Source organism: Stappia sp. WLB 29, assembly GCF_023507705.1.
In the GTDB taxonomy this organism is placed as follows: Bacteria; Pseudomonadota; Alphaproteobacteria; order Rhizobiales; family Stappiaceae; genus Stappia.
This window is the reverse complement of the sequence record NZ_JALBGD010000004.1, coordinates 110421-166282: the sequence shown is the minus strand read 5'-3', so window position 1 is coordinate 166282 and position 55862 is coordinate 110421. Positions and strand designations below refer to the sequence as shown.

At 66.3% G+C, this 55862-nt stretch carries 54 protein-coding genes and 1 tRNA gene (2 of these 55 cut by a window edge); 25 read left to right on the top strand and 30 right to left on the bottom strand.

The genetic code is table 11. The features are described 5' to 3' along the window. The 5 genes from hslU to MNI96_RS09535 form a co-directional block, all read right to left on the bottom strand. A protein-coding gene (gene hslU, locus MNI96_RS09555) for an ATP-dependent protease ATPase subunit HslU (RefSeq protein WP_249692518.1) crosses the window boundary here: on the bottom strand, positions 1-16 show its 5' end (the start). The gene continues 1289 nt to the left of window position 1, outside the view; the window shows 16 of its 1305 coding nt (coding positions 1-16); it begins with the start codon at positions 14-16; its stop codon lies off the left edge, out of view. Positions 17-65: 49 nt separating this feature from the next. Further along, positions 66-608: a GNAT family N-acetyltransferase gene (locus MNI96_RS09550; protein WP_249692516.1), complete on the bottom strand. Its 543-nt coding sequence runs from the start codon at positions 606-608 to the stop codon at positions 66-68. Further along, complete coding sequence (hslV, locus tag MNI96_RS09545) at positions 598-1155, bottom strand: ATP-dependent protease subunit HslV (protein ID WP_249692514.1); 558 nt, start codon at positions 1153-1155, stop codon at positions 598-600. Before hslV ends, MNI96_RS09550 begins: the two co-directional genes overlap by 11 nt. A gap of 183 nt (positions 1156-1338) precedes the next feature. Beyond that, entirely contained in the window at positions 1339-3729 is a 2391-nt protein-coding gene (locus MNI96_RS09540) for a thiamine pyrophosphate-binding protein (RefSeq protein ID WP_249692512.1), read from the bottom strand. 183 nt (positions 3730-3912) lie between these two features. Next, the gene (locus MNI96_RS09535) at positions 3913-5121 is read right to left on the bottom strand and encodes a methionine gamma-lyase (protein ID WP_249692510.1); all 1209 of its coding nucleotides are present in this window, start codon (positions 5119-5121) and stop codon (positions 3913-3915) included. 170 nt (positions 5122-5291) lie between these two features. Here MNI96_RS09535 and MNI96_RS09530 point away from each other — a divergent pair, with 170 nt between their 5' ends. After that, positions 5292-5744 carry an Lrp/AsnC family transcriptional regulator gene (locus MNI96_RS09530; protein ID WP_249692508.1) on the top strand — a complete coding sequence of 151 codons (453 nt, stop codon included), beginning with the start codon at positions 5292-5294 and terminating at the stop codon, positions 5742-5744. A 3-nt stretch (positions 5745-5747) separates the two neighbouring features. Here MNI96_RS09530 and MNI96_RS09525 read toward each other — a convergent pair whose 3' ends face one another. Further along, positions 5748-6113 (bottom strand): MmcQ/YjbR family DNA-binding protein, encoded by a 366-nt coding sequence (locus MNI96_RS09525; RefSeq protein ID WP_349629144.1) that lies wholly within the window; start codon positions 6111-6113, stop codon positions 5748-5750. Between the two features lie 135 nt (positions 6114-6248). Here MNI96_RS09525 and MNI96_RS09520 point away from each other — a divergent pair, with 135 nt between their 5' ends. Further along, on the top strand, positions 6249-6830 hold the full coding sequence (locus MNI96_RS09520; RefSeq protein WP_249692506.1) for an NADPH-dependent FMN reductase: 582 nt from the start codon (positions 6249-6251) through the stop codon (positions 6828-6830). A 16-nt stretch (positions 6831-6846) separates the two neighbouring features. Here the strand turns inward: MNI96_RS09520 and modC are convergent, their stop codons facing one another. From modC to MNI96_RS09500, 4 genes are all read right to left on the bottom strand, one after another. Continuing rightward, positions 6847-7953, bottom strand: coding sequence for a molybdenum ABC transporter ATP-binding protein (modC, locus tag MNI96_RS09515; protein ID WP_249692504.1), 1107 nt, complete (start codon positions 7951-7953; stop codon positions 6847-6849). Continuing rightward, a complete protein-coding gene (gene modB, locus MNI96_RS09510) occupies positions 7950-8645 on the bottom strand; it encodes a molybdate ABC transporter permease subunit (RefSeq protein WP_249692502.1) in 696 nt (231 codons plus the stop codon). The genes modC and modB overlap by 4 nt, the downstream gene beginning before the upstream one ends. Positions 8646-8672: 27 nt before the next feature. Next, on the bottom strand, positions 8673-9476 hold the full coding sequence (gene modA / locus MNI96_RS09505) for a molybdate ABC transporter substrate-binding protein (RefSeq protein WP_249692501.1): 804 nt from the start codon (positions 9474-9476) through the stop codon (positions 8673-8675). A gap of 226 nt (positions 9477-9702) precedes the next feature. Next, the gene (locus MNI96_RS09500; RefSeq protein WP_249693018.1) at positions 9703-10182 is read right to left on the bottom strand and encodes a DUF992 domain-containing protein; all 480 of its coding nucleotides are present in this window, start codon (positions 10180-10182) and stop codon (positions 9703-9705) included. 345 nt (positions 10183-10527) lie between these two features. Here MNI96_RS09500 and MNI96_RS09495 point away from each other — a divergent pair, with 345 nt between their 5' ends. After that, positions 10528-12207, top strand: coding sequence for a methyl-accepting chemotaxis protein (locus MNI96_RS09495; RefSeq protein ID WP_249692499.1), 1680 nt, complete (start codon positions 10528-10530; stop codon positions 12205-12207). A gap of 107 nt (positions 12208-12314) precedes the next feature. Here MNI96_RS09495 and pdxH read toward each other — a convergent pair whose 3' ends face one another. The 3 genes from pdxH to MNI96_RS09480 all read right to left on the bottom strand — a co-directional run bounded on the left by pdxH (position 12315) and on the right by MNI96_RS09480 (position 15482). Further along, complete coding sequence (gene pdxH, locus MNI96_RS09490) at positions 12315-12950, bottom strand: pyridoxamine 5'-phosphate oxidase (protein ID WP_249692497.1); 636 nt, start codon at positions 12948-12950, stop codon at positions 12315-12317. Positions 12951-13117: 167 nt separating this feature from the next. Continuing rightward, positions 13118-13978 (bottom strand): universal stress protein, encoded by an 861-nt coding sequence (locus tag MNI96_RS09485; RefSeq protein WP_249692495.1) that lies wholly within the window; start codon positions 13976-13978, stop codon positions 13118-13120. Positions 13979-13997: 19 nt separating this feature from the next. Next, positions 13998-15482, bottom strand: a complete 1485-nt coding sequence (locus MNI96_RS09480) for a SulP family inorganic anion transporter (RefSeq protein WP_249692493.1) — start codon at positions 15480-15482, stop codon at positions 13998-14000. Between the two features lie 429 nt (positions 15483-15911). On the opposite strand from MNI96_RS09480, the gene dnaK reads away from it, so the two are divergent. The 5 genes from dnaK (at position 15912) to MNI96_RS09455 (ending at position 21229) form a co-directional block, all read left to right on the top strand. Further along, the gene (dnaK, locus tag MNI96_RS09475; RefSeq protein ID WP_249692491.1) at positions 15912-17834 is read left to right on the top strand and encodes a molecular chaperone DnaK; all 1923 of its coding nucleotides are present in this window, start codon (positions 15912-15914) and stop codon (positions 17832-17834) included. A 226-nt stretch (positions 17835-18060) separates the two neighbouring features. Then, a complete protein-coding gene (locus MNI96_RS09470; RefSeq protein ID WP_249692488.1) occupies positions 18061-18936 on the top strand; it encodes an FkbM family methyltransferase in 876 nt (291 codons plus the stop codon). Continuing rightward, entirely contained in the window at positions 18936-20060 is a 1125-nt protein-coding gene (dnaJ, locus tag MNI96_RS09465; protein WP_249692486.1) for a molecular chaperone DnaJ, read from the top strand. Before MNI96_RS09470 ends, dnaJ begins: the two co-directional genes overlap by 1 nt. A 46-nt stretch (positions 20061-20106) precedes the next feature. Then, the gene (locus tag MNI96_RS09460) at positions 20107-20511 is read left to right on the top strand and encodes a VOC family protein (protein WP_249692484.1); all 405 of its coding nucleotides are present in this window, start codon (positions 20107-20109) and stop codon (positions 20509-20511) included. Between the two features lie 112 nt (positions 20512-20623). Next, positions 20624-21229, top strand: a complete 606-nt coding sequence (locus tag MNI96_RS09455) for a class I SAM-dependent methyltransferase (protein WP_249692483.1) — start codon at positions 20624-20626, stop codon at positions 21227-21229. Here the strand turns inward: MNI96_RS09455 and MNI96_RS09450 are convergent. Beyond that, positions 21211-22965 carry a SulP family inorganic anion transporter gene (locus MNI96_RS09450; RefSeq protein ID WP_249692481.1) on the bottom strand — a complete coding sequence of 585 codons (1755 nt, stop codon included), beginning with the start codon at positions 22963-22965 and terminating at the stop codon, positions 21211-21213. The two genes, MNI96_RS09455 and MNI96_RS09450, sit on opposite strands and share 19 nt — an antisense overlap. Before the next feature lie 245 nt (positions 22966-23210). Here MNI96_RS09450 and MNI96_RS09445 point away from each other — a divergent pair, with 245 nt between their 5' ends. Further along, complete coding sequence (locus tag MNI96_RS09445; protein WP_249692480.1) at positions 23211-23861, top strand: LysE family translocator; 651 nt, start codon at positions 23211-23213, stop codon at positions 23859-23861. A gap of 199 nt (positions 23862-24060) precedes the next feature. Here the strand turns inward: MNI96_RS09445 and MNI96_RS09440 are convergent, their stop codons facing one another. From MNI96_RS09440 to phnD, 5 genes are all read right to left on the bottom strand, one after another. Further along, positions 24061-24573 carry a cupin domain-containing protein gene (locus tag MNI96_RS09440; protein WP_249692479.1) on the bottom strand — a complete coding sequence of 171 codons (513 nt, stop codon included), beginning with the start codon at positions 24571-24573 and terminating at the stop codon, positions 24061-24063. Between the two features lie 141 nt (positions 24574-24714). After that, positions 24715-25530, bottom strand: a complete 816-nt coding sequence (phnE, locus tag MNI96_RS09435; RefSeq protein ID WP_249692478.1) for a phosphonate ABC transporter, permease protein PhnE — start codon at positions 25528-25530, stop codon at positions 24715-24717. Between the two features lies 1 nt (position 25531). Continuing rightward, on the bottom strand, positions 25532-26344 hold the full coding sequence (phnE, locus tag MNI96_RS09430; protein ID WP_249692477.1) for a phosphonate ABC transporter, permease protein PhnE: 813 nt from the start codon (positions 26342-26344) through the stop codon (positions 25532-25534). A gap of 3 nt (positions 26345-26347) precedes the next feature. After that, a complete protein-coding gene (gene phnC, locus MNI96_RS09425; RefSeq protein ID WP_249692476.1) occupies positions 26348-27166 on the bottom strand; it encodes a phosphonate ABC transporter ATP-binding protein in 819 nt (272 codons plus the stop codon). 120 nt (positions 27167-27286) lie between these two features. Further along, a complete protein-coding gene (gene phnD, locus MNI96_RS09420; RefSeq protein ID WP_502960328.1) occupies positions 27287-28255 on the bottom strand; it encodes a phosphate/phosphite/phosphonate ABC transporter substrate-binding protein in 969 nt (322 codons plus the stop codon). A gap of 1079 nt (positions 28256-29334) precedes the next feature. Here phnD and MNI96_RS09415 point away from each other — a divergent pair. The 4 genes from MNI96_RS09415 (at position 29335) to MNI96_RS09400 (ending at position 33017) form a co-directional block, all read left to right on the top strand. Beyond that, positions 29335-30030 carry a GntR family transcriptional regulator gene (locus tag MNI96_RS09415; RefSeq protein WP_249692465.1) on the top strand — a complete coding sequence of 232 codons (696 nt, stop codon included), beginning with the start codon at positions 29335-29337 and terminating at the stop codon, positions 30028-30030. Positions 30031-30058: 28 nt separating this feature from the next. Further along, positions 30059-30859, top strand: a complete 801-nt coding sequence (locus tag MNI96_RS09410) for a phytanoyl-CoA dioxygenase family protein (protein WP_249692463.1) — start codon at positions 30059-30061, stop codon at positions 30857-30859. 116 nt (positions 30860-30975) lie between these two features. Next, a complete protein-coding gene (locus tag MNI96_RS09405; protein ID WP_249692461.1) occupies positions 30976-31788 on the top strand; it encodes an SDR family NAD(P)-dependent oxidoreductase in 813 nt (270 codons plus the stop codon). Between the two features lie 182 nt (positions 31789-31970). Next, the gene (locus MNI96_RS09400) at positions 31971-33017 is read left to right on the top strand and encodes a linear amide C-N hydrolase (RefSeq protein WP_249693016.1); all 1047 of its coding nucleotides are present in this window, start codon (positions 31971-31973) and stop codon (positions 33015-33017) included. Between the two features lie 18 nt (positions 33018-33035). Here MNI96_RS09400 and MNI96_RS09395 read toward each other — a convergent pair whose 3' ends face one another. Genes MNI96_RS09395 through MNI96_RS09385 form a run of 3 tightly spaced genes read right to left on the bottom strand, consistent with a single transcriptional unit; the run spans position 33036 to position 35221 of the window. Continuing rightward, complete coding sequence (locus tag MNI96_RS09395) at positions 33036-34124, bottom strand: zinc metalloprotease HtpX (RefSeq protein ID WP_249692460.1); 1089 nt, start codon at positions 34122-34124, stop codon at positions 33036-33038. Between the two features lie 49 nt (positions 34125-34173). Then, positions 34174-34836 (bottom strand): peptide-methionine (S)-S-oxide reductase MsrA, encoded by a 663-nt coding sequence (gene msrA, locus MNI96_RS09390; RefSeq protein WP_249692459.1) that lies wholly within the window; start codon positions 34834-34836, stop codon positions 34174-34176. 49 nt (positions 34837-34885) lie between these two features. After that, positions 34886-35221: a hypothetical protein gene (locus MNI96_RS09385; RefSeq protein WP_249692454.1), complete on the bottom strand. Its 336-nt coding sequence runs from the start codon at positions 35219-35221 to the stop codon at positions 34886-34888. Positions 35222-35895: 674 nt separating this feature from the next. Here MNI96_RS09385 and MNI96_RS09380 point away from each other — a divergent pair. The 4 genes from MNI96_RS09380 to MNI96_RS09365 all read left to right on the top strand — a co-directional run bounded on the left by MNI96_RS09380 (position 35896) and on the right by MNI96_RS09365 (position 39651). Next, a tRNA-Ser gene (locus tag MNI96_RS09380) sits at positions 35896-35985 on the top strand. 284 nt (positions 35986-36269) lie between these two features. After that, a complete protein-coding gene (locus tag MNI96_RS09375; RefSeq protein WP_249692452.1) occupies positions 36270-37427 on the top strand; it encodes a hypothetical protein in 1158 nt (385 codons plus the stop codon). A gap of 3 nt (positions 37428-37430) precedes the next feature. Then, positions 37431-38402 (top strand): hypothetical protein, encoded by a 972-nt coding sequence (locus MNI96_RS09370; protein ID WP_249692450.1) that lies wholly within the window; start codon positions 37431-37433, stop codon positions 38400-38402. A gap of 553 nt (positions 38403-38955) precedes the next feature. Then, positions 38956-39651 carry an Ntn hydrolase family protein gene (locus tag MNI96_RS09365; RefSeq protein WP_249692449.1) on the top strand — a complete coding sequence of 232 codons (696 nt, stop codon included), beginning with the start codon at positions 38956-38958 and terminating at the stop codon, positions 39649-39651. A 195-nt stretch (positions 39652-39846) separates the two neighbouring features. Here the strand turns inward: MNI96_RS09365 and MNI96_RS09360 are convergent, their stop codons facing one another. Genes MNI96_RS09360 through MNI96_RS09345 form a run of 4 tightly spaced genes read right to left on the bottom strand, consistent with a single transcriptional unit; the run spans position 39847 to position 44073 of the window. Then, entirely contained in the window at positions 39847-41121 is a 1275-nt protein-coding gene (locus MNI96_RS09360; RefSeq protein ID WP_249692446.1) for a TRAP transporter large permease, read from the bottom strand. Between the two features lie 12 nt (positions 41122-41133). After that, positions 41134-41643, bottom strand: coding sequence for a TRAP transporter small permease (locus MNI96_RS09355; protein ID WP_249692444.1), 510 nt, complete (start codon positions 41641-41643; stop codon positions 41134-41136). 24 nt (positions 41644-41667) lie between these two features. Beyond that, a complete protein-coding gene (locus MNI96_RS09350; protein ID WP_249692441.1) occupies positions 41668-42654 on the bottom strand; it encodes a TRAP transporter substrate-binding protein in 987 nt (328 codons plus the stop codon). 39 nt (positions 42655-42693) lie between these two features. Then, positions 42694-44073, bottom strand: a complete 1380-nt coding sequence (locus MNI96_RS09345; protein ID WP_249692440.1) for an amidase — start codon at positions 44071-44073, stop codon at positions 42694-42696. Positions 44074-44353: 280 nt separating this feature from the next. On the opposite strand from MNI96_RS09345, the gene MNI96_RS09340 reads away from it, so the two are divergent. Continuing rightward, positions 44354-44839, top strand: a complete 486-nt coding sequence (locus tag MNI96_RS09340; RefSeq protein WP_067223083.1) for a RidA family protein — start codon at positions 44354-44356, stop codon at positions 44837-44839. Between the two features lie 29 nt (positions 44840-44868). On the opposite strand, the gene MNI96_RS09335 is transcribed toward MNI96_RS09340, so the two are convergent. Further along, positions 44869-45813: a LysR family transcriptional regulator gene (locus tag MNI96_RS09335; protein ID WP_249692439.1), complete on the bottom strand. Its 945-nt coding sequence runs from the start codon at positions 45811-45813 to the stop codon at positions 44869-44871. A gap of 403 nt (positions 45814-46216) precedes the next feature. On the opposite strand from MNI96_RS09335, the gene MNI96_RS09330 reads away from it, so the two are divergent. Both MNI96_RS09330 and MNI96_RS09325 read left to right on the top strand, forming a co-directional pair. Then, positions 46217-47365 carry a dsDNA nuclease domain-containing protein gene (locus tag MNI96_RS09330; protein ID WP_249693014.1) on the top strand — a complete coding sequence of 383 codons (1149 nt, stop codon included), beginning with the start codon at positions 46217-46219 and terminating at the stop codon, positions 47363-47365. Positions 47366-47398: 33 nt separating this feature from the next. Then, positions 47399-49090 carry an AAA family ATPase gene (locus MNI96_RS09325; RefSeq protein ID WP_249692438.1) on the top strand — a complete coding sequence of 564 codons (1692 nt, stop codon included), beginning with the start codon at positions 47399-47401 and terminating at the stop codon, positions 49088-49090. 91 nt (positions 49091-49181) lie between these two features. Here the strand turns inward: MNI96_RS09325 and MNI96_RS21855 are convergent, their stop codons facing one another. Further along, positions 49182-49310, bottom strand: coding sequence for a hypothetical protein (locus tag MNI96_RS21855; RefSeq protein ID WP_283776413.1), 129 nt, complete (start codon positions 49308-49310; stop codon positions 49182-49184). A 269-nt stretch (positions 49311-49579) separates the two neighbouring features. Here MNI96_RS21855 and MNI96_RS09320 point away from each other — a divergent pair, with 269 nt between their 5' ends. The 3 genes from MNI96_RS09320 to sigJ all read left to right on the top strand — a co-directional run bounded on the left by MNI96_RS09320 (position 49580) and on the right by sigJ (position 52378). Continuing rightward, a complete protein-coding gene (locus tag MNI96_RS09320) occupies positions 49580-50203 on the top strand; it encodes a demethoxyubiquinone hydroxylase family protein (protein ID WP_249692437.1) in 624 nt (207 codons plus the stop codon). Between the two features lie 776 nt (positions 50204-50979). After that, on the top strand, positions 50980-51453 hold the full coding sequence (locus tag MNI96_RS09315) for a carboxymuconolactone decarboxylase family protein (protein WP_249692436.1): 474 nt from the start codon (positions 50980-50982) through the stop codon (positions 51451-51453). Further along, positions 51443-52378 carry an RNA polymerase sigma factor SigJ gene (gene sigJ, locus MNI96_RS09310; RefSeq protein ID WP_249692435.1) on the top strand — a complete coding sequence of 312 codons (936 nt, stop codon included), beginning with the start codon at positions 51443-51445 and terminating at the stop codon, positions 52376-52378. Before MNI96_RS09315 ends, sigJ begins: the two co-directional genes overlap by 11 nt. An 18-nt stretch (positions 52379-52396) precedes the next feature. Here sigJ and aptA read toward each other — a convergent pair whose 3' ends face one another. Next, entirely contained in the window at positions 52397-53731 is a 1335-nt protein-coding gene (gene aptA / locus MNI96_RS09305) for an omega-aminotransferase AptA (RefSeq protein ID WP_502960327.1), read from the bottom strand. 139 nt (positions 53732-53870) lie between these two features. Here aptA and MNI96_RS09300 point away from each other — a divergent pair, with 139 nt between their 5' ends. Continuing rightward, positions 53871-54437, top strand: a complete 567-nt coding sequence (locus tag MNI96_RS09300; protein ID WP_249692433.1) for a cupin domain-containing protein — start codon at positions 53871-53873, stop codon at positions 54435-54437. 139 nt (positions 54438-54576) lie between these two features. Then, the gene (locus MNI96_RS09295) at positions 54577-55806 is read left to right on the top strand and encodes an SAM-dependent methyltransferase (RefSeq protein WP_249692431.1); all 1230 of its coding nucleotides are present in this window, start codon (positions 54577-54579) and stop codon (positions 55804-55806) included. Here MNI96_RS09295 and MNI96_RS09290 read toward each other — a convergent pair. Further along, on the bottom strand, positions 55803-55862 hold the end of the coding sequence (locus tag MNI96_RS09290) for a GntR family transcriptional regulator (RefSeq protein ID WP_249692430.1). The gene runs 654 nt beyond the window's last position; only the last 60 of its 714 coding nucleotides appear in the window; its start codon lies off the right edge, out of view; its stop codon occupies positions 55803-55805. The genes MNI96_RS09295 and MNI96_RS09290 overlap by 4 nt on opposite strands.

The window sequence follows — 55862 nt, the reverse complement described above, 5'->3', positions numbered from 1 at the left end:
GGGACAAAGTGGTCATAGCCGTGTCTTTCTCTCGATGAAGCTCAGTCGGAGGCCGGACCGGGCGGTCACGGACGGACCTCCTGGGTGCTTTCGACATGTTCCATGATCAGCGCCTCGCCCGTGCGGCCGGCAAGATGCGCGAGCGGCCGGAAGCCCGCCTTTTCGTAGGCGCGGCAGGCGCGGCGGTTGTCCGCGTCCGGGTCGATGACGATCCGCTGGTGTCCCCGCGCGCGAAGCTGCGCGACGAAGGCCGTCAGCGCCGCCGTGCCGATGCCGCGGGACAGATCCGCCTCCTCGCCGATGGACAGGTCGACACCGACCGCATCGGCCGGAAGTTCGGCGACCCAGGGAGCCTCGGCGGCGATCTCCGGCGTCCGGTTGTCGCTCACATACCAGACCTGGATATAGCCCGCCTCGCGGCCGTCCAGGGTGAACAGCCAGGGCTCGGTCGTGTCCCGTCCCTCCACCATCTCGCGGATATAGCCGAGCTCGGTTTCCGGCTCGCCCCACCACCGGCGCCAATGCGGGGTCTCCAGCCACCGCGCCAGCAGCGGCAGATCGGCAGCCGTGACCGGCCGGAAACCGATGCGCTGCGGGTCAATCGGCATCCAGCGTCTCGATGGTGAGGTTGCCGTTGGTGTAGACGCAGATGTCGGCGGCGATCGCCATGGCCCGGCGAGCGATGGTCTCGGCATCGAGGTCCGAGTCGGCCAGCGCGCGGGCGGCTGCCAGCGCGTAGTTGCCGCCCGAGCCGATGCCCATGACGCCGCCTTCCGGCTCCAGCACGTCGCCGGTACCGGTCAGCACCAGCGACACCGACTTGTCGGCCACCAGCATCATCGCCTCTAGACGGCGCAGGTAGCGGTCGGTCCGCCAGTCCTTGGCCAGCTCCACGCAGGCGCGCATCAGCTGTCCCGGATACTGCTCCAACTTGGCTTCCAGCCGCTCGAACAGGGTGAAGGCGTCGGCGGTGGCGCCGGCGAAGCCGGCAATCACCTCGCCCTTGGCCAGCGGGCGCACCTTACGCGCCGTGTGCTTGATCACGGTCTGGCCGAGGGAGACCTGCCCGTCGCCGGCGATGACCACCTTGCCGCCCTTGCGGACGCTGAGGATGGTGGTGCCGTGCCAGCCCGTGGGATCGTGCTGTGCCTGCATGCGCTGTCGTCTCCTGCCAGGTCGTTCGGGGGAGCGGGGCACGAAAGGCCGGACCTGCCGGACCGGCCCCGGAGCGCCCCTCCGGTCTGCCTATGTAAGCAGGCGGGCGGGGAATGCAAATCCCCCGCCCGCTACAGGCGCCTTGCAGGCAACAGGAAAGTCGGTGCGCTCGGCGCGCCCGCCTCAGAGCGGATTGACCAGCCGCACCGGGCGTCCCGGCGCCAGTTCCGAGGCCGCCGCGACGATGGCATCCGCATCGATGCCGAAGTGGTGGTAGAGGTCGGCGACGGTGCCGGTCTGGCCGAAATGCTCGACGCCCAGCGCCGCCGTGCGGTGGCCGCAGACCGAGCCGAGCCAGGCGAGCGTCGCCGGATGGCCGTCGATCACCGTGATCATCGTGCAATGGGCCGGCAGCGGCGACAGCAGCCGCTCGATATGGCTCATGGCGCCGCGATGGCCGCGCTTGCGCATGCGCATCGCCGCGTGCCAGCCGGCGTTCAGCCGGTCGGCGGAGGTCACCGCCAGCACGCCGATGTCACGGCGGTCGCCGCCGATGCGGCCTGCCGCCTCGATGGCCTCCGGGCCGACCGCACCCTGATAGGCGATCACCACCTCGCAATTGGGGCCGGGCTCGCGCAGCCAGTAGGCGCCGTCGATGACGCCGCGGCGGAACGCCTCGTCCTCGCGGCGCATCGGCTGCTCCAGCGCCCTCGTCGACAGGCGCAGATAGACCGAGCCGCCGGTCTCGTCGCGCAGCCAGGTGCGCTCGTCCGGATCGCCCTCGCCGTCGCGCTGCAGGTAGTCGAAGCTCCAGTCCATGATGGTCGACAGCTCGTCCAGCCAGGCCGGCTCGAACGAGGCGAGCCCGTCCTGGCTCATGCCGATCAGCGGCGTCGCCACCGACTGGTGCGCGCCGCCTTCCGGCGCCAGCGTCACGCCCGAGGGCGTCGCCACCAGCAGGAAGCGGGCATCCTGGTAGCAGGCATAGTTCAGCGCATCGAGACCGCGCGAGATGAACGGATCGTAGAGCGTGCCGACCGGAATCAGCCGCTCGCCGAACAGCGAGTGCGACAGGCCGGCCGCACCCAGCAGCAGGAACAGGTTCATCTCGGCGATGCCCAGCTCGATATGCTGGCCCTCCGGCGAGAAGGCCCACTTCTGCGCCGAGGGGATCCGCTCGTCGCGGAACGTGTCGGCCACCGCGTCGCGGGCGAACAGGCCGCGCCGGTTCACCCAGGGGCCTAGATTGGTGGAGACGGTCACGTCCGGCGAGGTCGTGACGATGCGCTCGGCAAGTTTCGAATCCGAGCGGGCGATCTGGTCGAGGATTTTGCCGAAGCCGGCCTGGGTCGACAGCACCTTGTCGTCGAGCGCGACCGGCCCGGTGGTCGCCACCGGCTCGGCATGGTGACGTCTGCGGCCGGCGGCGAAGAACGGCGTCGAAAGCACCGCCTCGCGCAGCGCCGCCTCGTCGATGTCGAGGCCCTCGGCGTAGTCCCATTCGTGCCCCTCGCGCACCTTCATGGCGGCGCGGAACTCTTCCATCTGGCCCGGCGTCATCAGGCCGGCATGGTTGTCCTTGTGACCGGCGAGCGGGGTGTTCCAGCCCTTGATCGTATAGGCGACGAAGGCGGTCGGGCGGTCGTGGCGCGCCTGCTCGGCAAAGGTCTCGCCCAGCGTCTCCAGGCAATGGCCGCCGAGATTGGTCATCAGCTCCTGCAGCTCGGCATCGCTCCGCCGCTCGATCAACGCCGTTGCATCGCCCTGGTCGCCGATATCGTCGAGCAGGCGCTTGCGCCAGGCAGCGCCACCCTGGAAGGCCAGCGCCGAGTAGAGCGCGTTCGGGCAGCCGTCGATCCAGCTGCGCAGGGCCTCGCCGCCCGGCTCGGCGAAGGCCGCCTTCTGCAGCGCGCCGTATTTCAGCCGCACCACATCCCAGCCGAAGGCGCCGAAGATCGCTTCGATCCGCCCGGCCAGCCCCTCGCGCACGACGCCGTCGAGGCTCTGGCGGTTGTAGTCGATGATCCACCAGGTGTTGCGCAGGCCGTGCTTCCAGCCCTCCTGCAGCGCCTCGTAGATATTGCCCTCATCGAGCTCGGCATCGCCGACCAGCGCGATCATCCGCCCCTCGGGGCGCTTCGCGGCCCATGGCTTGGCGGCAAGGTAATCCTGCACCATCGAGGAGAAGGCGGTGATCGCGACGCCGAGGCCGACCGAGCCGGTGGAGAAATCGACGTCGTCGATGTCCTTGGTGCGGCTGGGATAGGACTGCGCGCCGCCATAGGCGCGGAACGCTTCCAGCTTCTCGCGCGTCTGGTTGCCGGCCAGATACTGCATGGCATGGAAGACGGGCGAGGCATGCGGCTTCACCGCCACCCGGTCCTGCGGGCGCAGGCAGTCGAAATAGAGCGCGGTCATGATCGACACCATCGAGGCGCAGGAGGCCTGGTGGCCGCCGACCTTCATGCCGTCGCCCTTTTCCCTCAGATGGTTGGCGTTGTGGATCGTCCAGCAGGCGAGCCACAGGAGTTTCTTCTCGATGGCCTTCAATTCGGCCTTGCGGGTGCTGTCCATCACTGCCTTGCCTTTGCGCTTGCGTACCGCGGAGTACGCCCAACATAAGGGCAGCATCAGGCGAATTTTGTTCGCTTTTTTTCTTTTCTGCGCCAAAATCTTTCCGAAATCGATCTCCGACAGGCCAAAACCGATGCAAAAATTGCCCGGCCTGCCGGAGCTTCGCCTGTCGGACTCGCCCGATCAGGCAGCCACGCGCCAGACCTTGTCGAGCGCCTGGGCAAGGTCGGCGAGAATGTCCTGCGGCGTCTCCAGCCCGACCGACAGCCGGATCAGCCCGTCGGAAATGCCGTGTTCCTGCCGTTCCTGCGGCGTGTAGGTCGAGTGCGTCATGCTCGCCGGGTGCTGGACCAGCGTTTCCGCGTCGCCCAGGCTCACGGCGCGGCGGGCGAGGCTAAGCGCATCCAGGAACTCGATGCCGGCGCGCATGCCGCCGACCAGTTCGAAGGCGATCATGCCGCCGAAGCCCGGCATCTGGCGCGCGGCCAGCGCATGCTGGGCAAAGCTCGCCAGGCCCGGATAGTGGACGGCGGCCACCGCCGGGTGGTCCTCCAGCAGCTGCGCGGCGGCCTGCGCGCTGGCGCAGTGACGCTCCATCCGCAGCTCCAGCGTCTTCAGCCCGCGCATGATCAGATGCGCGGTCAGCGGCGCCATCACCGCCCCGGTCATGTCCTTCAACCCGACGAGCCGCACCTGGTGCATGTCCTCAGTCGAACCGACGGCCATGCCGGCGATCAGGTCGCCATGGCCGCCGAGATACTTGGTGGCCGAATGAACGACGATGTCGGCGCCCAGCTCCAGCGGCCGGGTCAGCACCGGCGTTGCATAGGTGTTGTCGACCACGGTGCGGGCGCCGGCCGTGCGGGCGATCCGCGAAACGGCGGCGATGTCGACGAGGCGCATGTTCGGATTGGCCGGCGTCTCGAAATAGACGATGCGGGTGCGCGGCGAGATCGCAGCCGCGACGTTTTCCGGATCGCGCATGTCCACATGGGTGACGGTCACGCCGAACTTCGCCAGCCCGTGGCGGAAGAAGGCGAAGGTGCAGCCGTAAAGCGTCTTGTCGACCAGGATCTCGTCGCCCGGCGACAGCAGGGTCCACATCACCGCGGTGATCGCGCCCATGCCGGAGCCGAAGGCGATGGCCGCCTCGCCGCCTTCCAGCACCGCCATGCGCTCTTCCAGCAGCGCCAGCGTCGGGTTGGAGATGCGGCTGTAGACATGGCCCGCCCGCTCGCCGGCGAACATCTCGCCGCCCGCTTCCGCGGTCTCGAAGGCGAAGGTCGAGGTCAGATGCACCGGCGGCGTCAGCGCGCCCTCGTTGGCGAGCGGATCGTAGCCGTGATGGATGGCGCGGGTGGCAAAGCCGAGCGGAAGGTTGCTGCGGGTCATGGCGAAGGCTCCTCTACCGGGTGGCGGGCGGCGAGAGCGCGGGCGGCATCGCCCCCTCGTCTCTCCCGAACGGCTGAGGGCAGTCTAGGGTTTCGCGAAAGGCGGTTTCTGGCGTAGTTTGCCTCGAAACTCCCTCAGATTGGCAGATCCTGCCAACATGGAGCCGATAAATGGACGATATCGACCGCCGCATCCTGCGAGAGTTGCAGAAGGACGGGCGTCTGACCAACCAGCAGCTTTCGGAAAGGGTGGGCCTGTCGCCCTCGCCCTGCCTGCGGCGGGTGCGCAACCTGGAAAAGGCCGGCATCATTTCCGGCTATGCGGCGGTGGTCGACCCGCAGGCCTACGGGCTTCCCGTCACCGTGTTCCTGCAGGTGAAGCTGACGCCCCACACCCAGGAAACGGTGGCGACCTTCGAGCAAGCGGTGGCCGGCATCGAGGAGATCATGGATTGCTACCTGCTGGCCGGCGACCGCGACTACCTGCTCAAGGTGGTGGTCGCCTCGCTCGCCGACTACGAGAGCTTCATGCGCCGGCGGATCCACAAGATCCCCTGCATCGCCTCGCTGGAATCGAGCTTCGCCTTCGGCACGGTCAAGCACTCGCAGGTGCTGCCGGGGTAGACCTCACTCCAGTCCCAGGTCCCGGCGCAGGGCGCGGGTCAGTTTCGCGGCGACCAGCCGGTGCGCTTCAGCGAGATGGGCGCGGATGTCCTCGCCATCGAGTTCGGCGCCGGAGCGCACCTGCACCCAGGAGGCGCGGGCGAGATAGGGCGCCGGCACCACGCCCGGCAGCTCGGTGAGGATGCGGTAGGTCAGGTCCGAGCACTTAAAGGCGATGGCGTCATGCGCCCCCTCGCCCCAGGACGAGCAGATCGCGAAGATCTTGCCGCCGACCTTCCACACAGAGGCCCCGCCCCACTGCTCCACATGGGTCGTGGCCGGCAGGGCGGCGCAGGCTTCGTCGAACTCGGCCCGGCTCAGTGCCATCATCCCTCCCCTCCCGCTTTCCGGGCCGCACTGGCCAGCGGCGTCTGCAACCATATATGCTCGGGCGACAGGATGACACGCGTGCGGGGCACTACGCCCGCCGCGGGCCGATCACAAGAAACATGCCAAGGGGTACCGATGAAAGACGTCCGCATTCTCGTGCTGTCCGGTTCGATTCGCACCGGATCCTACAACACGCAGCTCGCCGCGCTGGTCGCCAAATACGCCGCCATGGCCGATGCCAAGGTGACTCAGATCTCCCTCGCCGACTATCCGCTGCCGATCTACGACGGCGACCTGGAGGCCGAGAAGGGCGTGCCGGAGAACGCGCGCAAGCTGAAGGCGGTGTTCCAGCAGCACAACGGCGTCTTCATCGCCTCGCCGGAATACAACACCGCCGTGACGCCCCTGCTGAAGAACACGCTCGACTGGGTCTCGCGCCTGTCGGACGAGGGCGAGCCGCCGGCGGCCGCCTTCCGCAACCGGGTCTTCGCGCTCGGCGCCGCCTCCACCGGCGCGCTCGGCGGCATGCGCGGCCTGATGGGCCTGCGCACGATCATGGAAATCGGCCTCGGCGCGCTGGTGATCCCGAACATGGCGACCGTGCCCAATGGCGGCTCGGCCTTCGACGAGCATGGCGAGCTGACCAACGAGCGCGCCGCCGGCATGGTCCAGGACATGGTCAACCGGCTGATCGAAGAGGCGAAGCTGCGCGGGTAACCCGCGTGGCCCTTTCCTAGCGCCCGTCCTTGCCCTCGACCCAGACATCCTCCTGCGCCACCGCGACGGACTTGAGGATGGCGTGGCAGGCAAGGCCGGGCGCAAGGCCCAGCGCCTCGGCGGAACGGCGGGTGATGCGGGCGAGCAGCCGGTCGCCGCCGCAGCGCAGCTGCACGACGACGCCCGGCCCCTCGCCGCGGCGCAGCGAGACGATCTCGACGGGCAGCTGGTTCAGCGCCGAGATGCCCTCCTGCGGCGTCAGCGACAGCATGATGTCATGGGCGTGGATGCGAACGCGCACCCGCGCCCCTTGCTCCGCCGCGATACGCGGCAGCAGCAGCCGCCCGCCGGAAATCGCCAGCTCGCTCAGCCCGTCCGCGTGATGGGCGGTGACCGTCGCACCGACGACCGCGCCGGCATCGCGGATGCCCAGCGTCGGCACGGCCTGCGGATCGCTCAGCACCTCGCTCGGCGTGCCGGCGCGCACCACCCGTCCCTCGTCGATGGCGACCACCGTCGTCGCCAGCCGGGCGACTTCGGCGACCGAATGACTGACATAGAGGATCGGCACCTTCGTCTCGCGGCTGAGCCGTTCCAGATAGGGCAGGATCTCGGTCTTGCGCGCCTCGTCCAGCGAGGCGAGCGGCTCGTCCATCAGCAAGAGGCGCGGACCGCTCAGAAGCGCCCGGCCGATGGCGACGCGCTGGCGCTCGCCGCCCGACAGGGTGCCCGGACGGCGGGCGAGCAGCGCGCCGATGCCGAGCATTTCCACCACACTCCCCGTGTCGGCGACCTCCGCCCCGTGGCGGCGGGCGAACCAGCGGCCATAGCCGAGATTCTGGCGCACGGTCATGTGCGGGAAGAGCCGCGCCTCCTGGAAGACATAGCCGATGCGGCGCAGGTGCGGCGGCACGAAGACGCCTTGGCGCGTGTCGAACAGGGTGTCGCCGTCGACCCTGGCATGGCCGGCATCGACCGCGATCAGGCCGGCAAGCGCGTTGACCACCGTGGTCTTGCCCGAGCCGGAGCGGCCGAACAGGGCGGTGACGCCGGCCGGCGCCTCGAAGGCGATGTCGAGCGCGAAAGCCGAAAAGGCGTGGCGGAGGGCGACGGACAGGCTCATGCGCCGCGGATCCTGCGGGCGACGAGCCGGCTCACCCATTCCGACAGCAGCAATGCGGCCATCGCCACGGTGATGGAGACCAACACGAGCCGGGCGGCGGAGGCCTCGCCGCCGGGCACTTGCATGAAGGCATAGATCGCGGAGGGCAGGGTCTGGGTCTCGCCGGGAATGTTGGAGACGAAGGTGATGGTGGCGCCGAACTCGCCCATCGCCTTGGCGAAGGCCAGCACGGAACCCGCTATGATGCCGGGCAGGATCAGCGGCAGGGTGACGGTGGCGAAGACCATCGCCCGCGAAGCGCCGAGCGTGCCGGCGGCCTGCTCCAGCTTCGGATCGACCGCCTCGATGGCGAGGCGGATCGCCCGCACCATCAGCGGGAAGGCCATGACCCCGGCGGCAAGCGCCGCGCCGGTCCAGCGGAAGGCGAAGACGAGACCGAACGTGTCGTACAGAAAGCTGCCGACCGGCGCGCGGCGGCCGAAGGTGGCAAGCAGAAGATACCCGGTGACGACCGGCGGCAGGATCAGCGGCAGATGGACGATGCCGTTGAGCAGCTGCTTGCCGGGAAAGTCGCCGCGGGCGAGCAGCATGGCGACGAGGACGCCGAGCGGCAGGCTGACAAGTGTTGCCCAGAAGGAGACGCGCAGGGACAGCGCGACGGCGCTCCATTCCTCCGGACTGAGATACTCCATGCGTCTGCGGCCCCGCCCCCGATCGATTCAATCGCCCAAAACGACGAAGCCCTGCTTCTCGAAGGCTGCCCGCGCTTCGCGTCCGCGCAGATAGGCAAGGGCAGCGGTCGCGGCGGGCTTGTCGCTCTGCGCCATCACGGCCGCAGGATAGACGATCGGCGGGTGGCTGTCGGCGGGAAAGGTGCCGACGACCGTCACATTGTCCTCGGCGGCCGCGTCGGTCGCATAGACGATGCCGTAGGGCGCCTCGCCGGCGGCGACGAGGGCGAGCGCGGCGCGCACATTGTCGGCCTGCGCCACCTTCGGCGACACGCTCTCCCACAGGCCGAGGCTCTTCAGCGCCGCCTTGCCGTAAACGCCCGCGGGCACCGCGTCGACCAAGGCCATCGCCAGCCTGCCCTCTCCGATCAGGGCGCCGAGATCGAGAGCGGGGGAGATCTCGACGGGGGCGGCGTCCCTGCCGTGGGCGATGAGCACGATGGCGTTGGCGAGCAGGTCGATGCGGGTCGCCGATTGCACGAGGCCGTCGGCCTCGAGCGCGTCCATCCAGTCTGGGCTCGCGGAGATGAAGAGGTCGGCCGGGGCACCGGCCTGGATCTGGCGCGCCAGGGCCGAAGATCCGGCCGGCGACACCACCAGCTTGTCGCCGGTCGCCGCCTCGAAGGCCGGCGCGATCTCGTCCATGGCGTTCTTCAGGCTGGCGGCAGCGAAGACCAGCACGTCGTCCGCCCGGGCCGTGCCCCGACCGGCTGACAGCACCAGCATGACGGCGAGCAGCAGGGCCGCGGGACGCAGCAGCGACGAAGCGGTCTGACGAAAGGTGCAAGTCATCGGCAGGTCGATCTCTCCCTTCCGGCCGCATCGGGCTCGAAGACGAGGCGCAGGCGCACCCCGACCGTCTGGTCGTCCTTGCTCATGGGGAGAGCCTAGTCGCTTTGCGACAGGGAAGAAATCGGGCAGGCCGCACAAGCGCGGGAAAACGAAAAGAGACGCGGCAGGCATCTGCTGCCCACCGCGCCTTGATCGGTGCCGGTTCGGCCGGCAGCCCCCGGCCCGGTCAGCCGGCGGGTTCGAGGACCAGCGAGGTGACGCCGAGCGTCAGGTTCGCGCCGGTCTGCGTTTCCACGCTCAAGGGATTGAGAGCGATCGATTCGTCGAGGCCGCCGAGCAGCGCGTTGGCCTTGATCCCGGCGCCGAGGCTTGCGCCCGCCGTCACGCCGGCATAGCTGCCGGCCAGCGCGCCCGGATCGGTGTCGGCGGCCGGAGCGAAGACGCCCCAGACGAGGGTCGCGTCGGTCAGGGAACCGATGTTGAGGCCGAACTCCCGGCTTTCGCCGCGATAGAAGGTGGCCGGACCGCCGTCGGCCGGCTCATAGGCGCAGGTGAGCGCGTTGGTGCCGCCGACGATGAAGCTGCTGGTGCCCTGCACGTCGCAGGTGAGCTTGCCGATCTCGACACCCGGCGCGCTGTCCTGCGCGATCGCCATGGGGGTGGAGGCAAGCAGGGTGACGAGGGCGGTTCCGGTGAGGCGGATCATGCGGTGCACGGATCTCTCCAGTCTTCGCGCGGCCGCTCGTCCCGGCAGCCGCATCGGGATGCTGGCGGAATAACGGCCGGGCCTGGAAAAGGTTCCTCATCATTTTGCATTTATCGACGCATGCCGCTCCCGCCGATCCGGGACGGTCCGGCCGCCGGACAAGGGGGGAGGGAACGCGGAGCTGAGGCGGGCCCCAGGTGCGACGATTCACCATCCCCGTCTCCCCCCGCGGAATCCGCGGAAAACCGCGCCCGGTTTAAGCTGGAGTTAAGCGATCGGAGGCTACTGGAAAGACATCTTTGCACCGGCGCGCCCGGTCCTCCCCCAGCCGCAAGGATCCGTTTCATGCTCAAGCATGCCTCGATCGTCCAGAAGATGCTCGCCGTGGTGCTTCTATTGGGCCTCACAGCCGCAGGTATCGCCACCGTCGCCTTCCTGCAACTCAACGACCTCACCCGCTCCTTCAACACGGTCGGCGCCTCCGAGGAGGCCGCTCGCGAAGCGATGGACCTGCGCGTCGACATCATCGCGATCAGCCGGATGACCTACCAGCTGGCGCAGTCGAGCGAGCGGGCAGAGGACTTCCGGGCGGAGGCTGCCCGCCGTGCAGAGGAAATGCTCGGCCGTCTGCCGAAGCTCGCTGCCGTGGCGGACCCGCGCCAGAGCGAGCAATTGGCCGCGATCCGCTCGGCGCTGGAACATTATTTTGCCGACATCGGCGCCATGGTCGACACGGCTGCAGCGTCGGTGAACGATTCCGCCGCCATTGCGGCCGCACTCGACGTGGCCCTTGCAGGTCAGAAGGCGGTGACCGACACGGTCAAGGCCTACAGCACCTATTCCGCAGAGATGATGGCGGCCCAGCGCGAAGGTGCCGCGGCACAGGCACGGTCGGCGGCGCGCAACGTGGTCGTCACGGCGCTGCTCGCGATCCTGGCTGGCGCGGCGGTTGCCGGGTGGATTGCACGGAACAGCATCTCGACTCCGCTTCGCCGTATCGTGGGCGTGCTGACCGAACTTGCGCGCGGCAATACCGAGGTGGAGATTGCCGGCGCAGAACGCCGCGACGAGATCGGCGAAGTCGCGCGAGCCGCCGGTTTCTTCCGCGACCAGGCTATCCAGAACGCGGCCATGACACGCGAGAGAGAGGCCCAGAAGGCGCGCTCGGAAGCCGAGAAACGTCAGGCGCTTGCCGAACTGGCCCAGGAATTCGAGCTCTCCGTCGGCAAGGTGGTGGAATCGGTCTCTACCGCCGCCGCCCAGCTTGAGTCCTCCGCCCGCCTCATGTCCGGAAGTGCCGACCAGACGTCCCACCAGTCGACTGCCGTGGCCGCGGCGTCGGAGGAGGCTTCGGCCAACGTGCAGACCGTGGCAGCGGCGACGGAGGAACTGACGGCTTCTGTCCGCGAGATCGCCGGCCAGGTCGACCAGTCGAACCAGATGTCCTCCATTGCCATGACGGATGCGGACGCGGCAGCTCAAAAGGTGCGTGGCCTGTCCAATGCCGCGCAGAAGATCGGCGACATTGTCGAACTGATTTCCGGAATCGCGGCCCAGACCAACCTTCTGGCACTCAATGCCACCATCGAGGCAGCCCGTGCCGGCGAGGCGGGACGCGGCTTCGCCGTCGTGGCGAGCGAGGTGAAGGACCTCGCCGACCAGACCGCCAAGGCGACGACGGAAATCGCCGGCCAGATCTCTGCGATCCAGTCCTCGACCACCGAATCGGCCACGGCCATCAACGGCATTGCCGAGACGATCCAGCGGTTGAGCGGCATTTCGGCTGCCGTGGCCGCGGCCGTCGAGGAGCAGGCGGCCGCCACGCAGGAAATTGCCCGCAACGTTCAGGAAGCCTCGGCTGGAACCGCGGAAGTGTCCGTGGCCATCACGACGGTGACACGCGCGGCCGACGAATCCAGCCATGCCGCGGGCCAGGTCCTCCAGGCGTCGAGCGAGTTGTCGCGTCAGGCGGCAACGCTGCGCGGCGAGCTCGACCGGTTCCTGTCGGGAATGAGAGCCGCCTGACGACCGGACCAGGTTCGAGGGCCAGGTTCGGGGGCAGCGTTCTGCGGCTGCCGGAAAGATGGCGACGCGGCGGGAGGACGTACTCCACCTTCTGCCGCGCCCGCGCCTTACGGGTAGAGACGCTGGGTCGTCCAGCCGCCCTCGGGCCGCGCACGGCGGAAGACATGCCGGTCGTGCAGGCGGAAGGGCCGGTCCATCCAGAACTCGATATAGACCGGGCGGATGCGGAAGCCGGTCCAGTAGTCGGGGCGCGGCACCTCGCCGATGGCAAAGCGCGCGGCCTGCTTCGCCACCGCCTTTTCCAGTGCGAAACGGCTTTCCAGCGGCCGCGACTGCTGGCTCGCCCAGGCGCCGATGCGGCTGTCGCGCGGCCGCGAGGCGAAATAGGCGTCGGCCTCCTCGGCGCTCACCAACTCGGCCGGGCCGCGGAAGCGGACCTGTCGGCGCAGCGACTTCCAGTGCAAGACGCCGGCGGCCTGCATGTTTTCGGCCAGCTCGTTGCCCTTTTGCGACTGGGTGTTGGTGTAGAAGACGAAGCCGTTCTCGTCGAAGCCCTTGAGCAGGACCATACGCACGTCCGGCAGGCCGTCGGCACCGGTGGTGGCCAGCGCCATGGCATTGGGGTCGTTCGGCTCCTTCGCCGTTGCCAGCTCCAGCCACTCGCCGAACAGCGCGAAGGGATCGCCCGCCGCGACCTGCGCGTCCAGATCGTCCCGCCCTGCCGTTTCGCTCTCGCTGCTCATGGCCTCGTGCCTCTCCCTGTCAGGACCAGTCAGACAGCGGGACATCTCTGTCCCGCCCTCGATGCCTTATATCGCAGCCCGGCGGCTTTTCCAGTCGTGCGAAAGGCTCCGCCCCACGGGCGCGACAGCGCATCGCAAGGACGTCGGAACAGGGCAATGCAACTGACCTAGCGGAACAGCAGCACCGAGATCTTGCAGGAGCGGATCATCTCCGTCGTCGTCGAGCCGATGATCAGCGAGCGGATCCGCGAATGGCCGTAGGCTCCCATGACCAGAAGGTCGATGCCGTCCTTTTCCACCGCGTCCGAGATCACCGTTTCCGGCTGGCCCGAACGGATTTCGGCGGTGACGGCAAAGCCGCCGCCGCGCAACATCGCCGCCGCCCCGTCCAGACTGCGGCGGGCCTCCGCGTTCTCCTGTCCCACCATCAGCAAATGGCAGTCGAGACCGGCGAGGATCGAGCTGCGGGCGATGTGGTCGACCGCCTTCAGTGCGCTGATGCCGCCGTCATAGGCGATCAGCAGCCGCTTGATCGGGCGGAAGGCGCGCGCGGCCACGAAGACCGGCTTGCGGGCGCTGCGGGCGATCCGCTCCAGGTTGGAACCGAGATGCAGCTTGGCGAAATCCGCCGCCTCGCCGCGCTTGCCTATGATGACGAGGTCGGCATCCGCCTCCATTTCCGCCAGCGTCTCGACGAGATCGCCGGAGCGCAGCCGCGTCGTGACATCCGCAACGCCGGCCTCGTCCAGCACCTTGGCCGCATCGTCGAGGATCGCCCGACCGCGCGCCTTGGCGAGCTTCGCCGCCCGCTCGTCGAGCTCGGCCAGTTCGTTGAGCAGCGCCGTGCGGGCGCCGAGTGCGATATTGCCCGAGAGGTTTGCCGCCCCGCCCTCGGCCTGGCGCCGGCCGAGCACATGCAGCAGCTCGACGCGCGCGCCCTCGCCGGCACGTCCGGCGATCCAGGCGGCATGCTCGCAGACGCTGCGGGAATAGACGGAGCCGTCCACCAGCGCGATCAGTTTGGTCATGGGGTGTCCTCCGCTCGGCTCAGTGGCCCATCAGGCGTTCGAGCGCGCCCGGCTTGTCGTGGATGGCGAGCTTGTCGACGATGGTCTCGCTCGCCTCGTTGATGCCGACGATCTCGACCTCGGCACCCTCGCGGCGGAACTTCAGCACGATCATGTCGAGCGAGGCCACCGCCGAGATGTCCCAGATATGCGCACGGCTGACGTCGATGATCACCTTTTCCAGCACCTCGCGGAAGTCGAAGGCGTTGGTGAAGGCCTCGGCCGAGGCGAAGAACACCTGCCCCTCCACCACATAGGTACGGGTGCGCCCGTCCGCCGACAGGCTCGAGGTGACGCGGAAGATCTGCGCGATCTTCCAGGCGAAGAAGATGCCGGACAGCAGCACGCCGATCAGCACACCGATGGCGAGATTGTGGGTCAGCACCACGCCGGCCACCGTCGCCAGCATGACGATGGAGGACGAGCGCGGATGGTCCTTGAGGTTGCGGATCGACGACCAGCTGAACGTGCCGATGGACACCATGATCATGATCGCCACCAGCGCCGGCATCGGGATCCGCCCCACCCATTCGCCGAGCACGACGATGAGGAACAGCAGGATCGCGCCGGCGGCGAAGGTCGACAGGCGCCCGCGGCCGCCTGACTTCACGTTGATCATCGACTGGCCGATCATGGCGCAGCCGGCCATGCCGCCGATGAAGCCCGTCGCCGTGTTGGCGATGCCCTGACCGATGCACTCCTGGTTCTTGTCGCTCGGCGTGTCGGTGAGATCGTCGACGATCGAGGCGGTCATCAGCGATTCCAGCAGGCCGACGGCCGCGACCGCCGCCGAATAGGGCAGGATGATCAGCAGCGTCTCGAGGGTCAGCGGAATGTCGGGGATCAGGAAGACGGGAAGCGTGTCGGGCAGGGCACCCATGTCGCCGACGGTGCGCACGTCCAGGCCCAGCGCCAGGGTCAGCGCGGTCAGCACCAGGATGCAGACGAGCGGCGAGGGCACCGCCGTCGTCAGGCGCGGGAACAGGTAGATGATGGCAAGGCCCGCGGCGACCATCGCATAGGTCAGCCAGGTGACGCCGACCAGTTCCGGAATCTGCGCCATGAAGATCAGGATGGCGAGCGCGTTGACGAAGCCGGTCATCACCGAGCGCGAGACGAAGCGCATCACCGCACCGAGCCGCAGCAGGCCGGCGAGGATCTGCAGCAGGCCCGCCAGCACCGTGGCGGCGAGCAGGTATTGCAGGCCGTGCTCCTTGACCAGCGTCACCATCAGCACCGCGGTCGCGGCCGTGGCGGCCGAGATCATGCCGGGGCGGCCGCCGACGATGGCGGTGATCACGGCGATGGAGAAGGACGCATAGAGACCGACCTTGGGGTCGACGCCGGCGATGATGGAAAAGGCGATCGCCTCGGGAATGAGGGCGAGCGCGACGACGAGGCCGGCCAGCAGGTCCTTGCGAACGTTGCCGGTCCAGTCCTGCGCATAGGCGGACAGAGAAAACATCAGGCCATCCGGTCTGGTGCCGGGCAGCGCGGCAGGCGCGGCCATGCAGATGGTTTGCTGGTCGAGAAGGGCCCGGCGGCATCCGCAAAATGGCGCGGCAGGGCGCAAGGGATGCAAGGCGGCCCTTCGGCGGACTACGTAGCGGGACTTTTACGGATGTTCGCGCTGCATTGCAACATCGGCCGCCCGCCGCCATTTGCAGACCTGGCGCGCGGCAGGCGGGGCCGAAGGGCGGTGAAAAACACGATGGATCTGCCCGGCGCGCCAGCCTTGCGATGCGCAAGCGCCCAACATATATAGCGGTCACGTTCTGCCGACGTGTTCCGACATGCGGGCCCGCCCCGCGGCGGCCCGTCACAATGAACCGAAAAGAGGGGCCGGTCCGATGCCGCAACGGGTCCGACCGGCTTGCTGGAAAGAGAGGGCAATATGGCAAAGGTCATCGGTATCGACCTCGGCACGACCAATTCGTGCATCGCCGTCATGGACGGCAAGACTCCCAAGGTGATCGAGAATTCCGAAGGCGCGCGGACGACCCCGTCCATGGTCGCCTTCAACGACGACGGCGAGCGGCTCGTCGGCCAGCCGGCGAAGCGCCAGGCGGTCACGAACCCGACCGGCACCCTGTTCGCGGTGAAGCGCCTGATCGGCCGCCGCTACGAGGACCCGACCGTCGAGAAGGACAAGAAGCTCGTCCCCTACTCCATCGTGCGCGCCGACAACGGCGATGCCTGGGTCGAGGCGAGCGGCGAGAAGTATTCTCCCTCGCAGGTGTCCGCCTTCATCCTGCAGAAGATGAAGGAAACCGCCGAGAGCTATCTCGGCGAGAAGGTCGAGCAGGCGGTGATCACCGTTCCGGCCTATTTCAACGACGCCCAGCGCCAGGCCACCAAGGACGCCGGCAAGATCGCCGGTCTCGAGGTGCTGCGCATCATCAACGAGCCGACGGCGGCGGCGCTCGCCTACGGTCTCGACAAGAACGACGGCAAGACCATCGCGGTCTATGACCTGGGCGGCGGCACGTTCGACGTGTCGATCCTGGAGATCGGCGACGGCGTCTTCGAGGTGAAGTCGACCAATGGCGACACGTTCCTCGGCGGCGAGGACTTCGACATGCGCCTCGTCGACTACTTCGCCGCAGAGTTCAAAAAGGACCAGGGCATCGACCTGAAGAACGACAAGCTCGCGCTTCAGCGCCTCAAGGAGGCGGCCGAGAAGGCCAAGATCGAGCTGTCCTCTTCCTCGCAGACCGAGATCAACCTCCCCTTCATCACCGCCGACGCCTCCGGGCCGAAGCACCTGACGATGAAGCTGACCCGCGCCAAGTTCGAGAGCCTCGTGGAGGATCTCGTCCAGCGCACGATCGAGCCGTGCAAGGCCGCGCTCAAGGATGCCGGCATCGCCGCGGGCCAGATCGACGAGGTCGTCCTCGTCGGCGGCATGACCCGCATGCCGAAGATCCAGGAGGTCGTGACCACCTTCTTCGGCAAGGAGCCGCACAAGGGCGTGAACCCGGACGAGGTCGTGGCCATGGGCGCGGCGATCCAGGCCGGCGTGCTGCAGGGCGACGTCAAGGACGTGCTGCTGCTCGACGTGACCCCGCTGTCGCTCGGCATCGAGACCCTGGGCGGCGTCTTCACCCGCTTGATCGATCGCAACACGACGATCCCGACCAAGAAGAGCCAGACCTTCTCCACCGCCGAGGACAACCAGACCGCGGTGACGATCCGGGTCTTCCAGGGCGAGCGCGAGATGGCGGCGGACAACAAGCTGCTCGGCCAGTTCGACCTGGTCGGCATCCCGCCGGCGCCGCGCGGCGTGCCGCAGGTCGAGGTGACCTTCGACATCGACGCCAACGGCATCGTCAACGTGTCGGCGCGCGACAAGGGCACCGGCAAGGAGCAGCAGATCCGCATCCAGGCCTCGGGCGGCCTCAGCGACGCCGACATCGAGAAGATGGTGAAGGACGCCGAGGCGCATGCCGACGAGGACAAGAAGCGCAAGTCGCTCGTCGAGGCGAAGAACCAGGGCGAGGCGCTCGTCCACTCGACCGAGAAGTCGCTGAAGGACTACGGCGACAAGGTCTCGGCCGACGAGAAGGGCGCCATCGAGACGGCTCTTGCCGACCTCAAGACGGCGCTGGAGGGCGAGAACCTGGAGGATATCCAGGCCAAGACCCAGGCGCTGGCCGAAGCCTCGATGAAGCTCGGCGAGGCGATGTACAAGTCGGCCCAGGCGGCCGAGGAAGCCGGCGAGAGCGCGTCCGGCGACGACGCCTCCAAGGCGGATGACGACGTGGTCGACGCGGACTTCGAAGAAGTGCGCGACGAGGACGACAAGAAGTCCGCCTGACCTGACTGACCGGCGGCACGGCCTCCCTTTGCGGGGCGCGCCGCGCCGCCGGCCCGCCGGGACCCTGTTCCCGGCCGCCAAGGACTGCAGGTAAGGGCAGCGGGCCTTTCGTCCGGCTGCCCTTGCCCTTGTTCAAGGGACTTCGATCCGGTCGGCCATCTGGGGCGGACCTTCCCCCGCCGGCGCCTGCCGGCGCGACCAAGACGCTGGAGAGTGACATCCGGGCATGAGGCAGCCGACGCTCGAACCGCCTTACGGCACCCATGCGCTGCCGCCGCTTGGCATCGCGGCGCGCCGCCTTGCCGGCGTGTTGCCGGGCAACCGGCTCGGCCGCATCGGCGTGTCGCTGCTGCGCCGGATCGTAACCGGCGGCAAGCCCGGCCCGTTCGACGTCGACGTCTTCCCCCATGTCCGCGCCCGGCTCTACCCGGCCGGCAACCGCTGCGAAAAGCGCGCCGTCGCCGGACCGCAGCTGTTCGACCGGGCCGAGCGCGAGGCCCTGCGCGCGGCCTTCGCCGCCTCCCCCTCCAGCCCCTTCGTCTTCCTCGACCTCGGCGCCAATGTCGGCCTCTACAGCCTGTGGATGGTCAGCGCCGCGCGCGAACTCGCGCGCGAGGTGGTGGTGCTTGCGGTGGAGCCGGATGCCGGCACGCGCGCGCGGCTGGAGGCCAATATCGCGGCCTCGAATGCCGGTGACAGCGTCATGGTGGCGGCCTGCGCCGTCGGCGAACATGCCGGGCGCGGTGCCATGCTGGCGCATGAGGGCAATCGCGGCGAGCATCAGGTGCGCGTCGCCGGCGAGGGCGAGGCCGACACATTCGAGATCCTGCCGATCCACGAGATCTGCGCCCGGCGCGGCATCGTCCGCATCGACGCGATGAAGGTGGATCTGGAGGGCCATGACGAGGCGGCCCTGCGCGGCATGTTCGCTGCGGCGCCCGCCGGCCTGTGGCCGCGGATGATCGTGGTGGAGGCCGGCAAGCGCGAGGAGCTGCCCGCCGTCGTCCGCCTTTGCCTCGACAACGGATACGAACTAGCCAGCCGCACGCGGCTGAACGCCCTGCTGCGTCTTCGCGCGGGGCGAAGTGATGGGACATCCTGATGGAAAAGCGCGACTATTACGAGGTCCTCGGCGTTGCCCGCGACGCGGACGGCACGGTGCTGAAGAGCGCCTACCGCAAGCTGGCCATGCAGTATCACCCGGACCGCAATCCGGGAGACGCGGAGGCGGAGAACCGCTTCAAGGAAGTCAGCGAAGCCTATGACACGCTGAAGGACGAGCAGAAGCGCGCCGCCTATGACCGCTTCGGCCATGCCGCCTTCGAAAACGGCGGCTTCGGCGGCGCACGCGGCGGCGGGCCCGGCGACTTCGCCTCGGCCATGTCCGACATTTTCGACGAGTTCTTCGGCATGGCCGGGGGACGGCGCGGCGGGCGCGATCGCGGTGCGGACCTGCGCTACAATCTCGAGATCTCGCTGGAAGAGGCCTTTGCCGGCAAGACCGTGGAGATCGAGGTGCCGACCTCGATCACCTGCGAGACCTGCACCGGCTCCGGCGCGAAGCCCGGCAGTTCGCCGACCATCTGCCGCATGTGCGGCGGCTCGGGCCGGGTGCGCGCCTCCCAGGGCTTCTTCACGCTGGAGCGCACCTGCACCGCCTGCCAGGGCCGCGGCCAAGTGATCGCCGATCCCTGCCCCGATTGCCAGGGCGCCGGCCGCAAGACCGTGAACCGCACCCTGTCGGTCAACATTCCCGCCGGCATCGAGGACGGCACCCGCATCCGCCTCGGCGGCGAGGGAGAGGCCGGCGTGCGCGGCGGCCCGTCCGGCGATCTCTACATCTTCCTATCGATCCGTCCGCACGCCTTCTTCCAGCGCGATGGGGCCGACCTTTACTGCCGGGTGCCAATCTCGATGACGACCGCCGCGCTCGGCGGCCAGTTCGAGGTGCCGACGCTCAGCGGCGAGACCATGCGGGTCAAGGTGCCGGAGGGCACCCAGACCGGCAAGCAGTTCCGCCTCAAGGGCAAGGGCATGCCGGTCATGCGCTCGCAGCAGTTCGGCGACGCCTATATCCAGGTGACGGTGGAAACGCCGACCAACCTGACCCGCCGCCAGCGCGAGCTGCTGGCCGAGTTCGAGCAGGAATCCTCCGGCGAGACCCATCCCGAATCGAGCGGCTTCTTCTCCCGGGTGAAGGACTTCCTCGATACGCTCGGCAAGTGAACGGCCCTCTCGCGGACAAGTGCACGGGTCCTGAAAGGAAACGGCGATGTTCTGCTACGCGACACTGGGTACCAACGACCTTGCCCGCGCGATCCGCTTCTACGATGCGGTGATGGAGATCCTCGGCGAGCCCCGCTGCTGGAGCGGCGAGACCGGTGCATCCTGGGGCTCCTTCGACGATCCGGCGCGCGGCGCGCTGGTGATTGGCGCGCCTTTCGACGGCGCGCCCGCCTCGGTCGGCAACGGCGTGATGCTGGCCCTGCGCGCCTCGTCCGAGGCGATGGTCGCCCAGCTTCATGCCGCCGCCCTTGCCCATGGCGGCAGCGACGAGGGTGCGCCGGGACCGCGCCCGCAATACGGGCCGGCGTTTTTCGGCGGCTATGTGCGCGACCCGGACGGCAACAAGCTGGCCTTCGTCTTCATGCGCCCGGACAAGGCCGGCACCGATTAAAACCGGCCGGGCAACCGGGTCCTGCCTTGATTTCACCACGGGCGCGGACCACTTTCGCAGTCGAAGCAGGTTGCAGGCCAGCCTCTACGTTTCAAAAGGGATGGATTTCAGCATGCTCGACATTTCCGCCCGCAAGGTCAAAGGCCTCTCGGCCAAGCTCGCCGATGAGGTCCGCTTCCTGCGCAACTGGGCGGAAAAGCCGCTGACGACCGGCGCGGTCAGCCCCTCGGGTCCCGACCTCTCCCGCCGCATGGCGAGCTTCGTGGAAGCCGAGCGCCCCGGGCCGGTTCTGGAGCTCGGCCCCGGCACGGGCGTCGTCACCCATGCGATCCTGGAACGGGGCATCCCGCAAAGCCGCGTCATCGCGCTGGAATACAGCGCGGACTTCTGCCGCCTGCTGGCGCGCCGCTACGGCGACATGACCATCGTGCAGGGCGATGCCTATCGGCTGCGCGAGACCTTGGCCGATGTCGAGCCGGGCACGCTGGCGAGTATCGTTTCCTCCATGCCGCTGTTCTCGCGCCCCAAAGAAGAGCGCCGCGCGCTCCTGATGCAGGCCTTCGAGCTGCTGCAGCCCGGTGCCCCGTTCATCCAGTTTTCCTACGCTCTGGTACCGCCGGTGGCACCGGATCCGCAGGCTTTCTCCGTGCAGCGCACGGGGTGGATCCTCAAGAACCTGCCGCCCGCACGCGTGTGGGTCTACCGCCGCACCTCCTGAAGGTCCGGCCCGGCTCCCAGCATTGCAAGCGCCGCCTCCACATCGGCGGCGAAGGTCACTTTCGGCACGGCGACGCCCTGCGCCTCCAGCGGGCGGCGCAGGCTCTCCTCCAGACCGCACAGCACCACCACGACACCCCGGCGCGAGGCCTTGTCGACAAGGCCGGCGACCGTGTTCGCGCCGGTTGAATCGAGGAAGGGCACGGCCGAGAAATCGACCACGAGCGCCCAGTGGGTGTCGGAGATGCTTTCCAGCACCGAGCCGATGGACGAGGCTGCGCCGAAGAAGAACACACCCGTGATGCGATAGACGATGATCTGCGGATCGGCGGCCGAGCCGTCATAGGGCAATCCGCCCTCGGCGCTGGTGTCGGCGCGGTCCTCCGAGACCAGCGGCAAGCGGCGCACGCCGGCGATCTGCGACATGCGGTGGATGAACAGGACCGAGCCGAGCGCGAAGCCGGTGACGATGGCCTCGGTCAGGTCGCGGAAGATCGTCAGCAGGAAGGTCACGGCGAAGACCAGCGCATCGCCGCGCGAAGTGCGCAGAAGCACGGCGATGGCGTGGCGCTCGGCCATGTTCCAGGCGACCACCGCCAGCAGACCGGCAAGGCTCGCCAGCGGGATGTATGAGGCGAGCGGTGCGGCCAGCAGCATGAAGGCCAGCAGGAACAGCGCGTGCAGCATGCCGGCGACCGGGCCGATGGCGCCGGCGCGCACATTGGTCGCGGTGCGGGCGATGGTGCCGGTGACGCAGAAACCGCCGAACAGCGCCGAGCCCATATTGGCGACGCCCTGGCCGACCAGCTCGCAATTGGAGCGGTGGCGGCGCCCGCTCATGCCGTCGGCAACCACCGCCGACAGCAGCGATTCGATGGCCCCCAGCAGCGCGAAGGAGACGGCCGCCGGCAGCACCGCGAGGATCTTGTCCATCGACAGATCCGGCAGGGCCGGCACCGGCAACCCGCTCGGGATGCCGCCGAAACGCGAGCCGATGGTGGCGACGGGCAGGCCGGCCGCCCAGGTCGCGAGGGAGGCGAGCGTGATGGCGATCAGCAGGCCCGGCCAGTGCGGCCGCCAGCGCCTGAGCACGAGGATCACGGCGATGGTGCCGGCCGCGAGCAGCGCCGAGGCCGGGTCGAGACCCGGCAGGGCCCGCCACAGCACCGGCAGCTTTTCCAGCAAGGGGCCGGGCTCGGGCCCGTCCAGCGTCAGGCCCAGCAGGTCCTTCACCTGCGAGGCGAGGATGATCACGGCGATGCCGGCGGTAAAGCCGACGGTCACCGGCCAGGGGATGAACTTGATATAGGTGCCGAGGCGCAAGGCGCCGACGCCGACCAGGATCAGGCCGGACAGAAACGTCGCGAGAATCAGCCCGTCGACCCCGTGCTGCATCACCGTCGCGGCGACCAGCACGATGAAGGCCCCCGCGGGCCCGCCGATCTGGAAGCGGCTGCCGCCCAGTGCAGAGACGAGGAAGCCGCCGATGATGGCGGTGTAGAGCCCTTGCGCCGGCGTGACGCCGGAGGCGATGGCGATCGCCATGGACAGCGGCAGGGCGACGATGGCGACCGTCAGTCCGGCCACTGCGTCGGCGCGCAGGGCGGCAAGGCCGTAGCCTTCCCTCAGGACGGTGACGAGCTTGGGCGTGAACAGGGCGGCCGGGTCGAGGGCGGCCGAAGCGGGGGCGGAACGATGCGCCGATCCTTTGCGCGCATCCTGTCCGGTGGCGGTCATCGCGGATCTCGTGTGTCGGGAGGCCCGCCCGCAGGCGGGCATCGGTGGAGACCCGAGCATCGGCCCTCGCCCCGTGGCCATGCAATACGCAGAACTGCTGAGTCGCTGCGGCGTCGCCCGCAGACAGTGAAAAGCCCTCATTGCGGGCTGAAGGGAAACCGCTTGGCCGGCCCGCGAAGCCATGCCATCCCTTTGCGGATGCCGCCTCGCGCCGTGCGGGCGCCGCTTTCGCCAGGATGTCGCCGATGGATCCGCTTTCCGCCGTTCTCGCCTTTTCGATTGCCGCCGCGCTGCTCACCCTGACGCCCGGCCTCGACACCGCGCTGGTGCTGCGCACGGCCGCGGTGGAGGGGCCGCGCCGCGCCATGCTGGCCGGCGCCGGGGTCTCCACCGGCGTGCTCGCCTGGGGGCTGATGGCCGCGCTCGGCCTCGGCGCGGTGCTCGCCGTCTCTGAAACCGCCTACACGCTGCTGCGCATCGCCGGCGCGCTCTACCTGCTGTGGCTCGGCTTCGGCATGCTGCGCGCGGCCCTGTCGGCGGAACGGGCGCAAAAGCTCGCGGCGGCGGCCAGTGCCAGGGGCGCAAGCGGCACGGGCGGGCGCGGCTGGTTCTGGCGCGGGCTGCTGACCAACCTGCTCAACCCGAAGGTCGGCGTCTTCTATGTCAGCTTCCTGCCGCAGTTCACCGCCGAGGGCGTGCCGGTCGTCGCCTTCAGCGTGGGCCTCGCCGCGATCCACGCGACGATGGGGATCGCCTGGTTCGCGCTGCTGACGCTGGCGACCCGCCCCGTCGCCGGGCTGCTCGGGCGCCCGGCGGTCACCCGCACGCTGGACGGGCTGACCGGCGCGGTGCTGATCGGCTTCGGGCTGCGGCTGGCGCTGGAGCGGCGGGGCTAGGTCGTGGACTCATAATTGTGCCGGAAACGGCGCCGGTTCGGGTATGCCGGAACCCGCCGGCAACAGCGTCGCAAGCCCTTGAAAACCTAATGGTTTCCCGCGGCCTTGCTCCTTGTATCCGATCGGGTTAGGGCATACCGTTTCTCGTCAGAATTATGAGTTCACGACCCAAGCCGCCCCGCCCCGCCTCCGGTTTCTCTCAGTCTTCCCCGTCCCAGTAGTCGACGGCGCTGTCGGTGCGCAGGGTGAGCGCCACCCGCCGCGCGGCCTTGTCGCCGCCGGGGGCAGCACCTGCGAAGACCGTGACCTTGCCGCTGTCGGGATATTCCATCACGTCCGGCTCGTTCATCGTGCTGACGGCGAGATAGCGCAGCGGCTCGTCCGGCCCGGCGATCAGCTGATGTGCGGTTTCCGGTCCGCCCGACGGACACACGACGATATCGCCGCCGGCGACGGAATGGCGCTTGTCGCCGTAGCGCAGCGTGCCGAAGCCCGACAGGATCACGAACATCTCGTCGTTGGCGTGGTGGCAGTGGAACGGCCAGGCCTTCTTGCCGGCCGGCACTTCCACATAGCGGGCTCCGAGCCGGCGCGCCCCCAGCGGCGCGGCAATCGAGGCGAAGCGCGCCTCGAAGGTCTCGCCATGCGTCTGGGCGACGCAGTCGAGATCGGCGAGCCGCAGGACGGGTATGTGAACGGGCGTGTCGGCCATGGTCGATCCTCCGGGATACGATGGAGCGGGGCGGAGTGCTTTCCGCGTCGTCCCCATCCATAGCCCCGCAGGGGAGCTGACGGAAAGCCCCCGTCCTTGCCCCATCCGTCCTTGCCCGTCCGTTCGCCGCCCGCCTCGCCCTCAGATGATGGCGTGGCGGACCTTGGCCGAGACCCATTCGCTGAACACCACGGTCGCCAGGATGACCAACAGGATCGTCGTCACCTGCGGCCAGGCCAGCACGCTGAGCGAGGCCTGCAGTTGCAGCCCGAGACCGCCGGCGCCGACGAGGCCCAGCACCGCGCTCTCGCGGATGTTGATGTCCCAGCGGAACACCGAGATGCCCCAGAAGGCCGGCGCGATCTGCGGCCAGTAGCCGTAGTTGAGCAGCTGCGCGCCGCTGGCGCCGGTCGCCTGCACCGCCTCGATCTGCGTCAGCTCGGTTTCCTCGATGGCCTCGTAGAGCAGCTTGCCGACGAAGCCGATGGAGCGCAGCGCGATGGCGATGATGCCCGCGAGCAGGCCGGGGCCGAGGATCGAGACCAGCAGCAGCGCCCAGATCAGCGAGTTGATCGAGCGCGAGGCGACGATGATGAACAGCGCCGCGGGACGGGCGATCAGCAGGCTCGGTGTCGTATTGCGCGCGGCCAGGAAGGCGATGGGCATGGCGATGACGACGCCGAGCATGGTGCCGAGCGTCGCCATGTTGATCGTGTCCCACAAGGGCCAGAGCAGCTTTTCGATATAGCTCAGCCGCGGCGGGAACATGCGCGAGCCGATGTCCGCCGCCTGCTGCGGCGCATCGGTGACGAAGTACCAGATCGTGTCCTTCGTCATCACCTGCCAGCACCAGACGGTGAGGGCGACGAAGACGAGCCAGCCGGCCCACAGGGCGAGGGAGGCGCGCGGGGTGCGGCGGCGCCAGGTCGGGCCGTTTTCGGTTTGCATCACCGGCATGTCACTGCACCCACTTGCGGATATAGCTGGAGGAGTATTCCGCGAACATCACCACGCCGATGATGATCAGCAGGATCGCCCCGGCACTGTCGTATTCGTAGCGGTCGATGGCGGTGTTCAGCGTCGCGCCGATGCCGCCGGCGCCGACGATGCCGATCACCGCGCTTTCGCGGAAGTTGATGTCGAAGCGGTAGAGCGTCAGGCCGATCAGGCGCGGCATCACCTGCGGCTGCACCGCGTAGTTGACCAGCTGCCACCAGGACGCGCCGGTGGCGCGCACCGCCTCGGCCTGGGCCTCGTCGATGTCTTCGATGTCCTCGGCCAGCAGCTTGGCCAGAAAGCCGATGGTGGCGAAGGACAGGGTCAGGAAGCCGGCGAACGGGCCGAAGCCGAACATGGCGACCAGCAGGATGGCGATGATGATTTCCTGCAAGGCGCGGCTCGCCGCGATGATGCCGCGGCAGACGTAGTAGACCGCGCGCGGGGCGATGTTGCGCGCCGCGCCGATGCCGATCGGCACGGAGATCAGCACGCCGGCGACCGTCGCCGTGACCGTCATGGTCAGGCTCTCGATCATGCCGGCGCTGATGTCTTTCCAGCGGCTGGTGAAATCCGGCTGCAGGAAGCCCTGAACGAAGCGCCAGCCCCGGTCGAGCCCCTCCCACACGCGCATCCAGTTGACCTCGACCGAGCCGACGGCCAGCACCAGATAGACGAAAAGGGCGGTATAGATCCCGTAGCGCCAGCGCGGATCGGGGATCATCGTCGCCGGGCGGCGCCAGCGACGGGGATAGGCCTTTGCGGTCGCGCTCATGGCTCAGACCATCCCGGCCATGCGTTCGGCCGCGTCGCGCTCGGCGTGGTCGTCCTCTTCCGCCGCGCGGCGCATGGCGGTCCAGTCCTCCTCGCCGTAGATGCGGGTCAGCACGCTTTCGTCGAGCAGGTCCGGCGTGCCGTCGAAGACGACCTCGCCGGCCCGCAGGCCGATGATGCGCTGGGTGAACTGCTGGGCCAGGACCACGTCGTGGATGTTGATGATCGCCGGCAGGCCGCGCTCGGCGCAGATCTCCAGGATCAGGCGCATGATCTGGCGCGAGGTCTTGGGATCGAGCGAGGCGGTCGGCTCGTCGATCAGCAGCAGCTCCGGATCCTGGGCAAGGGCGCGGGCGATGCCGACGCGCTGCCGCTGGCCGCCCGACAGGGCGTCGGCGCGCTTGTCCGCATGGTCGATCAGGCCGACCCGGTCGAGCAGGCGAAATGCGTTCTCCACGTCCGCGCCGGGAAACTGGCGCAGGAAGGAGCGCCAGAAACCGACATAGCCGAGGCGCCCGGACAGCACGTTCTCCATCACCGTCAGCCGCTCCACCAGGGCGTATTCCTGGAAGATCATGCCGATGCGGCGGCGGGCACGGCGCAGTTCGCGCGCCGGCAGGCCGGTGATGTCGAGATCGTTCAGCAGCACCCGGCCCTCGGTCGGCTCGACCAGGCGGTTGATGCAGCGGATCAGGGTCGACTTGCCGGCACCGGACGGACCGATCAGGCCGACGACCTGCCCCTTCGGCACGGTGAAACTGACGGACCTGAGGGCCTTGTCGCCGGTCTTGTAGGTCTTGGTGAGCGCTTCGACTGTCAGCATGCAAGGGTCCGCGGGAGAGAGGGCCGGGGCGGCCGGGTCTTTCGGGTCAGGGCAGCGCGCAACGGACACGGACGGGGCGGCGGAGATACTCCCCCTCGCCCCGTCCGGCCGGTCACGGTCTTACTGGCAGTTGTAGGAAACGTCGTTCGCCTCGTCGATCTGGCGGATGACGGACCAGTTGTCCTTGAAGGTGATCGGGATGAACTGCGCCTCGCCCGACTTGGAGAACTCCTCCTCCAGCGACGAGCCTTCCCACTTGAAGGTGGCGAAGCCTTCCTTGATCTTCTCCTGCAGCTCCGGCTTCAGGTTGTAGGCAACGCCGTAGCCGGTGGTCGGGAAGGTCTGCGACTTGTAGATGCTGACGACCTGCTCGGGCTTGATCACTTCGCGCTCGATCATGCGGTGCATGACGGAGTTGGCGATGGCGGCTGCCGGATAATCCTTGTTGGCGACGCCGAGGATCGAGTTGTCGTGCTTGCCGGAGAAGGCCGGCTCGTAGTCGGTGCCCGCGACCAGGCCGTATTCGGCCTTCAGCAGCGCGGACGGCGCCTTGAAGCCGGAATTCGACGTCTCGGACGTGAAGGCCAGCGTCTTGCCCTTGATGTCTTCCGGCTTCTCGATGCCCGAGCCCGGATAGGAGATGATTTCCATCTCGTAGCCGAAGCTGCCGTCGGCCTTGGCCATCATCGTGAAGGGGCGGAAGCCGGCGCAGGCGACGGCGAGCGGGTTGGAGCCGGTGTTGAAGCCGGCGATATGCAGGCGGCCGGCGCGCATCGCCTCGATCTGGGCGGCGTTCGACTGGACCGGGAAGAACTGCACCTTCTTGCCGGTGACGGTTTCCATGTGGGCCAGGAAGTCGGCCCAGGCCTCGGCATAGACCGCCGGATCCTCGACCGGGGTATAGGCGAAGATCAGCGTCGAGGGATCGATCTGCTGCGCCGGATCGGTCGGGATGTCGGCGATCAGGTCGCCGTCGGCATCGGTGTAGCGGCTGTCGAGCTTGAATTCGGCCTGCGCGGGCGTTGCGGCAATGAGGCCGGCAAGCAAGGCGGCAACGCTCGCAGCTCCGGCGAGCTTCGTCAGGTGCATGGTCATCTTTCGTTCCTCCACTGGGGCGCGATGTGCATCCGTTCTGGACCGGATGTCTGTTAGGCGTCCTGGATGAAGGCTGGATGACAATCTCAGTCGCGTCAAGACCTTGAGACGGCGAAGTTTCCTTTAAGTCGGAGAGGCGCCGCCCCGCCGCGGCCAGGGCGGGTCGCGGCTCGTGCCCGGTCCCGGCCGAGCCGTCGCTAGGCAACGCGCAGGAGACTGGGGAAATTCCTCCCGCGTCCTGCGCGCCGGGACCTTGGCGGCGATCCGCACGGGCAACTCCTTGGCGCCTCGCGCCAAACCCTCCCTCTGCGGCATGCCGGCAAGTGAGCCGGCAAATTACCATCCCCGCACGCGGCGCATTGCGGCATACCCCGCCCTTCCCCTCTCCCCGCGTCTTCCCGGACGGCGCCCCCGCGCCGAGCCGGGACCGGCGAGCCACGGCGCTCAAGAGGTCTCGGAAGAGCATCCGACAGGCCCCCGGCTCGCCGATCCCGGATCTCCGGCTTCGCCTGCGTCCGGGAGGATGCCAAAGGGACTGCTGCGGCCGGGGGCCGCTTGAGGATGCGGCTCGGATGGTTTCTTGGAATTCGGAATTCCGAAATGTTGACAGGACCGGTTTCGTCAGGCAGGGTGGACCTCGTCGGAGTTTGGAATTCCGAATTCCTCGTAGGCCGAGCCCCGGCCGTCGACTGCCTCGCTCTGGCGACGGCCTTGCAAGACGGCTTGCGGCACAGCCTCGCAACCAAGCGCCGGAAAGAACCGGCCGGAAGTTTCGCCGGGAGACCGGCACTCAGGGCTCCGTTGGCCCCATCGCCCGGAGGTTACGGAGAAGCTGGCCGTCATCGGCCAGATCAGGGACAGGTCCGTCCCGGAACGCGCGTCACCGGGTGTGCCGAACAGGCCTCCCATGTCATACCTGCGGCGCATTGCGGTGACGCAGCCGTTCCTCCAGCCTGTACCGGCATCGCGCCGGACAGGCCGCACAACCAGCCCCGGGATAGACCCGGGTGCTTTCGCGCCGGCTGCGCTTCATTGCGATGTCCGCAAGGACCGTGAGGGGAAGGACGCAAGGCATGCCCATGGAACTCATCGACCAGAGCCCGATCCTGGTGGACCGCGTCTACGAGCGGCTGCGCCAGGCCATCGCGCTGGCCGAGTTGGCGCCGGGCGAGCGCATTCGCCAGGCGGAGCTTGCCGAACGTCTGGGCGTGTCGCGCCAGCCGGTCAGCCATGCGTTGCAGCTGCTCAAGCGCGACGGGCTGGTGGAGGAGACGGGGCGCAAGGGGCTCAAGGTCACCGAGATCGACCCGGCGCATCTTCGCGAGATCTATCAGGTCCGCGCCGCACTGGACGGGCTGGCCGCCGGCCTTGCCGCCGCGCGGGTCGCCGAGGGGAGCATGCCGGAGGCCGAGCTTGAGAAACTCGCCGGGATCCTGCGCCAGGCCGAAAGCTTCGGCGACGACACCCCCGTCACGGAGCGGATCGCGCTCGACGTCGACTTCCACAACCAGGTCATCGTCATGTCCGGCAACCGCCGGATCGCCGAAACGCTCGAGCCGCAGTTCTCGCACATGATGCGGTCGATGCGGCTGGTGCTCGACATCGGCGGCTTCCGGGAATCCGCCTGGGACCACCACACCGAGATCGCCCGGCTCATCGCGGCCGGCGACAGAGCCGCGGAAGACGCCGCCAGGGCCCACGCGGAAAACGCCGGCAAGGAGACGGAGGCCCGCCTCACTGCCAGGCAGGTTTTGAAGAACACGGCCTGAAGGTCGTGGCCGAGAGGAGGAACGCCACATGAAGCTGACCCAGGAACAACAGGACGAATTCAACCGCCAGGGCTATCTTTTCCTGCCCGAGGCCTTCTCGCCGGAAGAGGTCGAGGTGCTGCGCGAGGCTGCGGCCGGCATCTTCGACGAGGACCGCAAGGAGATCTGGCGCGAAAAGGACGGCACGCCGCGCACGGCCTTCGCCTGCCACACCTACAACGAGGCGTTCCGCCTGCTCGGCCGCCATCCCCGCCTCATCGAGCCGGTGCGCCAGATCTTCGGCGAAGAGCTGTACATGCACCAGTTCAAGGTGAACGCGAAGGCCGCCTTCACCGGCGACGTCTGGCAGTGGCACCAGGACTTCCCGACCTGGCACAAGGACGACGGCATGCCCGAGCCGCGGGCGATGAACATCTCGGTGTTCCTCGACGACGTGCTGCCGATCAACGGTCCGCTCATGCTCATCGCCGGCTCGCACACCCACGGCCAGCTCAAGTCCGAATACGACACGACGACCACCAGCTACGGGCTGTGGACGCTCGACAACGACACCGTGACCGAGCTCGCCGCCAAGGGCGGCATCGTCGCCCCGACCGGCAAGGCGGGCGGGTTGCTGATCCATCACGGCAACCTGGTGCACGGCTCGTCGGGCAACATCACCCCCTATCCGCGCAAGATCGTCTATCTGACGCTGTCCACCGTCTCCAACGCGATCCGCAAGCCGACCCGGCCGGAATACATCGCCCATCGCGATTTCACGCCGATCGAGCCGGTCGAGGACGACGCGCTGCAGCGCTACGCCCTGTCCATGCGCGACGCGGCCGAGTAACCGCACGCGGCAGGCCGGAGCGGGCGCGATCCGCTCCGGCCCTTCCTTGCGATCCGGGACGGGCCCAGCCCGCCCCGGTCTTTTCACGTCAGGGCAGCAGAACGGACGGTTTCCACATGACAGATACTTCGGCGGGCCGGTTGGCCGGCAAGGTTGCCCTCGTCGTCGGCGCCGGATCCTCGGGAGAGGGCTGGGGCAACGGCAAGGCGGCGGCGGTTCTCTTCGCGCGCAGCGGCGCGCGCATCCTCGCCGTCGACCGCGACGAGAGTGCGGCGGCCGAGACCCGCGACATCATCCGCTCCGAGGGCGGCACCTGCGAGACGGCGCGGGCCGACGTTGCGAACTCCGCCGAGGTCGCGGCGATGGTCGAGGCCTGCCTGTCCCATTTCGGCCGCATCGACATCCTGCACAACAATGTCGGCATCTCGGAAACCGGCGGGCCGGTGGAGGCCTCCGAGGAGAGCTGGAACCGGGTGATCGCCATCAACCAGACCAGCGTCTTCCTCACCTGCAAGCATGTGCTGCCGGTGATGGAGCGTCAGCGAAGCGGCGCCATCGTCAACGTCGCCTCGATCGCCGCCTCCCGCTATATCGGCTTTCCCTATGCCGCCTACTCGGCCTCCAAGGCCGCGATCGTCGGGCTCACCCGCAACATCGCCCTGCAATATGCGCCGCTCGGCATCCGCGCCAATTGCGTCTCGCCGGGGTTGATGAACACGCCGATGATCCGCAAGCCGCTCGCCGCCGCCTATGGCGGGGAGGAAGCGATGATCGCCCGGCGCGATGCGCAGTGCCCGATGGGCCGCATGGGCGATGCCTGGGACACCGCCAACGCGGCGCTGTTCCTCGCCTCGGACGAAGCGCGCTACATCACCGCGCAGGAGCTGGTGGTGGACGGCGGGCTGACCGCGACCTGCGTCGCCCCGTAAGGGACACGCCGTTCCCGCACCGCAGTTTTTACCGGCTTGCCGGACTTCTCCGCCGCCATCTACCATGGCGGCGGCCGTCCGCTTCGGGGCGGCATGTTCGCCTCCCCTAACAAGGCTCGCCGAGAGGATCCCCGATGCCCCGCACGCCGTTTTCCGCCCGCGCCCGCCGCCTCGGCACGCGCATGAGCGCGCGTATCGCGCTCGCCGCGCTGCTCGCCACCGGCGGTGCCGCCCTTGCCGAGGCCTGCACCCGCCTCGTCTATCACGGCGCCGGCGACACGGTGATCACCGCCCGGTCGATGGACTGGAAGAGCGAGATCGCCACCAATCTGTGGGTGATGCCGCGCGGCATGGAGCGCAGCGGCGAGGCCGGCCCGAACTCGCTGAAATGGACCTCGAAATACGGCAGCGTCATCGCCTCGGGCTACGACGTGTCGACCACGGACGGGGTCAACGAGGAGGGCCTTGCCGTCAATCTCCTGTGGCTGGCCGAGTCCGAGTATCCCCAGCATGGCGGCGACCGTCCGGGCCTGACCATCGCCGCCTGGGGCCAGTATGTGCTCGACAATTTCGCCAGCGTCGCGGAAGCGGTCGCGGCGCTGGAGGCCGAGCCCTTCACCATCGTCACCGACAACGTGCCCGGCGAGGACCGGCTTACGACGCTGCACCTGTCCATGTCCGATGCCAGCGGCGACAGCGCCATCGTCGAATATATCGGCGGCCGCCAGGTCATCCATCACAACCGCCGCTACACGGTGATGACCAACTCGCCGACCTTCGACGAGCAGCTGGCGCTCGCCGAATACTGGCGCGGCATCGGCGGCACCGTGTTCCTGCCCGGCACCAACCGCGCCGCCGACCGCTTCGCGCGGGCGAGCTTCTATGTGGGAGCGATCCCGCGGCCCGAGGACCCCAATCGGGCGATCGCCAGCGTCTTCAGCGTCATCCGCAACGTGTCCGTGCCCTTCGGCATCACCACGCCGGACCAGCCGAACATCTCCTCCACCCGCTGGCGCACGGTCGTCGACCACCAGCGGCTGCTCTACTTCTTCGAATCCGCCCTCACCCCCAACACGTTCTGGGTGGACCTGAAGCAGCTCGACTTTTCGCAAGGCGCGCCGGTGCGCAAGCTCGACCTGGGGCCGGACCAGGAGCACACCCATTCCGGCGACGCGACCGCGTCCTTCGTCGAGGCCGAGCCCTTCCGCTTCCTCGGCCTGCCCGAATAAGCAGGGCTGCCGGGCGCGTCAGTACCAGGTGCCGAAGCGGGTCAGCCGGCGGCGCGGCGCGCCGGCATCGGGCACGGGCGAGCGCCCCGCCACATGCGGCATTGCGGCCGTGTCCAGCCAGTGCTCGGGCGCGGCCCGCAGCGCGCGCAGCCGCCGCACCCGCTCGTCCGTCTGCGGATGGCTGCGCAGCACCGACGGGTCGGGAATGCGCGCGCCCTGCGGCAGCGCCGCCTCCCACATGCGGCCGTGGATGCGCTCCAGCTTCATGAGCGCGCTGGCAAGGCCTTCCGGGTCGCCGGTCAGCGAGGCCGCGCCGAGATCGGCCTCGAACTCGCGGGTGCGCGACAGGGCCAATTGCACCGCCGTTCCGATCGTCGGCGCCACGAGCAGCAGCAGCACCGCGGCCCAGGGCACCGAGGCCCCGCCGGCCAGCGCCTCCGGCAGGCTGATCAGCATCAGGACCAGGCCGAACACCGACATGATGCCGGTCATCCGCGCCACCACGTCGGCCATCGCCATCACGTGGATGTCGCCATGCGCCACATGGGCGAGCTCATGCGCCATCACGCCGACGAACTCGCGCGGGGTCAGGCGGGCGAGCAGCCCTTCGGTGATGCAGATGGCGCTGTCCTCGCGGGTGCCGGTGGAAAAAGCGTTCACCATCCGGCTCGGCACCAGATAGAGCCTCGGCATGCGCGGCAGGCCGGCGCGCTCGGCCAGCAGCCGCACGATCATGTGCGCCTGCGGATAGGCGGCGGGCGTCACCTCGCGCGCGCCGTAGAGCTGCAGCACCAGCGCGGAGGAAAACCGCGCCGCCAGCATCACCGACAGGGAGCCGCCGACGGCCGCCCACAAGACGCCTTGCGGCCCCGCCAGGGTCCAGGCGGTCAGCGACAGCAGCAGCACCGCCCCTGCGCCCAGCGCGAGCGTGTGCAACCGGTTGCGCCGGCGGTATCTGGCGCGCACGGCGGGATCGATGGTGATGGCGGGTCTGATGGCTTCGGGATACATGACCTGAATATGGGCTGCCGCCGCACCGCTTGCAAAGCGGCAAGACGGCGCGCGCGCCAGGAGCGAGCCCCGGGCGGCAGATACCAAAAGGCGCACGGAACGACCGTCCCGCGCGCCTCTTTCATTCAACGTTCCGTGCCCCGCGTCAGACGGTCAGGCCCGCCGGGCAGGCGACGCCCGTGCCGCCGAGGCCGCAATAGCCGCCGGGGTTCTTGTCGAGATACTGCTGGTGGTAGTCCTCGGCGAAGTAGAACGCGCCCATCGGCTTGATCTCGGTGGTGATGGTGCGCGAGTGGCCGGCCGCCTTCAGCGCCGCCGCATAACTCGCGCGCGAAGCGTCCACCGCCTCCGCCATCCCGCTGTCCGGACGGAAGTAGATCGCCGAGCGGTACTGGGTGCCGGTGTCGTTGCCCTGGCGCATCCCTTGCGTCGGGTCGTGGCCTTCCCAGAACGCCTTGAGCAGCTCCTCGCGCGGCAGGCGCGCGGTGTCGAAGACCACCCGCACCACTTCCGTGTGGCCGGTGCGGCCCGTGCAGACCTCGTGATAGGTCGGGTTCGGCGTGTGGCCGCCGGCATAGCCGACCGCGGTGACGACGACGCCCGGCATGGTCCAGAACAGGCGTTCGGCGCCCCAGAAGCAGCCGAGGCCGAACAGCACCTCTTCCTCGCCCGCACTGGGGGCAAGGTCGAGCGGGCGGCCGAGCACCGTGTGGAGGCCCGGGGTCACGATCGGCTCGCTGCGGCCGGGCAGCGCCATGGCCGGGTCGACCAGGGAGAACTTGTTGCTGAGCATGGTCATGAACGACATGGATGCCTCCAAAGGGACGCGCGCCGGGGGAGGCCGGCGGGCAAGGAACTCAGACGGTTTCGGCGAGTCTGCGACGGCGGCGACGACGGCCGCGGCCGAGATCGCCGATCCACAGGAGCAGGAAGCCGAGCGGTCCGACGATCAGCCAGGCCGGCTGCACCAGGAGCGTGAGGGCGACCGGGTCCCACAGGACCGGGTTGACCTCGGCCTGGACGAAGGCCTGGGCGGCGGCGAGACTTCCGGGTGCGAAGTCGAACCAGTACTGGCCGAAGGATGTCGTCGACCAGCCCCCGGCAGCGATCGTCGACGTGGCGTCGATCACCAGCGCCACCAGCGCCAGTGCCACGAGCCAGAGACCGAGAAGCCGCAGGACAAGTCTGAACATCGTTCCGTTCCGGATCCACCCAACACCAAAGCCTGAAGGCATCGGGCCAGCCCGCGCCGGACTGCAAACATCGGCAGCAGGACGTCTGCTGCAGCATCTGCACCTTCCCGAACTCCGCACGGCGGAATTCGTTCACTCGAAATTGCATACGCAGGCGGCCGCGGGCCGGACCATAGCCCGCCTCGACCTTCCGGGCGACAGCAAACCGCGAGAAAACGGCGAGAATGGGCACGGCGCGCCGTCGCCGCGCCTCTCCCGCCGGGCGCATCAGATAGGCCTGCTTTCGCAAAAGCGCAAGACGGACGAAAGGCGCTTCCCCGAGGCGTGAGAGCACGGGCGCGATCCGCGACCCCGCGCGAGGCGACCGCCGCCCGCCGTTCCGCCCGCACGCGCCGCCCTTTCAGCTGCGCCCGCACTCAGGCCTCACCGACCGGAATCCCCTGTTTCCGCCGGCTTTCTCACCCGTTGCCGGCTGTGTTCGCCCGCCCGTGTTGAAAAGCGCCGCAGGGCACGGATGAGTGCTTGAACTTGGCCGCATCGTCAGTATATTGCGCGACTTGCGGGCCGGGTCGGCCCGGCTTCGCGCCGCCCTGGTGCATTGCTGGACCCATCGCCTTCCCGCACGAGGACCGACGAAAGGCCTGCCGCGCAGGCCCACCGGACGGGCCGGCTGCGGAGAGGTGGCCGAGTGGTTTAAGGCGCACGCCTGGAACGCGTGTATACGGGAAACCGTATCGAGGGTTCGAATCCCTCTCTCTCCGCCATTTTTCCCGATCAGCCAGTTATAGCGCGACAGTGCCGACGAGCGACGCCGGATGCGAAATCGCCAGTTCTTAAATGCAACCGATATATCTTAAATCCGCTGAATCTTCTTCCGACGCCATTTCCGTCGTCCGTGGTGCTTTCGTTGCCGCCCTAAACTTGCCTAGTTAAACGAGCTTCTCTCGCACGAAACTGCGCTGGCTAGACCGAGCTTCGCGGTGGATCAATGAGGTTCAGAAGTTGTAGGTTTGTTTGACAGGCTCTAGAGACGCAAGCAGGAGGCCTTATGCAGTTCGAAGCTATCGGAATTGACTATGACAACCGTATCAACAACTTTATGGTCAGCGCTCGCGCAGATTATGAGTGGTACTTGGACAAGACTCGGGGGTCAGAAGAGAATCTGGCGATCCAGCGAGACATCATCCGAGGGTCAAAACCGTACAAGAATCTTCGCGCAGACCTAAAGCTTGGGTGCATACTGCCGACGATCGTTCTAGCAGCTCGCGATGTAAATCAAGACGTTCTTGCAAATTACGATACATCCGATGGCTTTATAAAAGCATCGCGAGAGGATCTGGATGCCTTGCAGAACGCCATCGCCGAAGGAACTCCAGCGCAATTCGACATAATCGACGGCTTACAGCGCACTAATGCACTCCGACAAACATTAGAGGATATTCCGGATGAAGAAAAAGAAGTTTTTCTTCGTCGGTCCATAAGGCTTGAAATATGGATTAATATCGCCTTCTTCCCACTTGCCTATCGAATGCTTCTTCTTAATGCAGGCCAACGTCCGATGTCGATGAAGCATCAAATTGACATTCTCTCGGGTGGCCTTGCCGAGGACCTTCAAGATTTAGAAGGCATCGAAATTTTTCGCCTCAAGGACCACAAGCGGCGTGTTCGCGCAGGCCAATTTCATCTTTCGACCCTTGCACAGGCGTTTCAAGCGTGGATGCAGAGAAGTCCAAACGTGGATCGAACCAATCTTGTTGTGGAGACAATGGTAGTCGATGAAGCACTAGAGTCGCTTGGCATCGACCTCACCTCTGCGGACGGCAATCAGCGAGACGGCTTTCGTCAGTTCATAGAGTGGGTAGTTGCGCTCGATCACGCCCTCGGCGAGGAGCAAAACCGCTTTTTTGGGAACGACACGGTTGTTCTTGGATTTGCGGCGGCGATAGGATTCGCCCACAAGAATGAGACGCTTCAGGATCGTTTGCCGACCGCGATGGAGAAACTGGTTCAAGACGCTAGACTAGATCCTACTGGAGCGCTCGGCGTGGAGATATTCGACCAGGTTCGGAAGACCATTGACACCAAGCGCAGCAACGTTGGTGAAGCGACCAGAGGCCTCGTTTTCCGAGCGGTTCGGGAATACATTATGCAAGACGGTACCAGCAGCATGCGAGAGTGCTGGGCGCAGTCAGCGAGCATGCTTTGAGCCATGAGCCTTCGTGACGCCCTTGGAGGTGTGGAAGACGTCGATCCGACGCGTCCGCTCTCGATTGGTGCGCTGACCTTGGGTGTGGAGGCAGCGGCGGAGGCCGCGAACCTTCTCTCCGGAGTTGTCGCCCCCCCATTTGCGTCGATCGTCGTGCGAGAGGTGCGGCGACCATTCTATTGGATTGTTGATCACGCAGTCCAAGGACAGGCCGAGATGTTCGGCTTTCCGACAGGATGGGCAGAAGCACTGCCGACAGCGATCGAGATAGCACTTGTCCGAGCCCTTGCTGCTTTGCCTATAGATCAGCATCCAGAGGTCCTTGCTGGCGGAGCCGAAATCGTCCTCGGCCCCGAAGACGCATGCGCTGATTTTCGAACTATTGCGTCTGCGGCGGAGAGCCCAATGGTGGGTGAGAGTACAGAACTCGCTCAATTTAGCAGCGCGGTCATTGCACCAACGGAGGGTGTCGCGGTCAAAGTAGCGTTAAACTGCCTCCTCAGTTCGTATGCGACCTCGCCGCTGAAATTCCGCTTCCTCGAACTGTACCGCGTGATGGAGGCTCTTTTCATTGCGGATGTGAGAAGCAGGCTATTTGCAACGTTCGATGCTCAGCCCTCTGCTTCGCTAGCGGAGGCGACTGAGGCGCTGAAGTCGGAGTTGCGGCAGATTACAGCGCTTGCTGAGCCGCACCAGGACTTGTTTGAAGAATGTTGGAACCGTCTGCATGCGCTGAGGAATGCAAACCGTTTCGCTGCTGCTCTATTCCGGCGTATTGAAGAGAAAAAAGCCAACGGGCAAGGAAAGTGGAGAACTGGCGCAGCGCTGGTCTACCAGGTCCGTTGCGCCATAGTCCACGCCGGAGAGAGGGATATGATCTTCGAGAATTTCGCTGATGGGGACGCGGCGATCAAGACCATTATACCACCTATCGAGCGTGCAGCTCTTCGGATGCTCGGCATCACCCTCGGGTGATTCAAGAAGCCTCGCGACGTCTGTGGAACCAAACAAATTAAGGACGACTTTCGCAGCGTACTATTCTACCGGGCGCGCGTGCGATGGTTGGGTCTGGGACAAGACGGTAGACATTTCGATTTACATCTTCTTTGCCAAGCATCCACGCCAGAGCGACCCCGAGAATTTCTGGGTCGCCCCGGCAACCGCCTCGTTCGACTTCGTCAAGCACTGGCTCTCAGAAGGCAGCTCCAAGGTCCAGTCGATGTCGCGGTGATTGGGCGCGCCGTCGGACAGGCTGTAGCAGCACAGCAGCCCCCCCCCCAAAAAAGGCGCCGCCTGGACTGCGTGTAGTCGGGAAACCGTATCGGGTTCGAACCTTCCGCCACCTTCGGATTGCGCAATGCGGGAACGATCCGACCCCGCACCCGTTCTCCTTGCACTCGAAGTGGAGACGGAAAAACGGTTCGCTCCAATCGCCTACGACTGCAGGCTGCATCGCATGGAAGCGAGCTACGGCTGATGCGTATCCAGCCGGATTTTCCGGACCACACGACCTGAGAGGATCGAAATCATGACCGTCGTGCTTGCCACCGTTTGCCAGGATGGAGTCGTGCTCGGCTCCGACTCGCAGATCACGGACAAGGGGAGAGGCATGACATATCCGGCCGAGAAGCTGCACCCTTTGGGCGAGCTGGCGGCCTGGGGCGGCAGTGGCGCGCGGTCGGTGCTGGTCGACGTCGAAAACTGTTTCAAGGAAAACAGTGCGGCCATTCTGGAGGCCCCGGATATCGGCCGCGCGTTGCAGGAACAGGTCCTCCCGATCCTGCGCCATCACTACGACACGTTCATCCCGGACGTACCGGGCGAAGAAGATGGCGGCTCGCCATCGGCCTACGTGATGGCTGCCGGATGGCGCAAGGGAGAGCCGTGGATTGTCGAGATAACGCCCTCTGGCATGATCGGGCACTACGGCGATATCGGCTTCCACGCGATCGGCAGCGGTGCGGCCATGGCACAGCAAGCCGGCTCGCTTCTGTCCCACTTCCATTTGACCGAGCGGTCGCTGCGCTTCGGTTGCGCGGCCGTCCTGCGTGTCCTGGAAGCGCTCGACCTTACCTCCCCCAGCGTCGGCAAGCCATTCAGTCTGTGTCGTATCGACGAGGACGGTGCACACCACCTCAGCGACACAGAGATCGAGAAGGTGACCAAGGACGTGCGTCGATGGGAGGAGGCCGAACAAGCCGCAATCGCCAAGATATTCGAGTGACGATCCTCGATGCGAGGCTGAACGACAAAGATGAGGGCGCTCGATCTCCGCTTGCATCCTCGACTTGTCGACGGGCCGCAGCAGCACCCCCAAAACAGAACCAGCGCACATGGTCCCATGCGCGCTGGTGGGTGTTGGGGACAGAAGCTTAGCCGGTGCACGGTACCGCGCGGGTGTTCCTGGAAACGTGCCTGCCTAGAAGAGCGTGTTCGGCAGCAGCATGCTGAAGACCGGCACATAGGTCAGGATCACCAGCGCCACCAGCATCAAGAGGATCGTCGGCAGGGCGGCGCGGAAGATCTCTCCCAGCTTCATGTTGGCGACGCCCATGGCGACGAACAGGTTGAGGCCGACGGGCGGGGTCAGCATGCCCACCGAGAGGTTGACCAGCATGATGATGCCGAAATGGATCGGGTCGACGCCGACCTGCGCCGCGATGGGCATCATCAGCGGGCCGAGGATGATGATCGCCGAGGCGCTGTCGAGGAAGCAGCCCGCCACCAGCAGGATCAGGTTGAACAGCAGCATCACCACGATGGAATTGCTGGTGTCGCTGAGGATGAAGCTCGCCAGCTGCGCCGGGGTGCCGGAGCTCGCCAGCAGCCAGGAGAAGGCCGAGGCGCCGGCGGTGATCAGCAGCAGCGGGCCGGAGATCAGGCCGGTGTTGCGCAGCACCACCAGCGTGTCCTTCAGCGAGATCGTCCGGTAGACCACCGCGCCGACCAGCCAGCCGTAAAGGCAGGCGGCGGCGGCCGCCTCGGTCGGCGTGAAGACGCCGGAATAGATGCCGCCGAGCAGGATGAACGGCAGGCCGAGGCCCCAGGCCGCCTGCTTCAAGGCCGCCCAGATGCTGGCGAGGCTCGGCATCGCGTCGCGCGGGTATCCCTTGCGCGCCGAATACCAGCTGGCATAGGCGATCAGGATGCCGCCGATCAGCAGCGCCGGCAGCAGGCCGGCGGCGAACAGCTTGCCGACCGAGGTGCCGGTGACCGAGCCGTAGATGATCAGCGCGATGGACGGCGGCACGATGGGGCCGAGCGTGCCGGCGGTGGTGATCAGGCCGATGGAGAAATACTTGTCGTATCCCGCCTTCACCATCGCCGGGTAGAGGATCGAGCCGATGGCGATCACCGTCGCCGGGCTGGAGCCGGAGATCGAGCCGAACATCAGGCAGGCGACGACGGCGGCGGCGGCAAGGCCGCCGGGCAGCCATCCGACGATGGCGCGCGCCAGGTTGATCAGCCGTTCCGACAGGCCGCCGATGCGCATCAGCTCGGCCGCCAGGATGAAGAACGGGATCGACATCAGCGAGAAGTTGTTCATGCCCGAGAACATGCGCATCGGCACGAGCACGGGATCGAGGCCGCCCCAGAAATAGAGCGCGGCGGCCACCGACAGCGCCAGGGCGGCAAAGATGGGCAGGCCGAAAACGAGCAGGCCGAAGAAGACGGGGACGAGTGCGCCGACCATGGATGGGGCTCCTCAGCTCGTTTTGATGTCGACGGCAGGCGGCGTGTAGGCGCGCCCGCAGATGAGCTCCTGCAGGACCAGGAGATAACGGGTGATCATCAGTCCCGCCGCGAAGGGGATGACGGCATAGATGTAGCCGACGGGGATGCGCAGGGCCGGCGAGAGCTGGCCCATGCGCGAGGTGTTGATCACCAGCTTGCTGCCGTACCACAGCACCACGCCGGCGAAGATCAGGCCGAGGCAGACCGCGCCGATCTGCAGCGGCCGGACCATCCTTTCCGGCACGAAGGCGTAGATCGCCTCGACGCTGATATGGGAGGCGTAGCGCACGCCCATGCCCATCGTCAGGAAGCTCATGGTGATGAAGGCGTAGAGAACCACCTCCTCCGACCAGTAGAGCGAATTGTTGAAGACGTAGCGCGCGATCACTTGCGCGATGGCGACGAGGGTCGCGGTCAATATCAACCCGCTGACCAGCGTGTTCTCTATGACGTCAACCAGCCTGTTCAACCAGGTGATCATGCCGCGACCCTCTTTCTTCGTGGTTTACTCGCCCTTGGCGAGCGCGATCGCCTTGTCCATCAGGGCCGGCGTGACCTTGTCGCGGAACTCGTCGTAGATCGGCTTGGAGGCCTCGATGAACGCCGCGCGGCCTTCCTCGGACAGCGACTGGATCTCGATCTGGTCCTTGATCGCGTCGAGGATCTTGGCCTCGTCCTCGTTGGTGAACTCGCGGGCGGCGTCGCGGCCGACGATCATGGCGTCCGCGATCACGGTCTGCAGGTCCTCCGGCAGGCTGTCCCAGGCCTGCTTGTTCATCACGGCCGCATAGGTGTGGTAGGCATGGCCGGTCAGGGTCATGTACTTCTGCACCTCGTAGAACTTCATCGAGGCGATGTTGGCGAGCGGGTTTTCCTGGCCCTCGATGACGCCCTGCTGCAGCCCGTTATAGACCTCGACATAGGCCATCGCGGTCGGGTTCGCGCCGTAGGCGCGGTAGGTCGACAGGATGGTCGGCGCCTGCAGGGTGCGCATCTTGATGCCGGCGAGATCGGCCGGGCCGTTGATCGGGCGGATGTTGTTGGTCATGTGGCGGAAGCCGGCGCCCCACATGGCGATGCCGTGCAGGTTGTTGGCGTCGAGGGTCGCCAGCAGCTCGGTGCCGACCTCGCCGTCGAGAACGCGCATCATCGCGGCGTTGTCGTTCAGCAGGAACGGCAGGTCGAACAGGTACATCTGCTCGTTGAAGTTGGCGAGGTTGCCGGTCGGCGGGATCGCGATGTGGACGAGGCCCATCTGCGTCTGCTCGATGATCTCGACGTCGCCGCCGAGCTGCGCAGCCGGGCGGATGTTGATCTCGATGCGGCCGTTCGAGTTCTTCTCGACCTCCTCCTTGAACACCACCGCCGCGCGGGCGTTCGGCGTGTCCTCGGTCAGGACGTGGGCGAAGGTGAAGGTGAAGTCGGCGGCATGGGCCGCGCCGGCGAACGTGGCGCCGACGGCCAGGATGATCGCTCTGCTCAGGTTTTTCATAGGTCTCTCCTCCAAGGGGGCTGGCAAGGTAAACAGGGGTCAGGCCAGCGGTGCTTTCCCGAGCATTTCGGGCCCGGATCCGATGGCGGTCTCGATGGCCAGGGCCGCCGCCAGCAGGCGACGTTCCGCCATCGGCGGCGCCATGATCTGAAGGCCGGACGGAATGCCGTTGGCATCCAGCCCGGTCGGCAGGGTCGCCGCACACCAACCGAACAGGTTGGCGAGCGCGGTGTTGCGAAGGGCCAGCATGTTGGCCTTCCGATAGGTTTCGGGGTCCGCCACCTCGGCGATGGTCGGCGCGGTGACCGGAATGGTCGGCGAGACCAGCACGTCGGCGGTCTCGAACGCCTGCGCCGCGGTCCGGCCGTATTGCGCCAGGTTCGCCGCGCGCTGCAGGTAGCCGGACGCGGTGAGGTCGTCGACGGCTGCAACGCGCGCCATCACCGCCGGATCGAGCTGGCCGATCCGCTCGGGGAAATTGCGCTCGAGGAACGCGCGCAGCTCCGCCGCTGCCAGGCCGCCGGCGCGGAAGATGTCGAGCGCCTCCTGCGTGCAGGCCAGCGTCACGTCGCTCAGCTGCGCGCCGGCCTTTTCCAGCACCCGCAAGGCCTGGCCGGTGTTCTCGGCGATCGACGGCTCGATGTCGTCCCAGACCGTGTTGCGGACGACGCCGATGCGCAGGCCCGAAAGGTCGATTGCTGCGACCGGTCCCGCCGCCTCGGGGTCGAGCGCGGCGAAGGCATAGGCCAGGTCCGCAATGGTGCGGGCCAGCAGGCCCGGCGTGTCGAGCGAGGGCGACAGCGGCACGATGCCGTCCAGCGACCACCGGCCATGGGTGACCTTCAGCGCCGTCTGTCCGGTGAAGGAGGCGGGGATGCGGACCGACCCGGCCGTGTCGGTGCCCAGCGCCAGCAGCGCCGATCCTTGCGCCAGCGACACGCCGGCGCCCGAGCTAGACCCGCCGGGGACGCAGGGGCTCTCGCGCGACGACCAGGGATTGACCGGCGTGCCCGCATGCGGGTTGGTGCCGAGCCCGCCGAACGCGAACTCGACCGTATGCGTCTTGCCGGTGACGACGCCCATCTGCGCCAGCAGCGCCTTCACCAGCGGGCCGGCGGCCTGCCACTCTTTCGGGAAGACCGCGTTGGTGCCCGCATGGGTCGGCAGGCCGGGAACGCCGAACAGGTCCTTGACCGAGACGGGGATGCCCATCAGCGGGCCGAGATCGATGCCGGTGGCGATCAGCGTGTCGAGGGCGGCCGCCTGGGCCTTGGCCCGGTCGCCGGCCCAGGTCCGGTAGGCGTTCAGCACCGGCTCGCTCGCCGCATGACGCTGCGCGGCCGAGGCCACGAGATCCGAAGACCGCACCTTGCCGGCTCGAAGATCCGCCGCGATCACTGCCAGAGATTGAGACTGCACCCTGTTGGCCCCCGCTGGTGAATACCTTGCTGGGGACATTACGAGAAAACGGATGCGCGACCACTCGCCTCTTCGCTGCAACGCAATACCACCGGGTGCGGCCGCCTCGGCATCCGCCCGATTAAATATCTGAAATATATTATTTATTCGGCTTCAGTCGCACCTTCCGCCAGGCCCCCATTTGCCTAAAGGGCAACACTGCGTTGCCGTCAACGCACACGCAGCCCTATCGGTTTTGCCTAGTTTGCCATCCGTCAATGCCTAATCCTGGAGCACGTTCATGCCGCATGCGACCGAAGCCCGTCTGAAGGAAATGGGAATCGTCCTGCCCCGCAGGCCCAAGCCCATCGGCAACTACCTGCCCGGCGTCGTCGTCGGGAACCTCCTCTTCACCTCCGGCACGCTGGGCACCCGGCCCGACGAGAACGACAACGACGTCCTGCCTTATGTCGGCAAGGTCGGCTCGGACCTCACCATCGAGGAGGGCTATGCCTCGGCCCGGCTGATGGCGATCAATCACCTGGCGATGATGAAGGCGGTTCTCGGCGACCTCGACCGGGTAAAGCGGATCGTCAAGATGATCGGCTACGTCACCTGCGCGCCGGGCTTCACCGAGCCGCACCTGGTCCTCAACGGCGCCTCGGATCTCTTCGTCGAGCTGTGGGGCGAGGAGAGCGGCAAGCACGCGCGCGCCGCGCTCACCCAGCACGAGCTCGGTCTCAATGCGCCGGTCGAGGCCGACCTGACGGTCGAGCTTCACGCCTGATCTTCAGGCCTGAGCTTCGAACCCGGCCATCAGCCCTGAACAGCTCTCAGCCGCTTCAGCATGGCGGCGTCGGCCTTCTCGTGCTTCGAGAAGCTCGACGTCAGCATGGCGATGAACGCATCGCAGGCCGGCGACCGCCGCTGGTCCCGGCGCACGATCGCGTAGATGAAGCGGTGCTCGAAGTCCCCGCAGGCGAGGTTCAGCGGCACGAGTTCGCCCGCCTCGACCTCGCGCAGGGCCGCCTGCAGCGGCACATAGACGATCGCGTTGGACCTGATCGCGTGGCGGATCAGGAAGTGCAGCTGGTCGGCGACCATGATCGCCTTCGGCTTGCCGCCGAACTTGCGGAACGCCCGGTTCACCAGGTGATGGATGCCGTAGCTGTCGTCCGGCAGCACGCAGTCGCAGTCGGCGATGTCCGGCAGCTTCACCGCCCGCCCGTCGGCGAAGGGGTGCGAGGGCGGGACGAGGGCCAGCAGCGGCTGGCGCCACTGCCCGACGATCTCCATCATCGGATGCGAGAAGTGGTCGTAGACGAAGCCGACCTGGCAGATGCGCTTTTCCAGCGCCTCCAGCACGCGCTCGCGCCCCCGGATCCGCATGCGGAAATCCACCGCCGGGAACCGCTTGCGAAACGCCAGGATCTGTTCCGACAGGTAGGGATCGGTCACCCCGTCGACCGTCGCGATCGAGACGCTGCCCGATTTCAGCTTGCGCAGGTCGGACATTTCTCCGCGGATCAGGTCGATCTGGCCGAGGATCGAGGCGAAATGCTCGGCCGCCAGCGTGCCCGCCTCGGTCAGCTGCACGCCGTTCGCGCGCCGGTCGAGCAGCGGCTCGCCGAACTCCCGCTCCAGCTTGGCGATCTGGCGGCTGATCGCCGAGGGCGACACGTGCAGCCGGTCCGCCGCCAGGCGGATCGAGCCCAGATGCACGACTTCGAGGAAATAGCGGCAGGCGGTGAGATTGACCATGTTCGACCCGGATCGCCGGCCCGCGCCTCTCTTTCGGCCGAGCCGCCGCGCATATGCGCGTGACCCGGCCTTATACCACCCGGCTGCGGGTTTTGTAGCGTGGGTGGGTGGTGAGGGGTGAGCGGGCGCACAGAAAGCGGCGTTCTGCTGTACGTGATCCAACCAGACGTCAGGATACCCGCTGAAGACTTCTAATTGTGCTTTGAGCGTTCGCTGAGGCAGCATCACATAACCGTGGCTGGTCACCCTTTTGGCTTTGCGACGAATTCGAGAAATTTAACAGCGGCTTCATCAATTTCCGACCTCCCACATCTAGTACTTAGCAAGGAGCTCCTTGACCCAAGACAGATTATGGCTCTAGATTAATTTGAATAGGGCGGGGAGGAAATTTTATTTGACCACAATGTTAGACGAAGTCGTTCTTGCAATGAATAACTCCGATACCTCTGAGAGCGGCGGAAAGCACAATCAAAAAGGCATTGAATTTCAGAAAAACTGGGCCATCGTCAAGATGTTTTCCCTTAAAGAAAAGGACACGCCCGACTTTCTTGTGCTGTTTGAAGTCGTTCAAGATATTGCGATATTAGATTCACCCAACACGCCGTCGACCATCGAAGTATTTCAAGTCAAAAAGAAAGACCGGATGGAGTGGACGTGGACTATGCTCACGAATCTGCACAATCCTGATGACCCATCAAAAAAAACCAAGGTTAAGAAAAAGAAACCTAAACCTCTTTCTGGAATTTCCGACAGTCCACTCGGAAAGATATTTGCCTCACTCGCTAACCTTAAGAGTTTGGAAGCTTCAGGATGCTTTATTTCCAACGCAGGGTGTAACCTAGAGTTATCTTCAGGCGGCAACGTCGCAACGTCCACCGCCATCGCACTTTCCGAACTAGCCCCGCACCTCGCCGATTTGCTTCAGGCCGCACTAGACTCGGTACAAACGCCAAGCGGCATGAAAGCTGATCTATCAAGAGTTTTAATCGAGAAGGTCAACATCCCTGTAGACGACGCCCAGACCTATACAATAGGGGTCGTACATAATTATCTTCATAAGGTGAGTCCGCCACATGCTGGGCAGGCGCGGTCGTTTGTCGAGAGCTTATTGGCCAAGCTCGCCCCCCTTGGGGCGAAAACCGCGAAGACCACAACAATAGAAGAGATAAAATCGAGGCACGGATACAGCTTAGAGCATTTAAACGCAGCTTTAAGCGACCTTCACAAGACACCTGACATTGAATTTTATCTTAACAGTTGGCTGGATCAATTAAAAAATGAAGGAATTGAATTTTGGAAAATTACACAAATACGCGCCTCAATAACTGCAATATTAAGTCGAAAAATATTCGGAAGCCCGCTACCCGATGATGTCGACATTTCGATGTGCTGTGATGCCCTGCTGAAAAACGAACAATTTGAGGCACGCTTAATGCCAATTTTCGAACGAGGAACAAAACATCTACGCGAGAAGTTTCCGGCGACAAAGGAAGTTGAACTTCAAGCTCATTTTTTACTGAAAGCGGTTGAGCAATGCGTGGACCCGAGCTAGTGCGCCTCGTCAGAAGCCTGCGGACAAAGTCATATGAAAACCTTCAAATTCAAAAGTATATGGCTGCTCTCAGACAGCGAGCAGACAGCCAGATCAGAGAGCTTCAGTCCGAAAAAGACGTTGTTGGTCGGGATGAACCACACCGGCAAGTCGAGTCTGATTAAGTCCCTCTTCACTGCTCTCGGGGCCTTTCCCGCCGGCCAACTCGATCGATGGAATAAGGACACCACGGTGCTGGTGGAATTTTCCGTGGATGGCGTAGACTACTACGTCGTTCAGCAACGCAACAATCGTGGGCTTTTCGACGCTCAGGGAAGGCTCAATTTCACCTCCGCCAACGCAACCGATTGGGGCCGCAATTTTGCAGAGTTGGTTGGATTCAATTTGATTCTTACAGACCGAAAATTAAAATCGGTGACTGGCGACGCGAGAACGTTCTTCTTACCATTTTATATTAACCAAGATGGGAGCTGGCTGTCTGATTGGTCAACATTTGACAATTTGCAACAGTATCAAAAGCCGATCGGCCCAGTTCTTGAATACTTCACAGGCGTTAAGCCACCTGAATACTATGACCTCAATTCGCAGAAGCTAGTCCATCAGAAGGACCTTTCTGAACTTAGGGGCGAGGAGAAAGTCATCAAAACGATCAAGGATCGGTTTGGCAGGACCGTACCTTTGGACGGCCCAAAGACAATGCCAGAGGTCTTTGAACAAGACATTGCGCGCCTGACAATAGAAATTAATGAAATAAATTCTGAACAAGAGGAAATCAGAAATACTATAGTACGCGAAAGAGAAACTGCCGAAAGCCTCGAACTTCAAATCAAAATGGCACATCAGGCTCTGTCTCAGTACGATAGTGATTCTTCTTTTCTTCAGACCGAGCCTCACAATGTACTCGTCTGCCCAGTTTGTCACGCCGAACACGGCAAAACATTCATGGACCTCCTGCGGTATTCTGAAGACGCGCGTGTCCTTCGAAATCTCGCTGTTGAACTCAAAAATGATCATCTAAAGATAAGCCGTACCCTGGAGGGATCCAAAGATCGCCTCAGATCTCTTGATGATAACTATAGGAAAATTTCAGATATTCTTGAAACGCGACGCGGCGACCTCAAGCTGAACGACGTTGTTCGAGCCATGGGTGCCGAATCTGCATTTGCGGCCTTTGAGGCCGAGCTGAGCGAGCTCGAAGTAAAGATTAATCCTTTAGTGACGGCAATTGACAAGTTAAACCGGCGACTTAGCGAGCTAACCAATAGAAAGCGGTCGAGCTCCATTCTTTCCGCTTTTCGAAAATATTATGATATTGCTCTAAAATCACTTAATATGCCGTCAGTTGAAACCGGTAAAATGAATCTAAATCGTCGCCCAAAGATTTCCGGAAGCGGCGGCCCGAGATCTATATTGGCGTATTACGCGGCTCTTTGGCACACTTCACTGGGCGAATACGGTTCGTTTTCCATTCCTGCCGTGATCGACTCGCCGCAGCAGCAAGGACAAGACGCCACAAATTTACCGATAATGATCGAGTATATCGCCACGAAACTCCCGTCGGATATGCAGATCATATTAGCAGTGGAAGAGCCGACGAAGTTTAAATTCGAGAAGGTGATTGAACTTAACGAGCCCTATAATCTACTTTCACCAGACCAATATGACCAGATAAGAAAATTCATAGATCCGTTTACCGACGCTATGTATAGAGATTTACTCGGGTGATCATATTTAATGATGCGGCAAAAATTGCCATCAAAAACAAGGATTCACCTTTAATCCTGCGCGAGATTATCAATTAGCACTGGGGGTGCCCCTACACCAGCCTCACCGAGTTGGAGCCGCTGTTCAGGAACGACAGGATGCTGAAGACCGTCGTGCCGGAAGTGCGCGGGTTGATGTTCAACGGCGTTGCGGTCGTCTCGAAGCGGAAGCGGCCGAGCACGCCTCCGCCATGTGGCGGTTGAGCGCCGCATCCGGGTCGGCGATCAGCGAGACAGTCGCCGCGTCGAAGCCGGGGCCGGCACACCGTACCCCATCGCGGCTACGGCACCCGGTGTCGCGGTCCCGCCTGCGGCGCCGGGTATTGATGTGTTTTGCTGCGGGGAGAAGGCTCTTGCATCCGATCGCCTGCGCCTCCCCTCCTGATGACGCGCCGGCGCGCTTTCTGTATGGGTTTGCGGGTGTACCGGCGAAAAGGGGCGAGCGACATCGATGACGAGCAGTCTGCCAGCTGAATCGCCCATCGGATCGCCGATCGGATCGCCTGGTGGCCGTGACCCGCAGCTCACCGTCCGCCGCATTCTCAAGGTCACCCACGCGGGCGAGTTCGGCGCCATCCGGATCTACGGAGCCCAGATCGCGGTCGCCCGGCGCCTCTATCCCGACATCGTGCCGGCTCTGGAAGAGATGCGCGCCGACGAGATCGATCATTGCCGCCTGTTTCACGAGGCGATGCCCGCAAGAGGCGCCCGGCCTTGCCGCATCATGTCGCTGTGGAGCCTCGGCGGCTATGTGCTCGGCGCCCTGACCGCGCTCGGCGGGCGGAACACGGTCTGGATCTGCACCGAGGCGGTGGAAAGCACCGTCCACCGCCACCTGGAGGACCAGCTCGCCTTCCTTGCCGACCACGACCCGCAGCTCCACGCCCTCATCGCCTCGATCCAGCACGAGGAACTGGCGCATCTGCGCGAGGCCGAGAGCCGCCAGCAGGGGCGGGACCTCGCCCACGCGCTGCTGCTGCCGCTCGTCAGTGGTCTGACCGAGCTGATGATCTGGCTGTCGACCTGGGGCGATTCCAGCCGGATGCGCACGGAAATGACCCGGACGGGGCACTAATCCCCCACCGCTCCGAGACACAATCCCCCGCCAGTCCGGGCAACCGTCCCCACCAGTTCGGTCAACTCGGATCCATGCTTGTCTGACATCGTATTTTTCCAATCATCCGCCCCGCCTCCCGGCCTGGCATCGCAGGCCCCCGCCCCCCGCCTCCCGGCCTGGCATCGCAGGCCCCCGCCCCCCACTTCCCGACCGGGCATCGCCGGCCCTCGCCCCCCACTTCCCGGCCGGACATCGCAGCCCCTCGCCCCCCGCCTCCCGGCCGGGCATCGCAGGCCCTCGCCCCCCACTTCCCGGCCGGACATCGCAGCCCCTCGCCCCCCGCCTCCCGGCCTGGCATCGCAGGCTCTCGTCCCCCTTCCCGGCCGGGCATCGTAGCCCCTCGCCCCCCACTTCCCGGCCGGGCATCGCAGGCCCTCGCCCCTCTCCCCGGCCATCTGATCCTCCGCTTGTCTGACATCATATTTCCTGATCGCCGGCCCATGCCGCACGCGCGCGGACGCGCAAATCGGCCTTCACTCGATCCGAATTCGGATCGACGGCCAGGAGGCGATGGTTCGGCGATTTCGAGAGGCGCGCGCCGAAATTTCGCGATTTCGAGACGGAATTTTGCAAAATCCGTCTCAATTTCTGCCAAAGGCCGGAGGCGGGGACAGGACGCGCGGACGCAGCGGAAACCTGCGCCCGCACGCGGGGACGGATTTTTTTGCGCGTCCATGTCACAGCGGGCGGGCCCCGAGCGTCTCAGGAGCGACACCAACGCAACGGAGTTTCCCATGACTGCCCGTCTCGACTATTTCAGGATCGCCCCCGACATGCTGAAGCCGATGCTCGCGCTCGACGCGACCGCGCGCGGCGGCACGCTGGAACACGAGCTCGTCGAGCTGGTGAAGCTGCGCGCCTCGCAGATCAACGGCTGCGCCTACTGCCTCCACATGCATTCGCGCGACGCGCGGGCCGGCGGCATGGACCAGACCCGGCTCGACCTGCTGCCGGCCTGGCGCGAATCCTCGCTCTACTCGCCGCGCGAGCGGGCCGCGCTCGCCTGGACCGAGGCGCTGACCCTGCTTGCGCAGACCGGCGCGCCGGACGAGGATTACGCCGGCATTGCCGAGCAGTTCAGCGAGGCGGAGCGGGTACAACTGTCGATGCTGATCTGCGCCATCAACGCCTGGAACCGGCTGGCGGTCGGCTTCCGCAGCGAGCACCCGAAGGCGGAAAAGGGAGCGGGCAAGGCCGATGCAGCATGACGCCGCGAACGACGCGGTAGACACGTTCGAGAAGGTGCGGGGCCGGCTGACCGGCCTCGCCTACCGCATGACCGGCCTTCGTGCCGACGCCGAGGATGCGGTCCAGGACGCCTGGCTGCGCTGGCAGCGCACGGACCGCAGCAAAGTGGAAGATCCGGAGGCGTTCCTTTCCACCGTGGTCACCCGGCTGTGCCTCGACCGGCTGCGCCGGCGCCGGCGCGAACAGGCGGCCTATGACGGTCCCTGGCTGCCCGAGCCGCTGCTCGGCGCGGCCGGCGGCGCGCCTGCCGGGCCGGTGGAAGAGACCCTCGCCTCCGACATTTCCTTCGCCCTGATGCTGGCGCTGGAACGGCTGTCGCCGCTGGAACGGGCGGCGTTCCTGCTGCACGACGTCTTCGACATGGGCTTCGGCGAGATCGCCGAAATGCTGGGCCGGAGCGAGGCCGCCTGCCGGCAGCTCGCCAGCCGGGCCCGCGACAACATCCGCAAGGCGCGGCCGCGCTTTTCCGTCGATGCGCGCGAGCACGAGGCCGTGGCGACCGCCTTCCTGAACGCGGCCCGGCAGGACGATGTGGAGGGGTTGAGCCGGCTGCTGGCCGAGGGCGCCGTGCTGCATTCGGACGGCGGCGGGCAGAAGATCGCCGCGCGCAACCTGATCAGCGGCGCGCTGCGCGTCGCGAAGTTCCTCGCCGGCGTCGCGCGCAAATTCGGCAGCACGCCGGCCTGGCGATGCCGGGTGCTGCTGGGCGGCCTCCCCGGAGAGTTGACGCTGGAGGCCGACGGCACCCGGCAGGCGACGGCCGTGGAGGTCGCCGACGGCCGGGTACAGGCGGTCTACGTGCTACGCAACCCGGACAAGCTGGCGCGGCTATGGGTGGAGGCGGGCGGCCCGGACGAGATGCCCGGGCCGGCTGCCACACCGTAAGGGCGAGCGCGCCGCGTTCTACTCGGTACGCTCGAGCACCTTGCGCAAGGTGCCGATCAGCTGGGCGATCTCCGCCTCGCCGATGGAGAGCGGCGGCGACATGGCGATGACGTCGCCGGTGACGCGGATCATGCAGCCTTCCTGGAAGCAGGCAGTGAACACGTCGTAGGCGCGGGCGCCTGGCGCGCCGGGGCGCGAGGCGAGCTCGATGCCGCCGATCAGGCCGAGATTGCGGATGTCGACCACATGCGGCGCGTCCTTCAGCCCGTGCAGCGCCTCTTCCCAGACCGGGGCGATGGAGGCGGCGCGGGTCAGCAGCCCGTCGCGCTCGTAGATGTCGAGCGTGGCAAGGCCGGCGGCACAGGCGATCGGGTGGCCCGAATAGGTGTAGCCGTGGAACAGCTCGATCGTGCCTTCCGGCCCGTTCATGAAGGCATCGTGGATGCGGTCGGTCGTGAAGACCGCGCCCATCGGCACCGCGCCGTTGGTCAGGCCCTTGGCCGTGGTGAAGATGTCCGGCATGACGCCGAAGAACTGCGAGGCGAAGGGCGTGCCGAGACGGCCGAACCCGGTGATCACCTCGTCGAAGATCAGCAGGATGCCATGCTTGTCGCAGATCTCGCGCAGGCGCTGCAGGTAGCCCTTCGGCGGCACCAAGACGCCGGTGGAGCCGGCGACCGGCTCGACGATCACGGCGGCGATGGTCTCCGCGCCGTGCAGGCCGACGAGACGCTCCAGATCGTCGGCGAGATGCGCGCCCCATTCCGGCTGACCGCGAGAGAAGGCGTTGTGCTCCGGCGCATGAGTGTGCGGCAGATGGTCGACGCCGGTGAGCAGCGTGCCGAAATGGCGGCGGTTGTTGACGAGGCCGCCGACGGAGATGCCGCCGAAGCCGACGCCGTGATAGCCGCGCTCGCGGCCGATCAGGCGGGTGCGCGAGCCCTCGCCGCGGGCCCGGTGCCAGGCCAGCGCGATCTTCAGTGCCGTGTCGACGGACTCCGAGCCCGACCCGGTGAAGAACACATGCTCGAAGCCGTCCGGCGCCAGGTCCTTGAGCCGCTCGGCGAACTCGAATGCCAGCGGATGCCCCATCTGGAAGGACGGCGCGTAGTCCATCTCGAGCAGCTGGCGATGCACCGCATCGGCAATCTCGGTGTGGCCATGGCCGGCATTGCAGCACCACAGGCCGGCGGTGCCGTCGAGGATCTCGCGCCCGTCGTCGCTGGTGTAGTGCAGGCCCTTGGCGCCGACCAGCATGCGCGGCGACGCCTTGAACTGGCGGTTGGCGGTGAAGGGCATCCAGTAGGCGTCGAGCTTGCGATTGCTCTTGCTCCGGGGCGTGTCGTCCAGCATGTCCATGGCAGCCTCTCTGGCGGATTTTTTATCAAGCCGTAGCCTGCGCTCTTTTTCCATCCTGAAACAGTCTGTTTCTTGATTTTCGCAAGCTCTTGTTTTTACTTGATCGAATGAGAAAACGTTGAGGATCTTTAACATGTCCAACGGCGGCGATGCGGAACTGGACATCGGCGGCCGGCTGCGGGCCCTGCGCGCCGCGCACGGGCTGTCCCAGCGCACCCTGGCCAAGCGGGCCGGCGTCACCAATGCGACGATCTCGCTGATCGAGTCCGGACGCATGAACCCGTCCGTCGGCGCGCTGAAGCGGGTGCTCGACGGCATCCCGGTCAGCCTCACCGACTTCTTCGCCTATGAGCCCGGCGCCGAGCGCCAGGTGTTCTTCCAGGGCGAGGAGCTCAAGGAAATCGGCAAGGGACGGATCTCCTATCGCCAGGTCGGAGGTAACCTGTTCGGCCGGCGGCTACAGATCCTGCACGAGCGCTACGAGCCCGGTGCCGATACCGGGCGCGCGCCGCTGTCGCATGACGGGGAAGAAGGCGGCGTGGTCATTTCCGGCCGGTTGGAGGTCACGGTCGGCGATCAGCGCAAGATCCTGGGGCCGGGCGATGCCTATGCCTTCGACAGCACCGAGCCGCACCGCTTCCGCGCCGTCGGACCGGAGCCCTGCATCGTCGTCAGCGCCTGCACGCCGCCCAGTTTCTAGGGTGGCAAAGGCCGTCTTTCGCTCTGCAACGATAGCGTGCTAGGCTCGCCCTGCGGCGGGTGCTCCCGCCGCTCGCCTGTGCATGTGGACCGCCTCCCCGGCGGCCCGACCCGGACCCACATGAGCGCGAGCCCCACCCATGATTTTCCTGCGCATCCTTCGTACCATTCTCCGCCGCGGCGGCCTTGCCGTGATCGACAGGGCCGGCCGCCGCCATCTTCTCGGCGACGGCTCACCGCCGGTCGCGACCGTCCGCCTGTCGCCCCAGGCCTCCGACTGGCAGCTGATCCGCAACCCCGCGCTCGGCATCGGCGAAGCCTATATGGACGGCAGCCTGTCGGTCGACGACGGCAGGCTCTACGACGTGCTGGATCTTGTTGCCCGCAACTACGGCACGGAGGCCGGCCATCCCTGGATGTCGTTGCTGGAGCGGGCGACCGCGCGGCTGAAACAGTCCAATCCGATGGGCCGTGCCCAGCGCAACGTCGCCCATCACTACGACCTGTCGCCGGCACTCTACGACCTCTTCCTCGACAGCGACCGCCAGTATTCCTGCGCCTATTTCCGCTCACCCGAGGACACGCTGGAAGAGGCGCAGCTCCACAAGAAGCGACATATCGCGGCCAAGCTGATGCTCGACCGGCCGGGCCTGAAGGTTCTCGACATCGGCTCGGGCTGGGGCGGGCTGGCGCTCTACCTTGCCGAGGAGCACGGAGCCGAGGTGACCGGCGTGACGCTGAGCGAGGAGCAGTATGCCCATGCGAGCGCGCGCGCTGCCCGCTCGCCGGCCGGCAGCCGGGTGACGTTCCACCTGCGGGACTACCGCGAGCAGCAGGGCCCCTTCGACCGGATCGTCTCGGTCGGCATGTTCGAGCATGTCGGCAAGCGGCACTATCTCGAATATTTCTCCAAGCTGCGCGAGCTGCTTGCCCCGGACGGCGTCGCGCTGATCCACGCCATCGGCTATTCGGACGTGCCCGGCCCGATCAACCCCTTCATCCGCAAGTATATTTTTCCCGGCGCCGACCTGCCCTCGATGTCGGAAGTGTTCACGCAGGTGGAGAAGACGGGGCTCTATGCCACCGATCTGGAGATCCTGCGCCTGCACTATGCGGAGACGCTGCGCCATTGGCGCGAGCGGTTCCTGGCCCGCAGCGAGGAAGTGCTGAGGATCTACGACGCACGCTTCCTGCGGATGTGGGAGTTCTATCTGGCGCTGTGCGAGGTCGGCTTCCGGCGGCGCACCAACATGGTGTTCCAGCTGCAGCTGGCAAAGCGGATCGACACGGTGCCGATCACCCGGGATTACATGTTCGAGGCGGAGCGGGCGGTCGAGGCGCGCGAGACGAAGCTCAGGCAGACACCCTAAAGCCCGAGCGCGTCCTTGAGCGCCGGGGCGCGGCCCTGCGGGGCAAGATCGAGGTC

Bases quoted from the DNA above. Each gene is read 5' to 3' on its own strand.
- MNI96_RS09330 (WP_249693014.1), top strand. From the start codon at position 46,217: ATGTTAGACGAAGTCGTTCTTGCAATGAATAACTCCGATACCTCTGAG.
- MNI96_RS09365 (WP_249692449.1), top strand. From the start codon at position 38,956: ATGACCGTCGTGCTTGCCACCGTTTGCCAGGATGGAGTCGTGCTCGGC.
- MNI96_RS09375 (WP_249692452.1), top strand. From the start codon at position 36,270: ATGCAGTTCGAAGCTATCGGAATTGACTATGACAACCGTATCAACAAC.
- phnE (WP_249692478.1), bottom strand. From the start codon at position 25,530: ATGCCGGTGATGCAAACCGAAAACGGCCCGACCTGGCGCCGCCGCACC.
- MNI96_RS09320 (WP_249692437.1), top strand. From the start codon at position 49,580: ATGACGAGCAGTCTGCCAGCTGAATCGCCCATCGGATCGCCGATCGGA.
- MNI96_RS09410 (WP_249692463.1), top strand. From the start codon at position 30,059: ATGAAGCTGACCCAGGAACAACAGGACGAATTCAACCGCCAGGGCTAT.
- MNI96_RS09355 (WP_249692444.1), bottom strand. From the start codon at position 41,643: ATGATCACCTGGTTGAACAGGCTGGTTGACGTCATAGAGAACACGCTG.
- MNI96_RS09415 (WP_249692465.1), top strand. From the start codon at position 29,335: ATGCCCATGGAACTCATCGACCAGAGCCCGATCCTGGTGGACCGCGTC.
- hslV (WP_249692514.1), bottom strand. From the start codon at position 1,155: ATGCAGGCACAGCACGATCCCACGGGCTGGCACGGCACCACCATCCTC.
- MNI96_RS09440 (WP_249692479.1), bottom strand. From the start codon at position 24,573: ATGGCCGACACGCCCGTTCACATACCCGTCCTGCGGCTCGCCGATCTC.
- MNI96_RS09445 (WP_249692480.1), top strand. From the start codon at position 23,211: ATGGATCCGCTTTCCGCCGTTCTCGCCTTTTCGATTGCCGCCGCGCTG.
- MNI96_RS09325 (WP_249692438.1), top strand. From the start codon at position 47,399: ATGAAAACCTTCAAATTCAAAAGTATATGGCTGCTCTCAGACAGCGAG.
- MNI96_RS09360 (WP_249692446.1), bottom strand. From the start codon at position 41,121: ATGGTCGGCGCACTCGTCCCCGTCTTCTTCGGCCTGCTCGTTTTCGGC.
- MNI96_RS09540 (WP_249692512.1), bottom strand. From the start codon at position 3,729: ATGGACAGCACCCGCAAGGCCGAATTGAAGGCCATCGAGAAGAAACTC.
- modC (WP_249692504.1), bottom strand. From the start codon at position 7,953: ATGAGCCTGTCCGTCGCCCTCCGCCACGCCTTTTCGGCTTTCGCGCTC.
- phnD (WP_502960328.1), bottom strand. From the start codon at position 28,255: ATGCACCTGACGAAGCTCGCCGGAGCTGCGAGCGTTGCCGCCTTGCTT.
- MNI96_RS09470 (WP_249692488.1), top strand. From the start codon at position 18,061: ATGAGGCAGCCGACGCTCGAACCGCCTTACGGCACCCATGCGCTGCCG.
- MNI96_RS09500 (WP_249693018.1), bottom strand. From the start codon at position 10,182: ATGATCCGCCTCACCGGAACCGCCCTCGTCACCCTGCTTGCCTCCACC.
- phnC (WP_249692476.1), bottom strand. From the start codon at position 27,166: ATGCTGACAGTCGAAGCGCTCACCAAGACCTACAAGACCGGCGACAAG.
- MNI96_RS09530 (WP_249692508.1), top strand. From the start codon at position 5,292: ATGGACGATATCGACCGCCGCATCCTGCGAGAGTTGCAGAAGGACGGG.
- MNI96_RS09495 (WP_249692499.1), top strand. From the start codon at position 10,528: ATGCTCAAGCATGCCTCGATCGTCCAGAAGATGCTCGCCGTGGTGCTT.
- MNI96_RS09450 (WP_249692481.1), bottom strand. From the start codon at position 22,965: ATGACCGCCACCGGACAGGATGCGCGCAAAGGATCGGCGCATCGTTCC.
- modA (WP_249692501.1), bottom strand. From the start codon at position 9,476: ATGACTTGCACCTTTCGTCAGACCGCTTCGTCGCTGCTGCGTCCCGCG.
- msrA (WP_249692459.1), bottom strand. From the start codon at position 34,836: ATGTCGTTCATGACCATGCTCAGCAACAAGTTCTCCCTGGTCGACCCG.
- MNI96_RS09295 (WP_249692431.1), top strand. From the start codon at position 54,577: ATGATTTTCCTGCGCATCCTTCGTACCATTCTCCGCCGCGGCGGCCTT.
- MNI96_RS09315 (WP_249692436.1), top strand. From the start codon at position 50,980: ATGACTGCCCGTCTCGACTATTTCAGGATCGCCCCCGACATGCTGAAG.
- MNI96_RS09400 (WP_249693016.1), top strand. From the start codon at position 31,971: ATGAGCGCGCGTATCGCGCTCGCCGCGCTGCTCGCCACCGGCGGTGCC.
- MNI96_RS09335 (WP_249692439.1), bottom strand. From the start codon at position 45,813: ATGGTCAATCTCACCGCCTGCCGCTATTTCCTCGAAGTCGTGCATCTG.
- dnaK (WP_249692491.1), top strand. From the start codon at position 15,912: ATGGCAAAGGTCATCGGTATCGACCTCGGCACGACCAATTCGTGCATC.
- pdxH (WP_249692497.1), bottom strand. From the start codon at position 12,950: ATGAGCAGCGAGAGCGAAACGGCAGGGCGGGACGATCTGGACGCGCAG.
- aptA (WP_502960327.1), bottom strand. From the start codon at position 53,731: ATGCTGGACGACACGCCCCGGAGCAAGAGCAATCGCAAGCTCGACGCC.
- MNI96_RS09550 (WP_249692516.1), bottom strand. From the start codon at position 608: ATGCCGATTGACCCGCAGCGCATCGGTTTCCGGCCGGTCACGGCTGCC.
- MNI96_RS09370 (WP_249692450.1), top strand. From the start codon at position 37,431: ATGAGCCTTCGTGACGCCCTTGGAGGTGTGGAAGACGTCGATCCGACG.
- modB (WP_249692502.1), bottom strand. From the start codon at position 8,645: ATGGAGTATCTCAGTCCGGAGGAATGGAGCGCCGTCGCGCTGTCCCTG.
- MNI96_RS09480 (WP_249692493.1), bottom strand. From the start codon at position 15,482: ATGTTTTCTCTGTCCGCCTATGCGCAGGACTGGACCGGCAACGTTCGC.
- MNI96_RS09455 (WP_249692483.1), top strand. From the start codon at position 20,624: ATGCTCGACATTTCCGCCCGCAAGGTCAAAGGCCTCTCGGCCAAGCTC.
- MNI96_RS09300 (WP_249692433.1), top strand. From the start codon at position 53,871: ATGTCCAACGGCGGCGATGCGGAACTGGACATCGGCGGCCGGCTGCGG.
- MNI96_RS09340 (WP_067223083.1), top strand. From the start codon at position 44,354: ATGCCGCATGCGACCGAAGCCCGTCTGAAGGAAATGGGAATCGTCCTG.
- MNI96_RS09525 (WP_349629144.1), bottom strand. From the start codon at position 6,113: ATGATGGCACTGAGCCGGGCCGAGTTCGACGAAGCCTGCGCCGCCCTG.
- phnE (WP_249692477.1), bottom strand. From the start codon at position 26,344: ATGAGCGCGACCGCAAAGGCCTATCCCCGTCGCTGGCGCCGCCCGGCG.
- MNI96_RS09485 (WP_249692495.1), bottom strand. From the start codon at position 13,978: ATGACCAAACTGATCGCGCTGGTGGACGGCTCCGTCTATTCCCGCAGC.
- MNI96_RS09350 (WP_249692441.1), bottom strand. From the start codon at position 42,654: ATGAAAAACCTGAGCAGAGCGATCATCCTGGCCGTCGGCGCCACGTTC.
- MNI96_RS09385 (WP_249692454.1), bottom strand. From the start codon at position 35,221: ATGTTCAGACTTGTCCTGCGGCTTCTCGGTCTCTGGCTCGTGGCACTG.
- MNI96_RS09520 (WP_249692506.1), top strand. From the start codon at position 6,249: ATGAAAGACGTCCGCATTCTCGTGCTGTCCGGTTCGATTCGCACCGGA.
- MNI96_RS09535 (WP_249692510.1), bottom strand. From the start codon at position 5,121: ATGACCCGCAGCAACCTTCCGCTCGGCTTTGCCACCCGCGCCATCCAT.
- MNI96_RS09405 (WP_249692461.1), top strand. From the start codon at position 30,976: ATGACAGATACTTCGGCGGGCCGGTTGGCCGGCAAGGTTGCCCTCGTC.
- dnaJ (WP_249692486.1), top strand. From the start codon at position 18,936: ATGGAAAAGCGCGACTATTACGAGGTCCTCGGCGTTGCCCGCGACGCG.
- sigJ (WP_249692435.1), top strand. From the start codon at position 51,443: ATGCAGCATGACGCCGCGAACGACGCGGTAGACACGTTCGAGAAGGTG.
- MNI96_RS09460 (WP_249692484.1), top strand. From the start codon at position 20,107: ATGTTCTGCTACGCGACACTGGGTACCAACGACCTTGCCCGCGCGATC.